This window comes from Curtobacterium citri (genome assembly GCF_030362955.1).
Classification (GTDB): domain Bacteria; phylum Actinomycetota; class Actinomycetes; order Actinomycetales; family Microbacteriaceae; genus Curtobacterium; species Curtobacterium citri.
The window spans coordinates 1-57,671 of the sequence record NZ_JAUCML010000010.1 but is presented as its reverse complement, the minus strand read 5'-3'; the positions used below and the strand labels follow the sequence as shown (position 1 = coordinate 57,671).

Annotated in this window: 50 protein-coding genes; 26 read left to right on the top strand and 24 right to left on the bottom strand. The window is 73.1% G+C overall.

Annotation, left to right across the window (positions count from 1 at the left end):
* The first annotated feature begins 91 nt into the window (after positions 1 to 91).
* Entirely contained in the window at positions 92 to 1,264 is a 1,173-nt protein-coding gene (locus QUG92_RS14060) for an FAD-dependent oxidoreductase (RefSeq protein ID WP_289459525.1), read from the top strand.
* Between the two features lie 26 nt (positions 1,265 to 1,290).
* On the opposite strand, the gene QUG92_RS14055 is transcribed toward QUG92_RS14060, so the two are convergent.
* The gene (locus QUG92_RS14055; protein WP_182047104.1) at positions 1,291 to 2,157 is read right to left on the bottom strand and encodes a UbiA family prenyltransferase; all 867 of its coding nucleotides are present in this window, start codon (positions 2,155 to 2,157) and stop codon (positions 1,291 to 1,293) included.
* A 261-nt stretch (positions 2,158 to 2,418) separates the two neighbouring features.
* Between QUG92_RS14055 and QUG92_RS14050 the strand changes: the two genes are divergently transcribed.
* Positions 2,419 to 2,898 (top strand): hypothetical protein, encoded by a 480-nt coding sequence (locus QUG92_RS14050; RefSeq protein ID WP_289459524.1) that lies wholly within the window; start codon positions 2,419 to 2,421, stop codon positions 2,896 to 2,898.
* Positions 2,883 to 3,155: a hypothetical protein gene (locus QUG92_RS14045; RefSeq protein ID WP_289459523.1), complete on the top strand. Its 273-nt coding sequence runs from the start codon at positions 2,883 to 2,885 to the stop codon at positions 3,153 to 3,155. Before QUG92_RS14050 ends, QUG92_RS14045 begins: the two co-directional genes overlap by 16 nt.
* A gap of 79 nt (positions 3,156 to 3,234) precedes the next feature.
* Here the strand turns inward: QUG92_RS14045 and fdhA are convergent, their stop codons facing one another.
* The 6 genes from fdhA to QUG92_RS14015 all read right to left on the bottom strand — a co-directional run bounded on the left by fdhA (position 3,235) and on the right by QUG92_RS14015 (position 8,377).
* Positions 3,235 to 4,455, bottom strand: a complete 1,221-nt coding sequence (gene fdhA / locus QUG92_RS14040) for a formaldehyde dehydrogenase, glutathione-independent (RefSeq protein WP_182047103.1) — start codon at positions 4,453 to 4,455, stop codon at positions 3,235 to 3,237.
* A 109-nt stretch (positions 4,456 to 4,564) separates the two neighbouring features.
* The gene (locus QUG92_RS14035) at positions 4,565 to 4,984 is read right to left on the bottom strand and encodes a GlcG/HbpS family heme-binding protein (protein ID WP_289459522.1); all 420 of its coding nucleotides are present in this window, start codon (positions 4,982 to 4,984) and stop codon (positions 4,565 to 4,567) included.
* A 16-nt stretch (positions 4,985 to 5,000) separates the two neighbouring features.
* Complete coding sequence (gene dhaK / locus QUG92_RS14030; protein ID WP_289459521.1) at positions 5,001 to 5,996, bottom strand: dihydroxyacetone kinase subunit DhaK; 996 nt, start codon at positions 5,994 to 5,996, stop codon at positions 5,001 to 5,003.
* Positions 5,997 to 6,087: 91 nt separating this feature from the next.
* On the bottom strand, positions 6,088 to 6,717 hold the full coding sequence (dhaL, locus tag QUG92_RS14025; RefSeq protein WP_209685735.1) for a dihydroxyacetone kinase subunit DhaL: 630 nt from the start codon (positions 6,715 to 6,717) through the stop codon (positions 6,088 to 6,090).
* Positions 6,714 to 7,502 carry an HAD-IA family hydrolase gene (locus QUG92_RS14020; protein ID WP_182047100.1) on the bottom strand — a complete coding sequence of 263 codons (789 nt, stop codon included), beginning with the start codon at positions 7,500 to 7,502 and terminating at the stop codon, positions 6,714 to 6,716. The genes dhaL and QUG92_RS14020 overlap by 4 nt, the downstream gene beginning before the upstream one ends.
* Positions 7,499 to 8,377: a class II fructose-bisphosphate aldolase gene (locus QUG92_RS14015; RefSeq protein ID WP_209685739.1), complete on the bottom strand. Its 879-nt coding sequence runs from the start codon at positions 8,375 to 8,377 to the stop codon at positions 7,499 to 7,501. The genes QUG92_RS14020 and QUG92_RS14015 overlap by 4 nt, the downstream gene beginning before the upstream one ends.
* 141 nt (positions 8,378 to 8,518) lie before the next feature.
* On the opposite strand from QUG92_RS14015, the gene QUG92_RS14010 reads away from it, so the two are divergent.
* On the top strand, positions 8,519 to 9,256 hold the full coding sequence (locus QUG92_RS14010; protein WP_182047098.1) for a GntR family transcriptional regulator: 738 nt from the start codon (positions 8,519 to 8,521) through the stop codon (positions 9,254 to 9,256).
* A 28-nt stretch (positions 9,257 to 9,284) separates the two neighbouring features.
* Here the strand turns inward: QUG92_RS14010 and QUG92_RS14005 are convergent, their stop codons facing one another.
* Positions 9,285 to 9,764 (bottom strand): GNAT family N-acetyltransferase, encoded by a 480-nt coding sequence (locus QUG92_RS14005; protein ID WP_289459517.1) that lies wholly within the window; start codon positions 9,762 to 9,764, stop codon positions 9,285 to 9,287.
* 306 nt (positions 9,765 to 10,070) lie between these two features.
* Positions 10,071 to 10,979, bottom strand: coding sequence for a DMT family transporter (locus QUG92_RS14000; RefSeq protein WP_289459516.1), 909 nt, complete (start codon positions 10,977 to 10,979; stop codon positions 10,071 to 10,073).
* Between the two features lie 71 nt (positions 10,980 to 11,050).
* On the opposite strand from QUG92_RS14000, the gene QUG92_RS13995 reads away from it, so the two are divergent.
* The 9 genes from QUG92_RS13995 to QUG92_RS13955 all read left to right on the top strand — a co-directional run bounded on the left by QUG92_RS13995 (position 11,051) and on the right by QUG92_RS13955 (position 21,626).
* Complete coding sequence (locus tag QUG92_RS13995; RefSeq protein WP_069713570.1) at positions 11,051 to 11,899, top strand: LysR family transcriptional regulator; 849 nt, start codon at positions 11,051 to 11,053, stop codon at positions 11,897 to 11,899.
* A gap of 69 nt (positions 11,900 to 11,968) precedes the next feature.
* Entirely contained in the window at positions 11,969 to 13,177 is a 1,209-nt protein-coding gene (locus QUG92_RS13990) for a sensor histidine kinase (RefSeq protein ID WP_289459513.1), read from the top strand.
* Complete coding sequence (locus tag QUG92_RS13985) at positions 13,165 to 13,857, top strand: response regulator transcription factor (RefSeq protein WP_289459511.1); 693 nt, start codon at positions 13,165 to 13,167, stop codon at positions 13,855 to 13,857. Before QUG92_RS13990 ends, QUG92_RS13985 begins: the two co-directional genes overlap by 13 nt.
* Positions 13,858 to 13,890: 33 nt before the next feature.
* Complete coding sequence (locus QUG92_RS13980) at positions 13,891 to 14,703, top strand: fructosamine kinase family protein (protein ID WP_289459509.1); 813 nt, start codon at positions 13,891 to 13,893, stop codon at positions 14,701 to 14,703.
* A gap of 100 nt (positions 14,704 to 14,803) precedes the next feature.
* Positions 14,804 to 16,114, top strand: a complete 1,311-nt coding sequence (locus QUG92_RS13975; protein ID WP_289459507.1) for an ABC transporter substrate-binding protein — start codon at positions 14,804 to 14,806, stop codon at positions 16,112 to 16,114.
* Between the two features lie 44 nt (positions 16,115 to 16,158).
* Complete coding sequence (locus QUG92_RS13970) at positions 16,159 to 17,124, top strand: carbohydrate ABC transporter permease (protein WP_289459505.1); 966 nt, start codon at positions 16,159 to 16,161, stop codon at positions 17,122 to 17,124.
* Positions 17,121 to 18,017 (top strand): carbohydrate ABC transporter permease, encoded by an 897-nt coding sequence (locus QUG92_RS13965; protein WP_289459504.1) that lies wholly within the window; start codon positions 17,121 to 17,123, stop codon positions 18,015 to 18,017. The genes QUG92_RS13970 and QUG92_RS13965 overlap by 4 nt, the downstream gene beginning before the upstream one ends.
* A 55-nt stretch (positions 18,018 to 18,072) precedes the next feature.
* Entirely contained in the window at positions 18,073 to 20,484 is a 2,412-nt protein-coding gene (locus tag QUG92_RS13960; RefSeq protein ID WP_289459502.1) for a glycoside hydrolase family 31 protein, read from the top strand.
* A 344-nt stretch (positions 20,485 to 20,828) separates the two neighbouring features.
* Entirely contained in the window at positions 20,829 to 21,626 is a 798-nt protein-coding gene (locus tag QUG92_RS13955; protein ID WP_289459501.1) for an HAD family hydrolase, read from the top strand.
* Here the strand turns inward: QUG92_RS13955 and QUG92_RS13950 are convergent.
* Positions 21,602 to 22,627, bottom strand: a complete 1,026-nt coding sequence (locus tag QUG92_RS13950) for a LacI family DNA-binding transcriptional regulator (RefSeq protein WP_289459498.1) — start codon at positions 22,625 to 22,627, stop codon at positions 21,602 to 21,604. The two genes, QUG92_RS13955 and QUG92_RS13950, sit on opposite strands and share 25 nt — an antisense overlap.
* A gap of 52 nt (positions 22,628 to 22,679) precedes the next feature.
* Between QUG92_RS13950 and QUG92_RS13945 the strand changes: the two genes are divergently transcribed.
* From QUG92_RS13945 to QUG92_RS13910, 8 genes are all read left to right on the top strand, one after another.
* On the top strand, positions 22,680 to 24,542 hold the full coding sequence (locus QUG92_RS13945; RefSeq protein ID WP_289459497.1) for a glycoside hydrolase family 2 protein: 1,863 nt from the start codon (positions 22,680 to 22,682) through the stop codon (positions 24,540 to 24,542).
* Between the two features lie 64 nt (positions 24,543 to 24,606).
* Entirely contained in the window at positions 24,607 to 26,799 is a 2,193-nt protein-coding gene (locus QUG92_RS13940; protein WP_289459495.1) for an ArnT family glycosyltransferase, read from the top strand.
* Between the two features lie 38 nt (positions 26,800 to 26,837).
* The gene (locus QUG92_RS13935) at positions 26,838 to 27,560 is read left to right on the top strand and encodes a response regulator transcription factor (RefSeq protein WP_289459493.1); all 723 of its coding nucleotides are present in this window, start codon (positions 26,838 to 26,840) and stop codon (positions 27,558 to 27,560) included.
* Entirely contained in the window at positions 27,557 to 29,125 is a 1,569-nt protein-coding gene (locus QUG92_RS13930) for a sensor histidine kinase (RefSeq protein WP_289459492.1), read from the top strand. The genes QUG92_RS13935 and QUG92_RS13930 overlap by 4 nt, the downstream gene beginning before the upstream one ends.
* On the top strand, positions 29,122 to 29,421 hold the full coding sequence (locus QUG92_RS13925) for a hypothetical protein (RefSeq protein WP_182047301.1): 300 nt from the start codon (positions 29,122 to 29,124) through the stop codon (positions 29,419 to 29,421). Before QUG92_RS13930 ends, QUG92_RS13925 begins: the two co-directional genes overlap by 4 nt.
* Before the next feature lie 124 nt (positions 29,422 to 29,545).
* The gene (locus tag QUG92_RS13920; protein WP_289459490.1) at positions 29,546 to 30,868 is read left to right on the top strand and encodes a glycosyltransferase; all 1,323 of its coding nucleotides are present in this window, start codon (positions 29,546 to 29,548) and stop codon (positions 30,866 to 30,868) included.
* Between the two features lie 559 nt (positions 30,869 to 31,427).
* Positions 31,428 to 36,995 carry a glutamate synthase-related protein gene (locus QUG92_RS13915; RefSeq protein ID WP_289459489.1) on the top strand — a complete coding sequence of 1,856 codons (5,568 nt, stop codon included), beginning with the start codon at positions 31,428 to 31,430 and terminating at the stop codon, positions 36,993 to 36,995.
* Positions 36,992 to 38,773: a sulfite reductase subunit alpha gene (locus QUG92_RS13910; RefSeq protein ID WP_289459488.1), complete on the top strand. Its 1,782-nt coding sequence runs from the start codon at positions 36,992 to 36,994 to the stop codon at positions 38,771 to 38,773. Before QUG92_RS13915 ends, QUG92_RS13910 begins: the two co-directional genes overlap by 4 nt.
* A gap of 186 nt (positions 38,774 to 38,959) precedes the next feature.
* Here QUG92_RS13910 and QUG92_RS13905 read toward each other — a convergent pair whose 3' ends face one another.
* The 7 genes from QUG92_RS13905 to mvk all read right to left on the bottom strand — a co-directional run bounded on the left by QUG92_RS13905 (position 38,960) and on the right by mvk (position 45,056).
* Entirely contained in the window at positions 38,960 to 39,127 is a 168-nt protein-coding gene (locus QUG92_RS13905; RefSeq protein ID WP_182047297.1) for a hypothetical protein, read from the bottom strand.
* A gap of 133 nt (positions 39,128 to 39,260) precedes the next feature.
* Entirely contained in the window at positions 39,261 to 39,644 is a 384-nt protein-coding gene (locus tag QUG92_RS13900) for a DUF7882 family protein (protein ID WP_289459487.1), read from the bottom strand.
* A 121-nt stretch (positions 39,645 to 39,765) separates the two neighbouring features.
* Positions 39,766 to 40,926, bottom strand: coding sequence for a hydroxymethylglutaryl-CoA synthase (locus tag QUG92_RS13895; RefSeq protein ID WP_289459485.1), 1,161 nt, complete (start codon positions 40,924 to 40,926; stop codon positions 39,766 to 39,768).
* Positions 40,923 to 41,987, bottom strand: a complete 1,065-nt coding sequence (locus QUG92_RS13890) for a hydroxymethylglutaryl-CoA reductase (RefSeq protein ID WP_289459483.1) — start codon at positions 41,985 to 41,987, stop codon at positions 40,923 to 40,925. The genes QUG92_RS13895 and QUG92_RS13890 overlap by 4 nt, the downstream gene beginning before the upstream one ends.
* Positions 41,984 to 43,063: a phosphomevalonate kinase gene (locus QUG92_RS13885; protein ID WP_289459481.1), complete on the bottom strand. Its 1,080-nt coding sequence runs from the start codon at positions 43,061 to 43,063 to the stop codon at positions 41,984 to 41,986. The genes QUG92_RS13890 and QUG92_RS13885 overlap by 4 nt, the downstream gene beginning before the upstream one ends.
* Complete coding sequence (gene mvaD / locus QUG92_RS13880) at positions 43,060 to 44,067, bottom strand: diphosphomevalonate decarboxylase (RefSeq protein ID WP_353063210.1); 1,008 nt, start codon at positions 44,065 to 44,067, stop codon at positions 43,060 to 43,062. Before mvaD ends, QUG92_RS13885 begins: the two co-directional genes overlap by 4 nt.
* A complete protein-coding gene (gene mvk / locus QUG92_RS13875; protein ID WP_289459479.1) occupies positions 44,067 to 45,056 on the bottom strand; it encodes a mevalonate kinase in 990 nt (329 codons plus the stop codon). Before mvk ends, mvaD begins: the two co-directional genes overlap by 1 nt.
* Positions 45,057 to 45,164: 108 nt before the next feature.
* Between mvk and QUG92_RS13870 the strand changes: the two genes are divergently transcribed.
* The 3 genes from QUG92_RS13870 to QUG92_RS13860 all read left to right on the top strand — a co-directional run bounded on the left by QUG92_RS13870 (position 45,165) and on the right by QUG92_RS13860 (position 47,151).
* On the top strand, positions 45,165 to 45,620 hold the full coding sequence (locus tag QUG92_RS13870) for a MarR family winged helix-turn-helix transcriptional regulator (RefSeq protein WP_289459478.1): 456 nt from the start codon (positions 45,165 to 45,167) through the stop codon (positions 45,618 to 45,620).
* Positions 45,621 to 45,726: 106 nt separating this feature from the next.
* A complete protein-coding gene (locus QUG92_RS13865; protein ID WP_069713595.1) occupies positions 45,727 to 46,149 on the top strand; it encodes an organic hydroperoxide resistance protein in 423 nt (140 codons plus the stop codon).
* Positions 46,150 to 46,176: 27 nt separating this feature from the next.
* Entirely contained in the window at positions 46,177 to 47,151 is a 975-nt protein-coding gene (locus QUG92_RS13860; protein WP_289459643.1) for a zinc-binding dehydrogenase, read from the top strand.
* 60 nt (positions 47,152 to 47,211) lie between these two features.
* Here the strand turns inward: QUG92_RS13860 and QUG92_RS13855 are convergent, their stop codons facing one another.
* The 3 genes from QUG92_RS13855 to QUG92_RS13845 all read right to left on the bottom strand — a co-directional run bounded on the left by QUG92_RS13855 (position 47,212) and on the right by QUG92_RS13845 (position 50,297).
* Positions 47,212 to 47,916 (bottom strand): DUF4396 domain-containing protein, encoded by a 705-nt coding sequence (locus QUG92_RS13855; RefSeq protein WP_289459476.1) that lies wholly within the window; start codon positions 47,914 to 47,916, stop codon positions 47,212 to 47,214.
* Positions 47,917 to 48,052: 136 nt separating this feature from the next.
* A complete protein-coding gene (locus tag QUG92_RS13850; protein WP_182048057.1) occupies positions 48,053 to 49,510 on the bottom strand; it encodes a sugar porter family MFS transporter in 1,458 nt (485 codons plus the stop codon).
* 220 nt (positions 49,511 to 49,730) lie between these two features.
* Positions 49,731 to 50,297: a hypothetical protein gene (locus tag QUG92_RS13845; RefSeq protein WP_289459475.1), complete on the bottom strand. Its 567-nt coding sequence runs from the start codon at positions 50,295 to 50,297 to the stop codon at positions 49,731 to 49,733.
* A 110-nt stretch (positions 50,298 to 50,407) separates the two neighbouring features.
* Between QUG92_RS13845 and QUG92_RS13840 the strand changes: the two genes are divergently transcribed.
* Complete coding sequence (locus tag QUG92_RS13840; RefSeq protein WP_289459473.1) at positions 50,408 to 51,319, top strand: RAD23 family protein; 912 nt, start codon at positions 50,408 to 50,410, stop codon at positions 51,317 to 51,319.
* A 175-nt stretch (positions 51,320 to 51,494) separates the two neighbouring features.
* On the opposite strand, the gene pgi is transcribed toward QUG92_RS13840, so the two are convergent.
* The 4 genes from pgi to QUG92_RS13820 all read right to left on the bottom strand — a co-directional run bounded on the left by pgi (position 51,495) and on the right by QUG92_RS13820 (position 56,143).
* A complete protein-coding gene (gene pgi, locus QUG92_RS13835) occupies positions 51,495 to 53,204 on the bottom strand; it encodes a glucose-6-phosphate isomerase (protein ID WP_289459472.1) in 1,710 nt (569 codons plus the stop codon).
* Between the two features lie 122 nt (positions 53,205 to 53,326).
* Positions 53,327 to 55,588, bottom strand: coding sequence for a heavy metal translocating P-type ATPase (locus tag QUG92_RS13830; RefSeq protein WP_353063205.1), 2,262 nt, complete (start codon positions 55,586 to 55,588; stop codon positions 53,327 to 53,329).
* Positions 55,585 to 55,803 (bottom strand): heavy-metal-associated domain-containing protein, encoded by a 219-nt coding sequence (locus tag QUG92_RS13825; protein WP_289459471.1) that lies wholly within the window; start codon positions 55,801 to 55,803, stop codon positions 55,585 to 55,587. The genes QUG92_RS13830 and QUG92_RS13825 overlap by 4 nt, the downstream gene beginning before the upstream one ends.
* Positions 55,804 to 55,846: 43 nt before the next feature.
* Positions 55,847 to 56,143 (bottom strand): metal-sensitive transcriptional regulator, encoded by a 297-nt coding sequence (locus QUG92_RS13820; protein ID WP_069713601.1) that lies wholly within the window; start codon positions 56,141 to 56,143, stop codon positions 55,847 to 55,849.
* 179 nt (positions 56,144 to 56,322) lie between these two features.
* Here QUG92_RS13820 and QUG92_RS13815 point away from each other — a divergent pair, with 179 nt between their 5' ends.
* Positions 56,323 to 57,516 (top strand): AraC family transcriptional regulator, encoded by a 1,194-nt coding sequence (locus QUG92_RS13815; protein ID WP_289459467.1) that lies wholly within the window; start codon positions 56,323 to 56,325, stop codon positions 57,514 to 57,516.
* The last annotated feature ends 155 nt before the right edge of the window (positions 57,517 to 57,671 follow it).

Below are 57,671 nucleotides of genomic sequence, written 5' to 3'. Positions count from 1 at the left end.
GCGGCCCCGCCCCGCGCCTCCCGTCCGGTGGGCGGCCGGTCTGGTGCGTCTCCTGGGCCGGACGCCGTGACCGTTCCGTAGGCTCGCCTGCGTGACCACGGAACGCGTCGACGTCCTCGTCGTCGGCGGTGGCCCCGTCGGCCTGTTCGCTGCCGCCCTGCTCGCCGCGCGAGGAGTCCGCGTCGCCGTCTGGGAACGGCGCGACGCGCCGCCCGTCGGCTCGCGCGCGATCGGGATCCACCCACCGTCGCTCGACGCCTTCGCAGCGGTCGGACTCGACACCGCGGTGCTCGCCGAGGCCGTGCTCGTCCGGACCGGCGTGGCCCGGAGCCGCGGGCGAACCCTCGGGACGCTGTCGTTCGACCGCGCGTCGGCGACGCACCCGTACGTCGCCACCCTCGACCAGCACCGCACCGAGACGCTCCTGCGCGAGCGGCTCGCGCCGGGCGTCCTGCGGACCGGGACGAGCGTGACCGGCCTGGACCGGCAGCGGACGCACGTCCGTGCCCACGGCACCGGACCGGGCGGCGAGCCCGTCGCCCTCGAGGCCGCGTTCGTCGTCGGCGCCGACGGCGCCCGGAGCGCCGTGCGGGACCTGCTCGGCGTCGGCACGACCGGGCGGGACTACCGCGACCGATACGTGATGGGCGACTTCGCCGACCCGGAGCCGGCCGACGCCCGCTCGGCGGCGCTCGTCGACGTCGGGCCGGGCGGCGTGGTCGAGTCGTTCCCGCTCCCCCACGGTCGACGGCGGTACGTCGCCCTCGTGCCGGAGGACGTCGCGCCGGCGGCGGCCGGGGGCGCACCGGACCCGCAGACGGCCGCGCGGCTCGCCGCGATCGTCGCGGAGCGGACGGGCGCGACCCCCGACCCCGCGACCTGCACGATGACGAGCGGGTTCCGCGTCCGGCGCCGCGCGGCCACACGGGTCGGCGTCGGCCGCGTGGTGCTCGTCGGCGACGCCGCGCACGAGATCAGCCCCATCGGCGGGCAGGGCATGAACCTCGGGTGGCTCGACGTCGCCGACCTCGCGCCGGTGCTCGCCGACGCGGTCGCCTCGGGGTCTGCCGGGCCCTGGCCGGGCTACGCACGACGGCGCCAGCGGGCCGCGCGTCGGGCAGGGCGACAGGCCGAGGCGAACATGGCGCTCGGTCGACCGACGGGTGCCCTCGGTGCCTCCGGGCGGGAGGCACTGCTCCGCGCGGTGCTGGCGCTCCCGACCGCCGAGGGGCTGGCGGGCGTCTACGCCATGCGCTGGGCCTGAGGCGGTCGGGTCGTTCGGCGCCCGGGTCAGGCGACGAGTCGGGCACCCGCAACGCCGAGCTCGACGACGAGCACGAGCGAGGACGCGATGACGAGCCGGAACAGCGCCCGGGTGGGCCGCCCGGCGAACACGAGCCGGATGCCGACCACGGCGAGCACGACCACCACCGCGGCCCCGACGACCGCGAGCACCACCCCGGCTCCGCGTGCCGGGTCGTCGCCGACCAGCTGACCGCCGAGCACCAGGGCCGCGGCCACCACGAGCGCCGCGAACGCGAGCGTGCCGGCTCCGCGGAGGCCCAGACGATGTGGGAAGCCCCGCACCCCGGTGGCCGCGTCGTCGAGCAGGTCGGGCAGCACGTTGGTGCAGTGGATAGCGACGCCGAACACCGCGCCCGTGGCGATCGCCCACCACGTCGGCCACGCACCGCCACCGGCCGCCACCGCCACGACCGGCAGCAGACCGAACGCCACGACGAAGGGCGCGACCGACCAGACCGTCCGCTTCAGCCCGGCGTCGTACGCCCACCCCGCGGCCACGAGCACGACGTGCGCGAGCGCGGCGACCGGGCCGAGGAACAGGCTGACGAGGACCGCCACCGCCGCGGTGACGAACGCCGCGGTCCGGACGGTCGACACCGCGACCAGACCGCGGGCGACCGGCTTGTCGCTCCGGCCGACGGCGCGGTCGCGGTCGGCGTCGATCCAGTCGTTCGCCAGGCCGATCGAGAGCTGCCCGGCCACGACGGCGAGCGCGACGACGGCGACGAGCCACCACGGGTGCCCGACGGCGGCGGCGATCACGGCGGCGAGGACGGTCACCGTGACGGTCGGGCCGGGGTGCGACGACGCGAACAGCAGGCGGAGGGTCGAGGGCCGTCGGGTGTCGCTCACACCCGTGAGCGTACGGGTTCGACATTGGCCCCGAACTCGGGATACATCAGTGTTGCACTCCAGCACGTGCTGACGGAAGCTTCGAACTGAGCCGGCACGGTGCCGACCCGGGAAGGACGACTCGATGCGACTCGAGCTGCACCACACCACCATCCTCGCCAGCGCGGCGACCGTCGCGATCGCCGCATCCGCGCTGGTCGCCTCGCCGGCAACGACCTCTGCGCGACACCGGCCGAGCCCCCGCGGCTGGCGGAACGCACCGTGCAGGCGCTGTACGACGCGACCGACCCGCGGACGCACGTCTTCGACGGGGGCGAGGCGCGCGCTTCCGGGGTCGAGGCAGGACTCGTCGATGACTACGCCACGGGTTTCGCCGCCACCGGCGGATCCGTCCGCGGTGCGACGGTCGACAGCGCACGGCTCTCGGCCCTCCGCGCGGCAGGCGACGTCCGAGCGTGCTCCGGTCGGACGCGCTCCGACTCCACCTCGGCTCAGCTGAACGTCTACCTGAGCAGTTGCAACACGAACCGGTTGCTCGCGGTCATCGGAGGGGGAACCGGCGTCGTCGGGACCATCGCCGGCATCCTCGCACCCACGGGGCTCAGGGCTGCTGCTGCCGGCGCCCTCGCCGGGGTCCTCGCCGTCGCCGGTGCGTTCCTCGGTGTGTGCGCCGCGAAGGGACGTGGGACGGTCATCCACAACATCCCACCGTCGACCATCACCTGGTGCAACTCGCAGTGACGACCGGACGCGAGAGAGGCCACCGCGACGGGTACCTCGTCACGGTGCTCGCCGTGCTCATCGGGGCGGGGGCCGGTGCCGCCCTCTCCCTGGCCGCGGTCGCGGGATGGGCGTTGCCCGCGGACGACCCCCTGTCCCTCCGGCTGGCACGGACGAGCGTCGCACTCGCGGCGGTCCCGGTCGTCTGCGCCGCCGCGCTCATCGTGGTCACGGCGAGGAGGAACCGCGGCGGACCGGTCGACGGCTCCGGGCGCTGATCGCACGATCGAGCAGCACGACGGGAACGGCCCGCGCCGCGTCGGAGACGACGGGGCGCGGGCCGGTGTGCTGCGGTGGTCAGGCCGCGGGGATGAGACCGTTCGGGTTCAGGACGTACTTCGTCGCCGCGCCCTTGTCGAACTCCTCGTAGCCGCGCGGGGCCTCGTCGAGCCCGATGGGCTTCGCGTTGACGTTCTTCGCGATGCTCGTGCGGTCGTGCAGGATCGCCATCATGAGCTGCCGGTTGTACTTCATCACCGGGCACTGTCCGGTCGTGAATGACAGCGACTTCGCCCAACCGGTGCCGAGGCTGAGGGACAGCGCACCCTTCTGCGCGGCCTCGTCGACGCCGCCCGGGTCACCCGTGACGTAGAGCCCGGGGATGCCGAGCGCGCCACCGGCCGCCGTGACGTCCATCAGCGAGTTGAGCACCGTCGCCGGGGCCTCGTGGCCCGAGCCGGAGCCGTGGCCCTTCGCCTCGAAGCCGACGGCGTCGATGCCGCAGTCGACCAGCGGCTCGCCGAGGATCTGGTCGATCTGGTCGGCCGGGTCGCCCTTCGTCAGGTCGACGGTCTCGCAGCCGAAGGTCCGGGCCTGCGCGAGCCGGTCGGCGTTCATGTCACCGACGATGACGACGCTCGCGCCGAGCAGCATCGCACCGGTGGCGGCGGCGAGACCGACCGGTCCGGCACCCGCGACGTAGACCGTCGAACCGACCTCGACGCCGGCGGTCACCGCACCGTGGAAGCCGGTCGGGAAGATGTCCGACAGCATCGCGAGGTCGAGGATCTTCTCGAGCGCTTGGTCGCGGTCCGGGAACTTCAGCAGGTTCCAGTCGGCGTACGGCACGAGCACGTACTCGGCCTGGCCGCCGACCCAGCCGCCCATGTCGACGTAGCCGTAGGCGCTGCCCGGGCGGTCCGGGTTGACGTTGAGGCAGATGCCGGTCTTGCGCTCCTTGCAGTTGCGACAGCGACCACAGGCGATGTTGAACGGCACGGAGACGATGTCGCCGACCTTGATGAACTCGACGTCGGACCCGACCTCGACGACCTCGCCGGTGATCTCGTGCCCGAGCACGAGGTCGGTCGGTGCCGTCGTGCGCCCGCGGACCATGTGCTGGTCGCTGCCGCAGATGTTCGTCGCCACGGTGCGCAGGATCGCCCCGTGGTTGACCTTGCGTCCGACGTTCGCCGGGTTGACGCCGGGTCCGTCCTTGAGTTCGAAGGTCGGGTAGTCGGTCTCGATGACCTCGACCTTCCCCGGTCCCTGGTACGCGACTGCGTGGTTGCTCGCCATGTGATCCTCCTCGATCGTCGGCGGCGGTGACACCCGCGGGTGCGGGCGCCGGGTGTGTGCGAGGGGTCGGCCCGTCGGCGGACAGGGGCGCCCACCGACGGGCCGCCCCTCAGAAGGCAGCGGCTCCGGCCTCGGCGACTTCCTGATCCTGCTCGACGGTTCCGGTCGAGACGCCGATCGCGCCGACGACGCGGCCGTCGCGGACGAGGGGGATGCCTCCGGCGAAGACGACGAGCCGACCGCCGTGGGCGTCGCTCAACCCGAACAGGTCACCGGTGGGACGGGTGATGTCGTTCAGGTCCTTCGTCTGCGTCTGGAACGCGATCGACGTGTACGCCTTGTTGATCGCGATGTGGATGCTGCCGATGTTCGCGGTGTCCATGCGCACGTGTGCCTTCAGGTTGCCGCCGGCGTCCACGACGGCGACGTCCTGCGGCTGACCGATCTCCTCGGCCTTCGCGACGGCGGCGTCGATGACGCGCCGGGCGTCGTCGAGGGTGAGGCTGTCCTGGATCTTCTCGTTCGCCACGGTGTCGTCTCCGGCGTCAGAAGGTGCGGATCGGGATCTCGGCGGGTGCCGCGAGCAGTTCCTCGACCTCGTCGTCGAGCTTGACGAGGGTGATGGAGGCCCCGGCCATGTCGAGCGAGGTGCAGTACTCGCCGACGTAGCTGCGGACGGGGGTGATCCCCTGGGCCACGAGCTTCTCGTGGGCGATGCCGTAGAGCAGGTAGAGCTCGCTGATCGGGGTACCGCCGAGGCCGTTCACCATGAGCGCGACCCGGTCGCCGTCCGCGAACGGCAGGTCCGAGACGATCGGGTCGAGGAGGATGTCGACGATCTCGTCGGCGGAGACGATCTTCTGCCGTGCCCGCCCGGGCTCCCCGTGGATGCCGACCCCGACCTCGATCTCGTCGTCGCCGAGCTCGAACAGGGGGGAACCCTTCGCCGGCGGGGTGCAGGCAGTGAGCGCGACACCCATCGTCCGGGTGACGGAGTTCACCTTCTGGCCGATGCGGACGACCTCGTCCAGGTCGGCACCCGCCTCGGACGCGGCTCCGACGGCCTTGATGACGAAGAAGTTGCCCGCGACACCGCGACGACCGATCGTGTACGTGGAGTCCTTCACGGCGACGTCGTCGTCGATGAACAGGGTCTTCACCTTGATGCCCTCGGCGTCGGCGAACTCCTCGGCCATCTCGAACGCCATCTTGTCGCCCGTGTAGTTGTTCACCAGGAGCAGCACGCCCTTCGGGCTGTTCACCCGGCGAGCGGCGGCGACGACGTAGTCGGTGGGCGGTGCGGCGAAGACGTCGCCGGGACAGGCGGCGTCGAGCATGCCCTTCCCGACCACCATGACGTGCGCGGGCTCGTGCCCCGAGCCGGAGCCCTGCACGATCGAGACCTTGTCGTCGCGCGGAGCGTCGGCGCGGGCGATCAGGTTGGCTTCCGGGTCGTAGGTCAGGGTGTCCGGGTTGGCGAGGGCGAGGCCCTTGAGCATCTCCGGGACGAACTGCTTCGGGTCGTTGACGAACTTCTTCACTGCGGTTGCCTCACTTCATCGTGGTGGTCGGGTACTGCGAAGGGTCGTGCGGTGGTGGTGCTCGGGTCCTGCGGGAGGCCGTGCGGTGGCGTCACCAGTCGTCAGCGACGCGCTCGGCGAGCACGGCCACGGCGACGGCGCCGGGATCGGGCGAGCCGATGCTGCGCTCGCCGGTGTACGAGGCCCGGCCGCGGCGTGCCTCGAGCGCCGAGGTCGCGTCGGCGGCCTGCCGTGCGACCTCGGCCGCGTGGCGCGCGATCGCCGTACCGTCCGCACCGGCGGCGGCGTCGGCCTCGATGGCGTCGGTCATCGGCACGATCGCGTCGAGGAGGGTCTTGTCGCCGAGGTCGGCCCCGCCGCGCTTCTTGATCCCCTCGACCGCGGCTCGGAGCATCGCGACGACGTCGTCGGCCCCCAGGTCCTCACGGCCCTTCACGACCCCGGCCGCCCGGAGGAACGCGGTCCCCCAGATCGGCCCCGACGTGCCGCCGATCCTGCTGCTCATCGTCATCGCGACCTGCTGGAGGAAGGTGCCGGGATCGGAACGGTCGTACCCGTCGAACCCCTCGAGCACGTTCTCGAACCCACGGGCGAGCGAGTACCCGAAGTCGCCGTCGCCGGCCACCGCGTCGAGGTCGCTGAAGTACGTCTCGTTCTCGACGCAGGTGGTGGCGATGAGCCGGACGGTCTGTTCGAGGTGCGTGGTGGCGGCGGTGGTCATCGTGGTCCTCCGGTCGGGTTCGGGAGCTGGGTGAGGGTGTCGAGCGTGACCTGGCCGTCCGGTTCGACGTGGGCCGGATCGGCGATGACGTGGGCGGGGGTGTCGGGCAGGTCGCCGAGTCGGTCGACGACGAGCGCGGCACCGGTGAAGTCCTCGCCGGCGGTGTAGCTGCTGACGGTGACGACGGTGGTCAGGCCGGCGCCCAGCGCTGCACGGAGCCCGTTGGCGCTGTCCTCGACGACGACCACGTCGGCCGGGTCGACGCCGAGCTCGCGGACGGTCAGCTCGTAGACGTCCGGTGCCGGCTTCTTGCGCGGTACGACGTCGCCGGCGAACACGCGGAACCAGGTCGCGGCGTCGTCGCCGACCGCGTGCTCGAGGACGGCGCGGACGGATGCCTCGGCCGAGGTGGACGCCACCGCGAGCAGCCACCCGGCGTCGTGGGCCTCGTGCACGATCCGGGCGATGCCCGGTCGAGCGGGCATCACGCCGTCGCGCACCATCGCCGTGTACCGCCGGGTCTTCTCGGCGTGCCACTCGGCGACGAGCGCGCGCTGTCCGTCGGGATCGGCGGGGAGCCCGGCACGGTCGACGAACTCCGGCGTCAGCAGGGACGCCAGCCGCTCCTTCCCGCCGCCGATGCGCAGCACCTCGGCGTAGTCCTCCTCGCTCCACCGGACGGGCAGGTCGAAGTGTGCGAAGGTCGCGTTGAACGCCGGCAGGTGCCCGTCGCGCTCCGTGTCGGCCAGGACCCCGTCGCAGTCGAAGACCAGCGCGCGGGTCACGGCCGACCCGCCGTGCTGTCGTCGGCCTTGCCGTCCGCGCCGAACCACGCGACGTGCTCGGCGATGACGTCGGTGACGGCGGACTCGATCGCGGCGACGAGCTTCGGGGGGTCCCACGAGTCGGTGTCACGGGCGTGCTCCAGGTGGGCGAGCGATGCCCGCATGTAGGCGTGCTTCACCGCCGTCGAGATGTTCACCTTCGAGACGCCGGCGTCGATGAACGCCCGGAAGTCCTGCTCGCCGAGACCCGTGCCGCCGTGCAGGACGATCGGGCGGTCGGTCAGTCGCGCGAGCTCGGCCGCGCGCTCGGGGAGCAGGACCGGATCCGCCTTGTACAGTCCGTGGCTCGTCCCCAACTGGGGCGCCAGGAGGTCGGCACCGGTCTGCTCGGCGACCTCGGCGAGCTGCTCGACCGAGTACGCGTGCCGCGACTCGTCGCTGCCGACCCCGTCCTCGACACCGAGGATGTTCTCGATCTCCGACTCCACGTCGACACCGGCGGCATGTGCGGCCGCCGTGACCTCGCCGGTCTCGCGCACCGCGTCGTCGAGGCCCCGGTCGGAGGCGTCGAACAGGACGCTCGACCACCCGGCGGCGATCACGTCGTCGAGCACCGCCCGGTCGGGACAGTGGTCGAGGTGCAGGGCGACCGGCACGGCGACGTCGCGGGTGAGCGCTCGGAAGAGGTCGGTCGTGAAGGCGGTCCCCGAGCTGCGGACGGTCTTCACGGAGATCTGCACGATCAGCGGAGCGCTCGTGCGGACCGCCGCGGCGACCACCGCCCGCATGCTCAGTTCGTCGAACACGTTCACGGCCGGTACCGCGTACCCGCCGTCCCGTGCGGTCCTGGTCAACGTCCTGGTGGACACGTCCATGCCTGGGTCCTCACTTGCGTCGTTGCGTCGTGGGATGTCGTCTCCGTCGACGACTGCTCGGACTGTACCTGTCTATACCGGACTCGACAAGTATCATGAGCGGCTACCGGATGTGCATCCGCGCAGGGAACGAGGTGGACCGTGCTCGACGAGGTGGACCGCGATTCCGCCGTGCCCATCTACCAGCAGCTCGAGGACATCTTCACCGCGAAGATCACCGGCGGCGAGTGGGCACCGAGCCAGCGGATCCCGTCCGAGAACGAGTTGAACCGGTACTACGGCACCAGCCGGATGACGGTGCGGGGGGTGCTCACCAAGCTCACCACCGACGGCCTGCTCACACGGGTCCCGGGCAAGGGGACGTTCGTCGCGCCGGAGAAGATCAACGCGGTGTCCCCCGCGTACCGCGGCATCCGCGAGCAGCTCGAGGTCCTCGGGTACGACATCAGCACCGACCTCGTGTCGATCGACCGGGGCCCGGCGCCGACCCGCGTGCGCGACCGTCTGGGGCTCGGCCGCGACGACGACGTGTTCGCGATCGTCCGCCTGCGCTCGGTCGACGGCAAGCCGCTGAGCGTGCACCGGTCGTTCGTGCCAGCCACCCTCGCGCCGACGCTCGACACGCTCGACGTGGTCGGCGAGCAGCTCTGCGTGGTCCTCGAGGACGCCTTCGACCTCGCGATGCACGACGTCGCCGAGGGGCTCGAGGCCGTCGCGGTCGCCGACGCGGATGCGACGCTCCTGGGACTGCGCCGCGGCGACCCCGCACTGCAGCTCACCGACGTGATCTCGGACCGCGTCGGCACGACCTTCGAGTACTCGACGATCGTCTTCCGCGGCGACCGGATGCGCCTGCAGTTCGACTACACGCGCCCCTGACCCGACCACTCCGCAGCGCCCGCGAGCGCTACCGGTCCACCTGCTTCGCGTACCAGCGGTCGGAGTACGGCTCGGCGTTGAAGGGTCCGACCCGCCGGTAGCCGAGCCGCTCGTAGAGGGCACACGCCTCGGCGAGCTCCCCGCGGGTGTCGAGACGGACCACCTCGATGCCCAGTTCCGCGCACGCCCGCTCCACGGCCGAGACCAGCTGCCTGCCGACGCCCCGTCCCCGGGCCTCGCCGCGGGTGAACACCTTGGTCAGTTCTGCGACGTCCCCGAGGAAGCGCGCACCGGCACACCCGACCGGCTCGCCGTCGTCGTCGAGTGCGACCAGGAGCACACCGGTCGTGCCCGTCAGGTCGTCGGACGGCTCGTCGCGGAGGGCCTGGTCGACCTCGTCCTCGGTCGCGGGCCGTCCGTACCACCGGGAGGCGACCTCGGTGGTGTACCGGCGGAGGATGCTCTCGGCGACGGGCTCGTCGGGATGCACGGTCTCGATCGTCAGCACGGGGCGAGCGTAGTGCTGGGTACCCGGTCCGTGCGGGCGTACATCGCCGTTCCGGGCGTACTTGACCGTTCCGGGCGTACCTGGTCAACTCGTGCACAACTGGTCGATCCAGGCGTACCTCGGCTTCCGTTCCCGCCAGGAACGCCCGATTCCGCCTTCCACCGCAGCCGCTCTGGGAAAGAACGGGCAGCGATGGGCCAGCGCGGCAGAGTGAGTCCATCCCGCCCCAGCCCACGCCGCGGGCCGCGCTCGGGCGGGCCGCACGCAGCAGTCCCGATCGCAGCCCCACCCGAGCGGAACGGGAAGTCAGGCTGCAGCCGCAGCCCGCAGGCCGCGCCGCCCGCGCAGCACCCCGGACGCCAACGCGATCCCGAGCAGCACCACCAGCCCACCCACGGGCTCGTTCCACCGCAGCGGCTCCCCGAGCACGAGGACCCCGAGCGCCACCCCGACCACCGGCGTCAGGTAGGTCACGGTCGAGGCACGCCCCGCGCCCCACGCGCCGACCAGGCGCGTGTTCCACGCGTAGGCCAGTCCCGTGCCCACCGCACCGAGCGCCACCATCGCGGCCACGATCCTCCAGTCCAGGTCCACCGGCCCGGTCGCGATGACCGGCGCGACCAGCAGCATGAGCAGCGCCGCCAGGGTGAGCTGCACCGTCGCGACCGTCGTCGGGTCCTGCCCGCTGCCGACGCCGAAGCGCCGGAGCCACGCCAGCCCGATGCCGTAGGACGCGGTCATGCCGAGCAGTGCGACCTGGCCGGGGACGGTGGCGAGCACGGCGGGGTCGCCGACCAGGTCCCACGGACCGACGAGCACGAGGACACCCACGATCCCCAGCACGACGCCGCCGAGCTGGCGGCGGCTGAGCCGTTCCGACGGCACCAGCACCGCGAGCGCGAGGAGCGTCATGATCGGCGTCGTGGCGTTGTAGATGCTCGCCAGGCCCGACGGCACGGTCTGCTCGGCCCACGCCATGAGCGAGGACGGGACGGCGTTGAGGAACACCGCGACGACGAACAGGTGTCCCCAGACCCGCCGCTCGCGCGGCCACCGTCGACGGGTCGCGAGCAGCACCACGACGAGCGTGAGGGCTCCGAGGACCGTGCGGACGGTGGCCACCTGCTGCGGGGCGAGCCCCTCGAGCCCGATCTTCGCGAAGAAGAAGCTCGAACCCCAGGTGAGGGCGACCAGGACGTAGAGGAGGGCGTTCACGAGCGCTAGCATCGACCACCGCCGGCCCATGTGTCGAACGAATGACCCGCATGACCCCATGAAGGAGACGCATGACCCTCTCCGTCCCACAGCTCCGCGCGTTCGTCGCCACGGTGGACGCCGGCTCGTTCACCGGCGCCGCAGCAGCGCTCGGTGTCGGTCAGTCCGCCGTCTCGCACGCCGTCGCGGGGCTGGAGCGCGAGGTCGGCGGACCCGTCGTCCGGCGCGGCGGCGCGGCGGTCGTCACCCCGCTCGGCGAACGCATGCTGGCGCACGCCCGCAGCGTGGTCGCCTCCGTCGACGCCCTGGAGGCCGTGGTGCGGCCCGCCACGGCGCGCGGCACCGTGCGCCTCGCCGCCGTCCCCACGGTCTGCCAGGGCCTGCTGCCGCGGCTCCGCGAGCTGTGGGCGGTGACGCTGCCCGACGTCGACGTGCAGGTCTACGAGGGCGACGACGACGAGATGGCCGAGTGGCTCGAGGCCGGGACCGTGGACGCGGCGGTGCTCGTCGACCCGTCCCCGGTCCCCGACGGCGGCGTCGTGGTGGCCCGCGACGAGATGGGCGCGGTCGTCCGGCGGGACCACCCGCTCGCGGGGACGGCGTCGATGAGCCTGGACGACCTGCACGAGGACGGCCTGGTCGCAGGCGGCGGTGGCTGCGAGCACCAGATCGAGCGGATGCACGAGCTCGCCGGGCAGCCGTTCCGGTGGGCGCACCGGGTCCGGGAGATGAGCACGATGTTCGGCATGATCCAGCGCGGCGAGGGGGTGTCCATCGTGCCGTCGCTCGGGCGCGTGATGCTGCCGGACGACCTCGTCATGCTGCCCGTCGAGCCGCGGTACGTGCGGACGCTGGTGCTCAGCGGACCGGCGTCGCGTCCGTGGCACCCGTTGGCGCAGGCACTGGTCGACGCGGTCTGACGGCCCACCCCCCGCTTCTCCGACCTTCGGACGATCCGCGCCGGCCCCGGTGTTCCTAGGCTCGAGGGCATGACGACGACCGTGATCCGTCCGCCCGTGCCCGTCGCGCGCCGCGTCTGGGCCGAGACGTGGCGGCTCGTGGTCGTCGTGCTCGTCGGGCTGTTCCTGTTCGCCACGGTCTGGTCGACGACGGAAGTCGACACGATCAGCGACAGCCGCCTCGGCGCCCATCTGCTCGTCGACTTCGCCGTCGGGGTCGTCGCCGTCGTCCTCGTACCGTTCCGTCACCGCGCACCGCTCCTCGTCGGCGTGCTCGTCGTCGCCGCCAGCACCGTCTCGACGCTCGCGGTCGGTGCGGCCGCGCTGGCCCTCGTGTCGCTCGTCACCCGTCGTCGGCCGCTGGAGATCGCGGTCGGCAGCGCCGCGCTCGTCGCCGCGTCGACGGCCGGCGAGGACCTGTTCCCCGACCAGGAGCCGACCCCGCTCTGGCAGGTCGCGATCGCGGCCGTCGTGTGCACCGCGCTGCTCGTCGCGATCGGCATCGCCATCGGGCAGCGGCGGGCCCTGCTCGACGGGCTGCGCGAACGTGCCGCCCTGCTCGAGCGGGACCAGCAGCTCCGCGAGGACCGGGCCCGCGAGCAGGAGCGCGCACACCTCGCGCGGGAGATGCACGACGTGCTCGGGCACCGGCTCTCCCTCGTCGCCCTGCACGCCGGGGCGCTCGAGTACCGCGGTCGCTCGCTCTCCCCCGAGGAGACCGTCGAGGCCGCCGGCGTGGTCCGTGCCGAGGCGCACTCTGCGCTGACCGAGCTCCGCGACGTGCTCGGTGTCCTGCGTGACCCGGCCGACGCGACGACGGGCACCGCACCCCCGCAGCCGACGCTGCGGGACCTGCCGGCCCTGCTCGACGAAGCGCGCCGCTCGGGCGCCGACGTCACGGGGACGACGGACCCGGCGAGCGCCGACGCACCGGACGCCGTCGGCCGGCACGCGTACCGGGTCGTGCAGGAGGGCCTGACCAACGCCCGGCGGCACGCGGCCGGGCAGCCGGTCACCGTCGCGGTGGACGTCGTGCGCGGGCCGGCGCTCCGGGTCCGGGTGACGAACCCGACGGCGCACCGTGCCGAGCAGGACACGGCGACGCCCGGCGCGGCTCCGGCGGGGCACGGCCTGCGCGGGCTGGCCGAGCGGGCGAGGCTCCTCGGCGGGTCCTTCTCCGCCGGTCGCGACGCATCCGGCACGCACGTCGTCGAGGCGGTGCTCCCGTGGACGGCGTGACCGCGCCCGTGCGCGTCGTCCTGGTCGACGACGACCACCTCGTCCGGGCCGGTCTCCGACTGCTCCTGAGCGGGGGCGACGGCATCGAGGTCGTGGGCGAGGCCGGCGACGGGCTGGAGGCCGAGGACGTCATCGCCGCGGCGGCACCGGGCGTCGTGCTGATGGACATCCGCATGCCCCGGTGCGACGGCCTGGTCGCGACCGAGCGGGAACTCCGGAAGCGTCCGGAGCTCGCCGTGCTGGTGCTGACCACGTTCCAGGACGACGAGCTGGTGCTCGGCGCCCTGCACCGGGGAGCCCGCGGGTTCCTGCTCAAGGACACGCCACCGCACGAGCTCGTCGAGGCGGTCCGGGCCGTGGCCGCCGGCCGGTCGATCCTGTCGCCGTCCGTGCTCGACCGGGTGATCGCGGTCGCCGCCGGGAACGGCTCCGGGCCGGGCGCCGGTGCGACCCCGACCGACGGTGCGCACGAACGGCGACTCCTGGCGACCCTGACCGAACGGGAGACCGAGGTCGCGCTCGCCGTGGCCGCCGGCGCCTCGAACGCACAGATCGCCGCCGACCTGTTCGTGACCCTGGCGACCGTGAAGACGCACGTCGGGCACGTGTACGAGAAGTTCGGCGTCGACAACCGGGTGCAGCTCGCCCTGGTCGTGCACGCCGCCGGCCGGGGAGCCTGAACGCCCGACGAGCGCCGTCGGCAGGATGGGCACGTGCCCGAGATCCACGTGAAGACGTTCCGCGACCCCGACGAGGCGACCGCCGAGGCCGCCGGACTGGCCTGGCTCGCCGAGGCCGAGGAGACCGGCGGCACCCGGATCGCCCGCGTCCTCGACCACCCGGAGCCGACCGTGCTCCACCTCGAGCGCATCCAGGACGGCAGCCCGACGAGGGCCCAGGCCGAGCGCTTCGGACGGTCGCTCGCACGGACCCACGCGGCCGGTGCCGCCCACTGGGGTGCGCCGTCGCCCGGGTTCCCGACGCGCGGGGGCCTGCGGATGGGCCGCTCGCGGACGCCGTTCACGAGCGCCGCCGACGCACCGGCGACCTGGGGCGCCTTCTTCGCCGAGTACCGCATCCGGGACTTCGTGCAGCGCATCGTCGACCGCGGTGGCTTCGACGCCGCCGAGGCCGCGGTGTTCGACCGCGTGGCCGACCGACTCGAGGACGGCACCCTCGGCTCGCCGCAGCCCGCGCTCGTCGGTGACGCACCGGCGCGGATCCACGGCGACCTCTGGGCGGGGAACGTGCTGTGGCCGACGGACGCCTCGGAGCCGACCGGCGCCGTGCTCATCGACGCGACGCCGCACGGCGGGCACGCCGAGACCGACCTCGCGCTGCTGGCACTGTTCGGGCTCCCCCGGCTCGAGACGGTGCTCGCCGGGTACGACGCCGAGTCGCGGTTGGCGGACGGCTGGCAGGAGCGCGTCGAGCTCCACCAGCTCGCGCCGCTGCTGCTGCACGTGTTCCTGTTCGGCGGCTCGTACACCGAGCACGCACTGCGCGCCGCACGCCGCTACGCCTGAGGGCCCTCGTGCGGGTGAGCACTGCTCGTCGTTTCGTTGACTTTGCGTTTACAGCGCTGTAAAACAGAGCGAGCGCGACGGAGCGCGAGAGGGAGCAACGATGGTCACCAGCAGGACGACGGCACGTGCGGCGCTCAGCCGCCGCGGGTTCCTCACGGGCGCCGCGGGCGGGATCGGCCTCGGCGCGCTGGCGCTCACCGGCTGTTCGGCGCCGTCCTCGGGCACCGCGGCGGCGGGCGGGACGACGCTGCGCTTCTACGAGCAGAAGCAGGAGGTCATCGCCTACTTCGACGACCTCCTCCGGCGGTTCGAGCGGGAGCACCGTGGCCTGCGGGTCGTCCACGACAGCACGACCGCCATCGCGCCGCAGTTCGTCCGCGGCGAACCGGCGGACGTCGGCTGCTTCAACGACAACCTCGAGCTCGCCCGCTACATCGAGCGCGGCGTGCTCCGCGACCTCGGCGACCTGCCGTCGGCGGGCAGGGTCCGGAAGAGCATCGACGGCCTGACGAACCAGTACGCCACCTTCGAGGACCGCACCAGCGTCCTGCCCTTCTCGCTCGCCGCCGCCGGCGTCATCTACAACAAGCGGATCTTCGCCGAGCAGGACCTCCCGGTCCCGACGACCTGGAGCGAGTTCGTCGACGTCTGCACGGCACTCTCGAAGACGGACGTCACCCCCGTGTACGCGACCGACCGCGACACCTGGACGCTGTGGCAGGGCCTGTTCGACTACTCCGTGGGGAGCCTGGTCGACACCGGGACGTTCTTCCGCAAGATGAAGGCGCTCGGCACGGACGTCGGACCCGACGCCGAGGTCTCCTTCGAGCGCGACTTCGCCGTGCCGATGGAGCGGGCGAAGACGATCTCGACGTTCTTCAACCCGGACCACGCGACCCGCTCCTACGCCGACGGCAACCTGGCGTTCGGACAGGGCAAGGTCGCGATGTACCTGCAGGGGCCGTGGGCGCTCAGCCAGATCGCACTCGTCGACCCCGACCTGCCCGTCGGGACCTTCGCGCTCCCCGTGTCCGACCACCCCGACGACCGGCAGGCCCGCGTCAACATCGACCTCGGGCTCTGGATCCCCACGACCACGACACACCTCGACGAGGCCCGGGAGCTCGTCGAGTTCCTCATGCAGCCCGACGTCATCAACGCCTACAACCTCGACAACCTCGCGTTCGCGACGACCGAGGACGCGGCTCCCCAGACCGACGAGCGCGTGGCCGGCCTGCAGCAGTACGTCGACAGCGGCGACTTCTACCAGGGCGCCGGCACCTTCATCCCCACCTCCATCCCCCTCGGCAACTACCTGCAGACGGCGATCCGCAGCGGCGACTTCGAGTCGATGCTGCGGCGGCTCGACACCGACTGGCGACGCCTCGCCGGCCGCTCGGCGACGGTCTGACCGCCGCGACCCCGGCACCGCCGACCAGGACCCCAGGAGCGCTCATGACCGTCCAGACCCCGCTGACCCCCGGCACACCGGACACCGGTGGACCCCGCCCCGGACCCGCGACCGTCGCGTCCCGCGTGCACCGACGCGTCGGCTCGCTGCGCCGCACCGAGGGCGTCTACTACCTCTTCCTCGTGCCCGCCCTCGTGCTGTTCACGGCGTTCGTCGTCGCCCCCGCGTGCGTCGGCGTCTTCTACAGCTTCACCGACTACCTCGGCTTCGGGCAGTGGCACTTCCTCGGGCTCGAGAACTACCGGGCGCTCGTGTCCGACCCGGCGATCCTCGGCTCGTACGGCTTCACCCTCGGCTTCGCCGTGGTGACGGTGATCGTCACGCAGGTGATCGCCCTGGCACTGGCCATCGCGCTGGCGAAGCGTGTGCGGTTCGCGAGCGGGCTCCGCGCCGTGTTCGTCATCCCGATGGTCGTCTCCGGCATCATCGTCGCCTACGTCTTCAACTTCCTGTTCTCGAACACCCTGCCGGCCCTGGCGACCGCGGTCGGCTTCGGCCCGCTGGAGCAGAGCATCCTCGGCGACCCGGACCTCGCCTGGCTCGCGATCGTCATCGTCTCGGCCTGGCAGACGATCCCGGGTGCCCTGCTCGTCTACACGGCGGGGCTGACCTCCATCCCGACGGACGTCTACGAGGCGAGCTCGCTCGACGGCGCCGGCGCGTGGAAGCAGCTCCGGTCGATCACGCTGCCCCTGATCGGCGGCTTCATCGTCATCAACACGGTGCTCGGCGTGAAGGGCTACCTCGGCGCCTACGACGTGATCGTCGGATTGACGAACGGCGGACCGGGCTCGGCGACGAGCAGCGTCGCGATGACCATCTTCACGGGCTTCACGAGCGGCGACTACGCCTACCAGATGGCCAACGCGACCGTCTTCTTCGTCATCACCGTCCTCATCTCGGTCCTGCAGCTCGCAGTGACCCGCGGAAGGAACCTCCGACTCGCATGAGCGCCATCGACACCCGGTCCCCCGCGACCGCCGCCGCACGCACCACGCCCGACCAGCCCCGCCGACGCCGGCTCGGTCGCGTCGACGTCCCGCTGACGATCGTCCTGGCGATCGCGTCCCTCACCGTCCTGGTCCCGCTCTACGTCACCGTCGCCATGGCGTTCAAGACGAGCGCCCAGGCCGTCGACGGCAACGCGCTGTCCCTGCCGTTCCCGTTCAACCCCGCCAGCTTCGCCGAGGCGTGGACGCTCACCCGCTTCCCGGTGTCGTTCTCGGTCTCGCTCGGCGTCGCCGCCCTCACCGTCGTCGCGACGCTGCTCCTCAGCTCGCTCGCCTCGTACGCGATCGTGCGGAACTGGCACCGCCGCTTCTTCCGCTGGTCCTTCGTCTACCTGCTCGCGGCGATGTTCCTGCCGTTCCCGGTGGTGGCCCTGCCGCAGATCAAGCTCACCGCGATGATCTCGCTCGACAGCCCGGTCGGCGTCGCGATCCTGCACGCCATGTTCCAACTGTCGTTCAGCGTGCTGCTCTACTCGGCGTTCCTGCGCTCGATCCCGGTCGAGCTCGAGGAGAGCGCACGCATCGACGGTGCCTCGACGTGGCAGATCTTCTGGCGCGTCATCCTGCCGTTGCTCGGCCCGATGAACGCAACCGTCGGCATCTTCGCGTTCCTCGCCTCGTGGAACGACTTCATGATGCCGTCGCTCATCACCGCGGACCCCGGGCTGCAGACGCTGCCCGTCGTGCAGAACATCTTCCAGAGCCAGTTCGGCACGAACTACAACGTGGCGTTCGCCTCGTACCTCATGGCGATGGCTCCGACGATCGTCGTCTACCTGTTCGCGCAGCGCTGGGTGATCAGCGGCGTGACGCAGGGTGCCGTCAAGAGCTGACCCGAGCCTCCCGTACCGACACCGGCCGGAACGGCCGAGACAGGACCGAACCGACGTGCACTCCCCCACCGACGGCCCCCTGCCCACCATCCGCCCCTTCCCGGGCTCCGACCCGGTCGCCGACGGCGACGCCGTCGTGCAGGGCGACCACTGGCGGATCACCGTGCTGTGCGACGGGCTCTTCCGCATCGAGTGGAGCGACGACGGCGGTTTCGAGGACCGCGCCTCGACCTTCGCGGTACGACGGCGCCTGCCGGTGCCCGAGTACACCGTCGTGCGGCGGGGCGACGGGGTCGAGGTGACCACGGACCGGGCCACCCTCCGGTACGACGGCCGGCCGTTCTCGGCGACCGGGCTGGTGGTCGAGACCTCGGGAGCGGACGCGAACCGGTGGCGCTGGGGCCAGGAGCCCCGCGACCTCGGCGGCACCGGCAGGACGCTCGACGACGTGGACGGGCGGATGCCGCTCGAGTCCGGCGTCCTGGCGCGCGACGGGATCGTCGCGCTCGACGACAGCGACTCGTTCCTGTTCGAGGACGACGGGTGGGTCGGTAGCCGCGTGCCGGGTCGCCGCGACGTGCAGGTGTTCGCGTACGGCCGCGACTACGACGAGGCCCTCCGCGCGTTCCACGCGGTGTCGGGACCACCGACGCGCCTGCCCCGGTGGGCGCTCGGGAACTGGTGGAGCCGCTACCACCCGTACTCGGACGAGTCGTACACGGCGCTGCTCGACCGGTTTGCCGAGGAACGCCTGCCCTTCTCGGTCGCGGTCGTCGACATGGACTGGCACCGCGTCGACTCCGTGCCGCCGCGCTTCGGCAACGGCTGGACCGGGTACTCGTGGGAGCCGTCGCTCTTCCCCGACCCGCCCGCGTTCCTGGCCGAGCTGCACCGACGCGGCATGCGGACCACGCTCAACCTGCACCCGGCCGACGGCGTGCGGGCCTTCGAGGACGCCTACCCGGCGATGGCGGCCGCGACCGGGATCGACCCCGACACCGAGCAGACGGTCGCGTTCGACCCCACCGACCCGGTCTTCCTCCGCGCGTACTTCGAGCACCTGCACCGGCCGCTCGAGGAGCAGGGCGTCGACTTCTGGTGGATCGACTGGCAGCAGGGCCGCACCTCCGGCATGCCCGGTGTCGACCCGCTCTGGGTGCTCAACCACTTCCACCTGCTCGACTCGGCGCGCGACGGCGGGGCCGGCATGACCTTCTCGCGGTACGCGGGTCCTGGCAGCCACCGGTACGCGGTCGGGTTCTCCGGGGACGCCGTCGTCTCGTGGGCCTCCCTCGCGTTCCAACCCGAGTTCACCGCGACCGCCGCGAACGTCGGGTACCCCTGGTGGAGCCACGACATCGGCGGCCACACCCGCGGAGTGCGCGACGACGAGCTCGCCACCCGCTGGGTGCAGTTCGGGGTCTTCTCGCCGATCATGCGGCTGCACTCCGCGAACAACCCGTTCATCCGCAAGGAGCCGTGGCTGTTCCCGGCCGAGCCCCGGGCCGCGATGGGCGAGGCCCTGCGCTTCCGCCACCGGCTCGTGCCGTACCTGCACACCATGAACCACCGAGCGGCCGCGAGCACCGCACTCGTCCGGCCGGTGTACCACCTCGAGCCGCACCGCGACGAGGCGTACCGGGTGCCGAACGAGTACGCCTTCGGGTCGGAGCTGCTCGTGGCCCCGATCGTCGAACCGCGCGACCCGGTGACGCTGCGGGGCCGGGCGCGGGCCTGGCTGCCGCCGGGCACGTGGACGGACGTCTTCACGGGCACGACGTACGCGGGCGACCGGTTCGTCGACCTGCACCGCGGGCTCGGCACGATCCCCGTGCTGCTGCGTGCGGGCGGGATCCTGCCGCTCGCGGCGCCGGACGAGTCGGACGCGACGGTGAACCCCGCCGCGCTCGAGGTGCTCGTCGCCCCGGGTGCCCCGGGCACGTTCACGCTCGTGGAGGACCGGGAGGAGCAGACCGGCACCAGCACCGGCACCGGGACCGGGACCGGCACCGGTACGGAGCCGGACGGCGGCGTGTGCCGGACCACGCTCACCTGGGACCACGACGCCGCCGTGTTCCGGATCGACCCGGCCGAGGGCGACCTCGGCAGCGTGCCGGCCCGGCGTCGGTGGCGCGTCACGTTCCTCGGGGCGCCCGCGGCCGGGCAGGAGGTCGACGCGGTGTCGGCCGACCGGTTCTCGGTCGACCTGGACGTCGCGACGGACGCCGGCGCGGTCCTGACCCTCGCGGGGGCGCCCGCGATCGGTGTGGACGCCCGCGACGCCGCACGGGAGCTCCTCGAGGGTGCCCAGGCGGGCAACGCGGAGAAGCTCACCGCGTGGGAGGTCGTCGACCGCGACGCACCCCGCGCCGACCGGATCGCCGAGCTCGAGACCGTCGGGCTGCCCGGGTCGCTGCGGAGCGCCCTGGTCGAGCTGCTCGGGAGCGTGCACCCCGGGGAGCGGTGACGGCGGCTGCTGCGCGGCTGCGGTCCGGCGGCGGCGGCACGTGCTGCGGTCCCGCGGCGGCGGCACGCCGTGCGACATCGCACGCGTCGATCGACACGTGCGATGTCGCACCATGCACGCGCACCGGGTGCGTGCGCACCGAGCGACATGCCGCGCGTCGATCGACACGCGGAACGTCGCAGACCGAGCCGGCAGCCCGTCCCGCCCGGCAGCCGCCCCGCCCGGCAGCCGCCCCGGCCGGCAGCCCGTCCCGCCCGGCAGCCGCCCCGGCCGGCACCCCGTCCGCCCGTTAGAGAGCCCGACCGCCGGTCGCGGCCCGCAGCCCCGTCGCCTACCCTGGTCCGGTGGCGGACGAGCAGGCGGACACCCCGGTCCTCGCGTTCTTCGACGTGGACAACACCCTCGTCCACGGTGCGAGCGCGTTCCACCTCGTGCGCGGACTCCGCGCCGCCCGCCTCATCACCCTGCGCGACATCGTCAGCGCCGGCTGGAAGCACGCCCGCTTCAAGGTCCGCGGCGAGAACGACCGGCACCTGGCCGCCGCGCAGACCCGTGGACTCGAGGTGATCACCGGCATCACGGTCGCCGACATGGCGGCGCTGTCCGACGACGTCTGGGCCCGCCACACCGAGCCGTCCGTGTGGCCCGAGACCGCTGCCCTCGCCCGCGAGCACCTCGCGAAGGGCCACCAGGTGTGGCTCGTCACGGCGACACCGACGTTCCTGGCCGAGGTGATCGCACGCAGCCTCGGGCTGACCGGCGCCCTGGGCAGCGTGTTCGAGGTGGAGGACGGCGCCTACACGGGCCGCCTCGACGGGGCGTTCCTGCACGGGGAGCACAAGGCGGTCGCCGCGCGTGCGCTCCTGGCCCGGACCGGCGCGGACCCCGCGCACTGCTGGGCGTACTCGGACTCCCGCCACGACATCCCCCTGCTGTCCCTCGTCGGGAACCCCGTGGTCGTCAACCCGGACCAGGGGCTCGCCGCGCACGCGCGGGCGGCGGGTTGGCCGACGGTGCGACTGCAGCGCGCGAGCATCCGGGAGGCCCGACGCCGGGTCCGACGGGAGGCCCCGGAGGCGTCGTCCCGGCACGGCGGCCCGACGACGGTCCGCGGGGATCAGTCGACCGAGCCGTCCGGGTAGGGCGCGCTCTCCCCCACCAGCAGCCGGTGGCCGACCGTCACCGCCCGTCCCTCGCCCGGGCGTCCCTCGATGCGCTCCTGCAGCCGGTCGAGCGCGGCCTCGGCGAGCGCGACCGTGTCCGGCGCGACCGAGGTCAGGCTCGGCACCAGGCTGGCGGCCAGCCCGATGGCGTCCCACCCGACCACCGCCACGTCGCGCGGCGCCTCGAGCCCCCGCAGGCGCATCGCCCGCAGGGCCCCGACGGCGGCGAGGTCGTCGCGGCAGAGCAGCCCGTCGATCCGGAGTCCGTCGTCGAGGGCACGGCCGAAGGCCTCCTCCGCCCCGCGGGCGTCACCGACCGCACGCGCGACCATGAGCGACGGGTCGACGGGCAGCCCGACCGCGGAGAGGCCGTCGCGGTACCCCTCCGTCCGGAAGGCCGAGGTGCGTGACTGTTCGCCCACCTCGTGGCCGAGGAACCCGATCCGGCGCCGCCCGAGGGCCGCGAGGTGCGCGACGGCCTCGGCCGCGGCCCGCACGTTGTCGATCGCGACGAGGTCCGCGCCGTCCGGCCGGACGTCCTCGCCGAGGAACACGACCGCGGTGTCGCCCCGTGCGTGGTCGATCTCGGTGGGCGTGAGCACCTGCGGGTGGATGACGACCCCGTCGACGACCCCCGCCTCGCGCCCCCGGACGGCGGACAGCTCGCCGCCCGGCGCCCCGGCGGTCTCCTCGAGCAGCAGCTGGTAGCCCCGCGCCGCGCACACCTCCGAGAAGACGTGCGCGAGCTCGGCGAAGTACGGCCGACGCAGGTCGGGGAACGCGAACGCGAGCATGTTCGTGCGGCCGGTGGCCAGGCTCCGCCCCGTCACGTTCGGTCGGTAGCCGAGCGCGTCGACCGACGTCTGCACCCGGGCCCGCATGGCGTCGCTGACGTGCCGGTAGCCACGGACGACGTTCGACACGGTCTTCATCGAGACGCCGGCGTGCTCCGCGACGTCCTGCAGCGTGACCCGGCCCACGCGCCCACCGTAGCGTTGACGATCTGTTTACAGCGCTGTAAATTGCCGGAGCATGAGCATCGTCGCCCCCGCGTCCTCCGCCGACGTCGCCGCCGTCCCCCTCGCCAGCCGGCAGGACGGCCGGTACCCCCGGCCGCAGGTGGTCCGCCGCGACTGGGTCGACCTCAGCGGGCCCTGGTCGTTCCGGCACGACGACGAGGACGCCGGGGCTGATGCCGGGTGGGCCGCCGGGGTGCCGTCGCCGCGCACCATCACCGTGCCCTTCCCGCCCGAGTCGGCGGCGTCCGGCATCGGGGACCCCGGGTTCCACCCGGTCGTCTGGTACAGCCGGACGATCGGCCACGACGACCTCGTGCGGGCCGGCCACGGCGCCGACCGACCCCGCGTCCTGCTGCACTTCGGCGCGGTCGACCACCGTGCCAGGGTCTGGATCGACGGCCGGTTCGTCGGCGAGCACGAGGGCGGGCACACTCCCTTCACGTTCGACGTCACGGCCCTGCTCGCCGAGACCCCCGACGGGGCCGGCCACGTGCTGGTCGTCCGCGCCGAGGACGACCCCGACGACGTCACGCAGCCCCGCGGCAAGCAGGACTGGCACGAGGAGGCACACGCGATCTGGTACCGCCGGACGACGGGCATCTGGCAGCCGGTCTGGCTGGAGGCCGTGCCCACCACCGCGATCGACGCACTCCGGTGGACCCCGGCCTCCCCCGCGTCGACGGCGCTGTCGGTCCGCTTCCGCGGCCGGGTGCCCGCCGGTGCCCGGCTCCGGGTCGCCCTCCGTTTCGACGAGCGCGACGAGGACCTCGGCACGACCGAGTGGGACGCCACCGCCAGCCGTCCGACCCTCGAGGTCATCGTGCCGGTCGCACGGCAGCGCAACGGCCAGGCCGAGGACGAGCTGACGTGGTCGCCGGAGACCCCGCGGCTCGTCGACGCGGTCCTCACCCTGGTGGACGGGTCCGGCGCCGTGCTCGACGTCGTCGCCAGCTACCTCGGCATGCGCAGCGTCGGCGTCGGCGGTGGCCGGTTCCTGCTCAACCGGCAGCCGTACCCGGTGCGCAGCGTGCTCGACCAGGCCTTCTGGCCGGAGTCGCACCTGGCCGCACCGCACCCGCTCGCACACCGGCAGGAGGTCGAGCTCATCAAGGCCCTCGGCTTCAACGCCGCGCGCATGCACCAGAAGATCGAGGACCCGCGGTTCCTCTACTGGGCCGACCGCCTCGGCCTCATGGTCTGGGGCGAGGCCCCCGCGGCGTACGAGTTCTCCCCCACGGCCGTGCGTCGACTCACCGCGGAGTGGACCGCCGCCGTCGAGCGGGACGCCTCGCACCCGTCGATCGTCACCTGGGTCCCGTTCAACGAGTCGTGGGGCATCCAGCACGTCGTCTCGGACCCCGCCCAGCAGGCCTACGCGCGGGCGCTCGTCGACCTCACCCGGGCCCTCGACCCGTCCCGGCCGGTGATCGGGAACGACGGCTGGGAGCAGCAGGACACCGACGTCGTGACGATCCACGACTACGAGGGCGACGGCGCCGTGCTCGCGGACACCTACCGCGACGACGCGGCACGCACCCGCGCGCTCGAGGGCCTCGCCCCGTCCGGACACCCCCAGTTCGTCGGTGGTGCCGTCGACCGCGGCCAGCCGGTGATGCTCACCGAGTTCGGCGGCGTCCGGTACCAGGCCGCCGGCCGGCGCACCGAGGGCTGGGGCTACACGGCGGCGGTCGACGGGGACGACTGGGTCGCGCGGATCACGGCGCTCTACGACGGGGTGCGGGCGAGCACGTTCCTGGCAGGGTCGTGCTGGACGCAGCTGACGGACACGATGCAGGAGACGAACGGCCTGCTCCACGCGGACCGGACCCCGAAGGTCCCGATCGAGCAGATCCGCCGGGCGGTGACCGGCCGCTGACGTCTTAGGAAGCTCCGAGGCGGTCCATCGGAACGGTCGACCGGGGACGGCGATGCTCAGCGTCATGACCACGTACCCGATCCCCGTGACCGACCGTCGCGACCGAGCGCACACGGGAGCGCCAACGCGTCGCCGAGCCCTTCCCCGGCTCTTCCTCGGTGAGCGGACCGACGCCCGTTGGCTCCGCCCGGCGTTCTGGCTGCTCCTCGTCGTCACCGCCGTCGTGTACCTCTGGGACCTCAGCGTCTCCGGGTACGCCAACACCTTCTACGCCGCCGCCGTGCAGGCCGGCACGAAGTCGTGGGAGGCGTTCTTCTTCGGCTCGCTCGACTCGTCGAACTTCATCACCGTCGACAAGCCCCCGGCGTCGCTCTGGGTGATGGTGCTGTCGGCTCGGCTGTTCGGGTTCTCGTCGTCCAGCCTGCTGCTCCCCCAGGCGCTGATGGCCGTCGCCTCGGTCGCGCTCGTGTGGGGCACCGTCCGACGGACGCTCGCCCGCCTCGGAGCCACGACCGCGAACGTCGGTGCGCTGCTCGCCGGCTTCATCGTCGCGGCGACCCCGGCGGCGGCGCTCATGTTCCGGTTCGACAACCCGGACGCGCTGCTCGTCCTGCTCATGACCGCGGGCGCGTACTGCACGGTCCGGGCACTGCCGAAGGGCAGCTGGCGGTGGATCGCCCTCGCCGGTGTCGCCCTCGGCTTCGCGTTCCTGACGAAGATGCTCCAGGGCCTGCTCGTCCTGCCGGCCTTCGGCCTCGTGTACCTCTTCGCCGCCCGCACGACCTGGGGCAGGCGCGCGATCGGCCTCGGCATCGCCGCAGTGTCGCTCGTCGTGGCAGCCGGGTGGTGGGTCCTCGCCGTGGCGCTCTGGCCCGCGGAGTCACGCCCGTACATCGGTGGTTCGACCGACAACACGGTCCTCGACCTGGTGTTCGGCTACAACGGCCTCGGCCGGATCTTCGGCGGCTCGGGCAACGGCGGCGGTGGCGGCGGCACGGGCGGCGGCACCGCGGGCTCGTCCTTCGGCGGCTCCACCGGGCTGAACAGGCTGTTCTCGTCCGAGATGGGCCTCGAGATCTCGTGGCTCCTGCCCGCGGCACTCGTCGCGCTCGTGCTCGGCCTGGTGGTCGTCGGCCGGCGGCACCTCGCCGACCCCGCCCGCGCCGGCCTGGTGCTCTGGGGCGGCTGGCTGCTCGTCACCGGACTGGTCTTCTCGTACATGTCCGGCACGATCCACCCGTACTACACCGTGGCGCTCGCCCCGGCGATCGCCGGCCTGGTCGGCACCGGTGGCGCCCTCCTCTGGCACGCCCGCGAGCGCATGACGGGGCGCCTCGGCCTCGCGGCCATGATCGGCGCGACGGCCTTCTGGAGCTGGTGCCTGCTGAACGAGAACGCGTCGTGGCTGCCGTGGCTGCGCTGGGTGGTGCTCGTCGGTGGTCTGCTGTCCGCCGCGGCGATCGTCGTCGGCAGTGTCCCCACTCTCCGGAAGCTCGTCACCATCGGTGTCCTCGCCGGCACGCTGTTCGGGCTGACCGGCACGACGGCCTACGCCCTCGCCACGACGACCGTCGCGCACTCCGGGTCGATCCCGAGCGTCGGTCCGGCGGGCAGCGGCTCCGGCGGGACGGGCGGGTTCCCTGGTGGCGGCGGCCAGCCGGGAGGCACGACCGGCCCCGGCGGGTCGGCCGGCGGCTCCGGAGACGGCGGGTTCCCGGGCGGCGGCCCGCAGGGCACGCAGGGCACGCAGCAGGACAGCACCGAGCAGGACGGCACCGAACAGGGTCAGGGCAGCGGCGGCCAGCCGCCGACCGGCACCGCACCGGAGGGCGCGACCGGCGAGGTGCCCGCGGTGCCCGACGGCGCGACCTCCTCGGACGGGTCGGGGACGAGCCTCCCGACCGGCGGCACGGGCGGCGCGACCACCTCCTCCGCGCTGACGAAGCTGCTCGCCGCCTCGGACGCGAAGTGGTCCGCCGCGGTGAACGGCTCGCAGTCCGCCGCGCAGCTCGAGCTCGACACCGACACCGCCGTGATGGCCATCGGCGGCTGGTCGAGCGACCCCGCGCCGACGCTCGCCGAGTTCCAGGCCTGGGTCGCGGCCGGCGACGTCGGCTACTACGTCTCCTCCGGTTCCGGCGGCGGCATGCGCGGAGGGTCCTCCACCGCGAGTGCCATCCAGGAGTGGGTCGCCGCGAACTACGAGTCGACGACCGTCGGCGGCCAGACCGTCTACGACCTGGGCGCGTCGGAGTGACCGGCGACGAGGACACGGCGGCAGCTAGGCTCCGGGGCATGTCGGACCGACCGCTCCTGCGCGCCGACGGCACGCCCGCCCGTGTCCTCGTCGTCGACGACGAGCACGCGCTCGCCGAGGCCGTCGCCCTCGCGTTCGCGGGCGACGGGTGGGCCGTGCGGGCCGTGCACCGCGGGCGGGACGTGCTGTTCGCGGCGCGCGAGTTCCAGCCCGACGTGGTCGTGCTCGACGTGATGCTGCCGGACATCGACGGCTTCGAGGTGCTCGACCGGCTCCGTGATGCCCGCGACGACGTCCGGGTCCTGTTCCTCACCGCGCGGGACGCTCCCGAGGACCGGCTCGCCGGGCTCACGGGCGGCGGGGACGACTACCTGACGAAGCCGTTCGGCATCGAGGAGCTGCTCGTCCGGGCGCGGATCCTCGCTCGGACCACCGCGCGGGTGGCGCTGCACGGCGGCTCGGTCGGACTCGTCGTCGGTGACCTGACCGTCGACGAGGACGCCCGCACGGCCACCCGCGGCGGCGAACCGCTCGACCTGACCCCGACCGAGTACGAACTCCTCCGACACCTCGCCCGCAACCAGAACCGCGTGCTCTCCCGCGACCAGCTGCTGGCCAACGTCTGGGGCATGGACTTCGGCGCCGCCTCGAACCTCGTCGACATGTACGTGTCCTACCTGCGGAAGAAGCTCGACGTCGGACGCGAGCCGATGCTGCAGACCGTCCGCGGGGCCGGGTACGTGCTGCGGCCGGTGCCGTGAGCGGTCCCGGAGCGGCGAGCCGCGCCTCCCGGCCGGGTCGTGTCCCATCCCTGCGGTGGCGGGTCGTCGCCGCGGTCGCGCTGCTGCTCGTCGCGACGAACGTCGTCGTCGGCGCGGTGACCGTGGTCGCGTACCGCGGGTACCTGGTCGGCCGCCTCGACGCGGAGCTCGCGACCGCCGCCGGACGGACGCCGGGGGGCGACGATCCGGGAGGGGTGCCCTCGGGGCCACCGCCCGGCTCCTCCGGATCCCAGGACCCGGAGAACCGCTTCATCGGGGCGCCCGGGCAGGCAGCCGACACCGTCGTGGCGATCCTGCGCGACGGGGACGCCGTCCTCGCCGGGTACACCGACAGCGCCGGCGAACAGCACCGGCTGACCGCGTCGCAGCGTGCCGTGCTCGCCGACGTGACCCCCGACGCGGACCCCGCGACGATCACGCTCGGCGCGCTCGGGACCTACCGTGCGCAGGCCGTCACCCGCGGCGGGGACGTGTTCGTGACGGCGCTGCCGCTCGGTGACCTGCAGGCCTCGATCGTCCGGCTCGTCGTGCTCGTCGGCGGCGTCACCCTGCTCGGGCTCGTGCTCGCGACGTGGGTGCTCGCGCTCACGGTCCGTCGGTCGCTCCGGCCGCTCGAACGGGTCGCGGCCGTGGCGTCCGACGTCACCGCGCTCGACCTCGAACGCGGGGACCCCGACATCCCGGTCCGCGTCGCACCCGCGGACCTGCGGGCGAACCGCGAGGTCGGCCAGGTCGGCACCGCCCTGAACCGGCTGCTCGGACACGTCACCCGTGCCCTCACCGTCCGTCGTGACGCCGAACGGGGCATGCGCACCTTCGTCGCCGACGCGTCGCACGAGCTCCGGACGCCGATCGCCACGGTCCGCGCCTACGCCGACCTCTCCCGGTCGTCGGACGACGTCGACGACCTGCACCGGAACGCGGAGCGCATCGGCACCGCGGCGGTCCGGATGGGCGACCTCGTCGAGGAGCTCCTCCTGCTCGCCCGGCTCGACGCCACCGCGCTCGCCTCGGGTCCGGCACCGGTCCGCGAGGACGTCGACCTGACGGCGCTCGTCGTCGAGGCGACCGTCGACGCCCGGACGACCGCTCCCGACCACCGCTGGGTCCTGCAGATCGCGGACGACCACCCGCTCGAGGTGTCCGGTGACACGGTGCAGGTGCGCCGGGTCGTGACGAACCTGCTCGCCAACGCCCGGACGCACACCCCGGCGGGGACGACGGTCGTCGTCTCGCTGCAGGAGGTGCCGGGCGACGACGGAGCGCTCGTGCGCCTCGTCGTGGCGAACGACGGACCGCCGATCGAGGCGGACGTCCTGCCCACGCTCTTCGACCGGTTCACCCGGGGGACCGCCTCGCGCTCGCGGGAGCACGGGACGAGCGGTCTCGGGCTGGCGATCGTCCGCGCGGTCGCCGCGGCCCACGGCGGGACGGTCCGGGTGGCGTCGGAGCCCGGGCGCACGGCGTTCACGGTGGACCTGCCGGCGGCCCCCGGACGGGCTGACGGGTACGCTGCGGTCACCGACGGACGGGGGACGCGATGACGCAGCGAGACGGGGCACCGGGGGCCGGAGCCCAGCGGTACGGACACCTGCCGGAACGGGCGCGGCCCGAGGACCTGGTGGTCGAGGTCCCCGCGTTCGAGGACGACCGCCCCCAGCCCGAGCCCGAACCGCCGGCGGCCGCACCCGAACTCGTGGCGGCGACGCGGTTCGCGCAGGCGTCGCACGCGGTCCCGACCATCCGGCGGACGCAGCTCCGTGCCGGTCTGTGGATCGCGGGGGTGCCGATCGCCGCCCTCGCCGTCATCGCCGTCGTCCAGGTCCTGCTCGGCGACTGACCGCTCGTCGGCGTCGGCGTCGGCATCGGCCTCGGCGTCGAACCGCAGAAGGACGACGCGCTTCTTAGGGCCACCACAGGCTGCTGCTGCGGGGCGCATCGGGGCGCTGCCGAACCTGATCGGCATGACGCACGCGGACCAGACCCTCGACATCGACATCGTCGTGCCCTGCCACGACGAACAGGACACGCTCGCCGCCCACGTCCGGCGACTGCACCGCTTCTGCAGCGAGTCGTTGCAGCACTCGTGGCGGATCACCATCGCCGACAACGCCTCCACCGACGACACCGCCCGGATCGCCGACGACCTCGCGGCCATGCTGCCCGAGGTCCACGCCGTGCACCTGGCGCGCAAGGGTCGGGGGCGGGCGCTCAAGGCGGTGTGGAACGACTCCCCCGCCCGGGTGCTCGTCTACGTCGACGAGGACCTGTCCACGGACCTCGCCGCACTCGAGCCCCTCGTCGCACCCCTGCTCTCCGGGCACTCCGACGTGGCGATCGGCACCCGGCTCGCGGGGTCCTCGCGGGTGGTCCGTGGCGGCAAGCGCGAGTTCATCTCCCGCTCGTACAACCTGCTCCTCCGCAGCACGATGGGCGTCTCGTTCTCCGACGCGCAGTGCGGCTTCAAGGCCGTCACGCGCGAGACCGCCGACCACCTGCTCCCCCTGTGCGAGGACGACGCCTGGTTCTTCGACACCGAGCTCCTCGTGCTCGCCGAGCACGCCGGACTCCGCATCCACGAGGTACCGGTCGACTGGGTGGACGACGTCGACTCCTCGGTGCACATCGCGTCCACCGCGACCGAGGACCTCAAGGGCATGTGGCGCGTCTCCCGCGGGCTGGCGACCGGCCGGATCCCGATCGCCCCGGTGTACGACGCGATCGGCCGCCGCCCGTTCACGACGCCGCACGTCGGGATCCTCGGGCAGCTGCTGCGCTTCGGGGCGATCGGCGTCCTGTCGACCGTGGCGTTCGCCCTGCTCTACGCCCTGTTCCGGCCGGCGGTCGGTGCGCAGACCGCGGACTTCCTCGCGCTGCTCGTCACGGCGATCGGGAACACCGCCCTCAACCGTCGCTTCACGTTCGGCGTGCGGGGTCGTGCCGGCGCGGGACGCCACCACGTGCAGGGGCTGGTCGTCTTCGGCATCGCCTGGGCGATCACCTCCGGATCGCTCGTCCTGCTCCACGCGACCACGCCGGGGGCGTCGCACGGCGCCGAGGTCCTGGTGCTCACCGCGGCGAACCTCGTGGCGACGGGCGTGCGGTTCGTCCTGTTCAAGGCGTGGGTGTTCCGCACGCGTCGGCGTCCCGTGCTCGTACGTCCGGGCGACACCCCCGCGCCGGTCGCGGGCGCTGCCGGTCCGAGCGCGACCGCCGCGGCGTCCGAGTCGGGGCCCCGGCACGTCGACGAATCGGAGGACCGGCGGATCGACGAGCCTGCGGCCTGAGCCGCTCGGGCCGGCGGGCGTCACGCCCACGGGCGTCACGCCCGCCGACGCCCGCGTTCTGCACAACTGAAAGCACCCCGCACCAGGCGATTCCGCGGCACGAGCTGCCTTCGCTTGTTCTGGAGCAGACAGAACCGGCGGAGCACCGTGTCGCCAGCCCGGCGATGCGCTGCGCGGAAGAGCGCCCGGCGCCAGGCGCGGCGCCCGCGGCGCCCGCGGCGCCAGGCGCGGCGCCCGCGCAACCGGAAGCACCCCGCGCCACGGGGTTCCGCAGCGCAACGTGCTCGTGGTTGTTCGTGAGCAGACGGAACCGTCGATGCACATCGCCGCCGGCCGGCCTGAGCGCCACCGCCCCCGCCGGACGGGAGGCGCGTGACCGGGCCGCCACGCGCCTCCCGTCCGGCCGGTCTGTTGCACGCGCGGTATACCAAGCCGTAGCATCGGCTCACCGCACCACCCCCACCGGGCCACGACTGCCACCACCGGTCTGCCCGCGGCGAGCGCTCCACCGATGCAGCCCTGGCCGTCCGCAGCCTGCACCGCACCACTGGATCCGCCCGTGAACCCCTCCTCCTTCGGTCTCCACGACCCTGCCCGCGAGTCGAGCGACTGCGGCGTCGGCTTCATCACGCGCCTCGACGGCACCGCCTCCCACGACGTGATCGTGCGCGGCGACGAGGCGCTCTGCGCCATCCCCCACCGCGGCGGCAAGTCCGCCGAGGGCGTCGGCGACGGCGCGGGCGTGAGCATCGACCTGTCGGTGGAGTTCTTCAGCGCGATCACCGGCGAGACCCTGCGCGCCGGACACTTCGGGGTCGCGAACTGCTTCGTGCCGTCGGACGCCGACGAGCGCGCCGACGCCGAGCGGGTCGTGACGGCGGCGATCGAGCACGAGGGCCTCGTGCTCCTGCTCGTCCGTGACGTCCCGGTCGACCACTCGGTCGCGCGTCCCGAGGCCGAGCAGTACCAGCTGCCGATCGTGCAGTGGGTGTTCCGGGCCCCCGAGCACTGGACCCGCACGGAGGTCGACGCCGCGGCGAACCGCGCCCTGCTGGCGGTCGAGGCCGCCTCGTACACCCGCGCCACCGAGGAGCGCGCCCCGCACGCCGCCCTGTACCCGCTCTCGCTCAGCGCCCGGACGCAGGTCCTCAAGGGCCGGCTCAACTCCGGCGAGGTGATCGGGTACTTCACCGACCTCCGTGACCCGCGGCACTCCGTCCGCACGCTCTACTTCCACACCCGGTTCTCGACGAACACCGAGCCGCACCCGACGATGGCGCAGCCGTTCCGCCTGATGGCGCACAACGGCGAGCTCAACACGGACCGCAAGAACCGCCTGTCCGACGAGGCCTCGGCCCGTGCCCGCACGCGGAGCATCGTCCGACCGCCCGGGCAGTCGGACTCCAGCCGACTCGACCAGACCCTGCAGAGCCGCGTGTTCGACGACGGGCTGGACATCGTCGAGGCCGTCGTCACCCTCATGCCGCCCGCGTGGGAGAACGACCGCACGCTCACGCCGGCCGTGCGCGACATGCTCGAGTACCACTCGCTCTACGAGGAGAAGAACGACGGGCCCGCCGCCGTGATCTTCAGCGACGGCGACGTCGTCGGCGCCCGCCTGGACCGACTGGGGCTGCGGCCCCTGCGCACGACGCAGACGGCCGAGTACCTCATGGTGGCGTCGGAGTCCGGCCAGGTGACCTTCGCGCCGGACGAGGTCGTGCACCGCGGCCGCATCGAAGCCGGCGGCATGCTCGTCGTCGACCACCGCACGGGCTCGGTCCTGCGCACCCGCGAGGCACTCGAGGCCCTGGCCGCACGCCGGCCGTACGGCGCGCTGCTCGACGCCGCCCGCGTGGAGCTCGACGCCCTGCCCGCCCCGGCGTACGAGCGGGGCACGGACACCCTCGGCTACGACGGCGACCTGTCCCTCGCCGGCCGGTACGTGGCGTACTCGCTGAACCAGGAGAGCTTCCGGTTCATGCTCGACCCGATGCTCGCGAACGGCTCCGAGCGCATCTCGGCGATGGGCTACGGCACCGCGATCAACGCCCTGAGCGACACCGAGGGCGGCATGGCGAAGTACTTCTCGCAGCGCTTCGCCCAGGTGACGAACCCGCCGCTCGACTCGATCCGCGAGGCGGACGGCATGTCGATGCGTGTGGCACTCGGCGCCAAGCTCGAGGCGCACGGTGGGGACGCGGCGACCACGCCGACCCGCCAGATCGTCGTGCAGTCCCCCGTGCTCGGGCACCTCGACATGGTGCGCCTGCGCGACCAGACCGTCGTCCCGCTCGAGCGCTTCGACATGCTCTACGTGCCCGTCCCCGACGACGAGCACGCGAACGCCGACGCCGTCCGCTCGGCGGTCACGGCCCTGTGCGACGCCGTCGAGGCCTTCGCCCGCACCACCGGCGGCATCGCGGTGCTGACCGACCGCGCGGTGTCCTCGACGCACGCGCCCCTGCCGGTGATCCTCGCCGTGGCCGCCGTCAACCAGCGGCTCATCGAGGCCGGACTGCGCCTGCGGCTGTCGATCGTCGCGGAGTCCGGCCAGCTGCCGTCGTCGCACCACGTGGCGACCGCCCTCGGCTTCGGGGCGTCGGCCGTGTACAGCCTGTCGGCACGGCTCCGCGCGGAGCAGCAGTACCCCGCCGACGCCGCGCCCGCCGGCGAGCGCACCGCGACCGACCTCGCGCTCGCACGGTTCCGCAAGGCCGCCGAGAAGGCCCTCGCCAAGACGATGGGCCGCGTCGGCCTGTGCACCGCGGAGAGCTACATCGGCGGCGAGTTCTTCGAGCCGAACTACCTCGACACCGGCGACGACCTGTTCGCCCGGGTCTTCCCGCACATGCAGGCCCCGGTCGGCGGTGTCGGATTCGCCCGCATCGCCCAGGCGGCGACCGAGTGGCACGAGCGCGCCCGCTCCGTGCAGACCGAGGCGCAGGTCCCGCTGCTCGGCCTGTTCAAGGAGCGCTCCGACGGCGCCGGCCACTCCTTCGGCGTCGCGAGCGTCCGCGGCTTCGGCGGCATGACCGAGGAGCGCCCGGCCTTCGAGCGCGCCGGTGACTCCGAGGCCCTGCGGCTGCTCACCCTCGGGCAGCTCGACGACGCCTTCGGCATCACCGACACCGCGTACCGGAACACCGGGTACGACCGGCTGAGCGACGCCGAGATCGACGCGCACCGCATCACCCCGGGCTACGTCACGTTCCTGCAGACCACGCACGACGAGCGCTCGCGCCGTCCCGCGGCACTCCGCGACGTCCTCGCGCTGCCCGCCGACGTCACGGGCACCGACGAGGCCGAGGACTTCGCCCGGGAGCTCGGCCGCTTCTCGACGAGCGGCAACGCCAGCATCACGGTGCGCGGCCTGTCCGGCTCGCGTCCGTCGGACGACGGCGACCAGCCGGGAGGCCCGGTGCGGTTCCGCCTGGAGCTCACGTCGACGGGGACCACCGGTGCACTGCGTCACCGGGCCCTCGCGGACGGCCTCGCGCTGCTGCACCCCGGCCAGGTCGACGTCGACGCCGTCGACGACGACCAGGTGACGCTCCGCGCCACCGGCTCCGCCGTCGCCCTGCTCACCCTGCTCGTCAGCGCCCCGGCGAGCCTCGACCTCGACGCGGTCCAGCCCGCGCACGAGATCACCCGCACCCTGGCGTCCGGCGCGATGAGCCACGGCGCCCTGGTCGCCACCGCGCACGAGGCCGTGGCGCACGGCACGAACATGGTCGGCGGCATGTCGAACTCCGGCGAGGGCGGCGAGCACCACTCCCGCTACGGCACGATCCGCGGCTCCCGCATCAAGCAGTTCGCGTCGGGCCGGTTCGGCATCTGGGCGGGCTACCTCGCCGACCCGATGCTCGAGGAGCTCGAGATCAAGATCGGCCAGGGCGCCAAGCCCGGCGAGGGCGGCCAGCTGCCCGCGCCGAAGGTGACGGTCGACATCGCCGCGGCCCGCGGGGGCACGCCGGGCGTCGAGCTCATCTCCCCGCCGCCGCACCACGACACGTACTCGATCGAGGACCTCGCGCAGCTCATCCACGACTGCAAGGCCGCCCGCGTCCGGGTCGTCGTGAAGCTCGTGTCCTCCGAGGGCATCGGCACGATCGCGGTCGGCGTCGCGAAGGCCGGGGCCGACGTCATCAACGTCGCGGGCAACACCGGTGGCACCGGCGCCGCCGCGGTCACGAGCCTGAAGTACGCGGGCCGCTCCGCTGAGATCGGGGTGGCCGAGGTGCACCAGGCCCTCGTCGCGAACGGCCTCCGGCAGAAGGTCACGCTCCGCTGCTCGGGCGCCCACCAGACCGGCTCCGACGTCGTCACGAGCGCGCTGCTCGGCGGCGACTCGTTCGAGTTCGGCACCACCGCGCTCATGATGCTCGGCTGCGTCATGGCGAAGAACTGCAACGTGAAGTGCCCGGCGGGCCTCACCACGAACGCCGAGGCCTTCGAGGGCGACCCCCGTGCCCTCGCGCAGTACCTGCTCAACATCGCGCACGACGTCCGGCAGATCCTCGCGCGCCTGGGCCTGCACTCCCTCCGCGAGGCACGCGGCCGCACCGACCTGCTCCAGCTGCTCGACCACCCGTCGAGCGTCGGCCGGCTCGACGTCCGGAACCTGCTCGCGCAGGTGCCGGAGAAGGTCGTGACCGACCCGGAGTACCTCGAGAAGGACTACCGGACCGACGACGCCCTGATCGAGCGGGTCCGCGCCGCCCTCGTCGACGGCCACGAGCACACGCTCGTCGTCGACGGCGTGCACCTCGGCAACGCGGACAAGTCGGTCGGCGGGCAGCTCGGCATCGACGTCGAGCGGATCCTCAACCACGAGCTGCGCGGCGTCGACCTGTCCGCACACCCGGCGATCGCCACCGACGACCGGGGTCGACGACGCCTGGTCGACGGCGCGGTCACGATCCGCACGAGCGGGTCCGCCGGACAGTCCTACGGCGTCTTCACGAACGACGGCGTCACCCTCGAGCACACCGGCACCGCGAACGACGGGGTCGGCAAGAGCCAGTCCGGCGGCCGCATCGTCGTCCGTGCCCCCGGCGGCGGCAGCGCCGAGCGGGGCGGGAACGTCCTCGTCGGCAACTTCGCGCTGTTCGGCGCGACCGGTGGTCGCACGTTCGTCGAGGGCGAGGCAGGCGACCGGTTCGCGGTGCGCAACTCCGGCGCGAGCGCGGTCGTCGAGGGCCTCGGTGACTTCGGCTGCGAGTACATGACGGGCGGCGCGGTGCTCAACCTCGGCGGCTTCGGCAAGGGCCTCGGCAACGGGATGTCCGGCGGGTTCCTGTACCAGTACGACCCGTCGGGCGAGGTGGTGGACCGGGCGAGCACCGACTCGCTCCTGGTGTTCCCGGTGACCGAGACCGAGCGCGGCGCGTTCCACGAGGCGGCCGCCCGGCTGCTGCTCGAGTGGCACCTGGAGGCCACCGGCTCCGCACTGGCCGCGCGCCTGCTCGCCGAGTGGGAGACGGCCCGCGAGCACGTGTTCGTCGGCATGCCGCGCGCGCTCCTGCTCACCCAGGACGCCGACGCGATCCTCGCCGCGGCGACCCGCTCCGAGCTCCTCGACGAGCTCGCGTCCTCCGTCGCCACGGACAAGCTCCGCGCGTTCAAGACGGACTACCGCGACCGCCGCACCGTGCTCGACGGGCGTGCCCCGGCGCTGGGCGACCAGGGCGAGGACACGTTCTCGCTGCTGTCGTCGTACACGGTGCTCGGCGTCGCCCAGGACGTCGCACGCGAGCGCGTGCCCGGCGCCTCGGCGGGCGACCCCCGGCTCGGCGAGGCGGTGCGGAACCTCGTGCTGACCGAGGACTTCCAGGTGAAGCAGCGCGTCGTGAAGTACCTCCGCGGCACGCTCGACGCCTTCGCCGACGACGAGCTCGCGACCCTCATCGCCGTCAAGCGGCTCGACGACGCCAAGCGGGCGTTCGCGCAGCGGAACAACCGCAGCTCGGACGCACCCGGCACCACGGGGTGGATCATGCACCAGAACGCCAAGAACGACGGCCGCCGACGTGCCGCCCGGTTCGACGAGCTCCTGGCGACGGCGGCCCTCGAGGACATCGCACGCCGCGCCGTGCCCGCGACGGCCGAGGCGGTGACGGCATGACGAACCTGCCGCCCACCGGGTCGCTCATCCCGGTCGACGCACCGTTCTCCGCCGCGCAGGAGTCCTGGCTCGCCGGGTTCCTCGCGGGCATCGCCGCCGCGGGGAAGCGCTCAGCGTCCCCCGCCCCGACGACGACCGTCGACGTGCTCTTCGGCACCCAGACGGGCAACGCGGAGCTCCTCGCCGAGGACCTCGTCGCCGGCGCCCGGGCACGCGGGCTCGGCGGTCGGGCCACCCCGCTCGACGCCGTCTCGCCGGAGGAGCTCGCGGGCATGTCGCACGTGCTCGTCGTGACCTCGACGTACGGCGAGGGCGAGATGCCCGACAACGCCGGCCTCTTCTGGGAGGCCCTGCAGGCCACGACCGTGCCGCGGCTCGAGGGCCTGCGGTACGCGGTCCTCGGGCTCGGCGACACGAGCTACGACGAGTTCTGCCAGGCGGGCAAGCTGCTCGACCTGCGCCTCGAGCAGCTCGGCGCGACACGGGTCCACGACCGCGTCGACTGCGACGTCGACTACGAGGACCCGGCCGCGCTGTGGAGCGCCGCCGTCCTCGACCGCCTGGCCGCCGAGGCGGGCGCGACCGGAGCGCCCGTGGGGTCGGGCGCGACCACCGGCACGACCGTGACCGGCGGGGCGGGCGTGAGCCGTGCCTCCCGGCCGGGCGCACAGTGGAACAAGCGCAACCCCTACCCGGCGCGGCTCGTCGAGAACCGCCTGCTCTCGTCACCGGGCAGCGCGAAGGAGATCCGGCACCTCGAGTTCGACCTCGGCGACTCCGGAATCACGTACGCCGCCGGTGACGCCCTCGCGGTCGTGCCGCACAACGACCCGGCGCTCGTCGACCGGCTGCTCGAGCACCTCGGAGCCGACGGCTCCGCGCTGTTCGACGGGCGGCCGCTGACCGAGGTCCTGCGCGTGGACCGGGAGATCCGGACGCCGTCGAAGGACCTCGTCGCCGACCTCGTGCAGCGGGCACCCGCGTCGGAGCTCGCGGCCGTCGTCGCCCACGGCGACAAGCAGGAGCTCGACCGGTGGCTCTGGGGCCGCGACGTCCTCGACCTGCTGCGGGACGCCGGCGACGCCGCCCCGTCGCTCGACGAGCTGCTGCGGAACCTCCGCGGCCTGCAGGCGCGGCAGTACTCGATCTCGTCGAGTCCGCTCGCGCACCCGGACCGGGTCCACCTGACGATCGCGAGCGTCCGGTACGGCGACGCCCGACGCACGCACGGCGGGGTCGCCTCGACGTACCTGGCCGACCGCGTGCGCGCCGACGGCGAGGTGGGCGTGTACCTGCAGCCGAACGCGGCCTTCGGGGTCCCCGCGGACGACTCGGCGCCGATGGTCATGATCGGCCCGGGCACCGGCGTCGCACCGTTCCGCGGGTTCCTGCACGAGCGGGCAGCCTCGGGTGCGACCGGTCGCAACTGGCTGTTCTTCGGCGACCAGCACCGGGCGACCGACTTCGTGTACGAGGACGAGCTGACGGCGTTCCGCGAGTCGGGCGTGCTCGACCGGCTCGACCTGGCGTTCTCGCGGGACCAGGCCGAGAAGGTCTACGTCCAGACGCGGATGCGGGAGCAGGCCGCGGAGCTGTACCGGTGGCTCGAGGAAGGGGCGTCCGTGTACGTGTGCGGTGACGCCTCCCGGATGGCGAAGGACGTCGAGCAGGCCCTGCTCGACGTGGTCGCGGGTCAGCGCGGGCGCGGTGACGACGACGCGCAGGCGTACCTGGCGGACCTGCGGCGCGGCGGGCGCTACGTCCGCGACGTGTACTGAGGCGCCGGCGGGTCCCGGCCTGCCCGGTCAGGACGGGCGTACCCGGTCAGAACGGGCGTACCTGATCGACCCGAACGGTCAGGTACGCCCGATCTCACCAGGCATCACACGCGTGATGGGAAGGAACGGGCGCCCCGGCCGCCCGCCGGAGGGGGAACGACGGCCGGGGCGCGGGAGGGCGCACCGTCACCCGGTGACGGCCGGCGCGTCCGCATCGTCGTCGACGAAGAAGTCCGAGTACAGCGTGCACCCGTCCGGCTCGACGAGGAGGCCCCTGATCCAGACCTCGTGCCGACCCCCCGCGGCGACGACCGTCCCGACACGGTCGTCGTGCGTGCTCTCCGTCGCGGACATGCGGTTCCCTCCCCCACGGTCCCTGCGTCGCGGCGCCCTGTCGCCGTCTCGGGGACGCACGGACCCGCGGTACCGGCAGGCTACGGAGACGATCCCGGCCCCGGGTACCCGTTGACCCGGGAGCCGCGGCGTGCTACTCGGTGTCGCCGGCGGTGGACGACGGCACACCACCCGGCACCACGGCCTGCGACCACGCCGAGTCGTCGGCCGTGCTCGTGTCCGGCGGCTCCGGCGTCAGCACGAGCCCCGCTCCCGACGTCGCGGCGGCGTACAGGTCCTCGAGCCAACTGCGGTTGATGGCGGGCACGCGACTGCCGCCGAACGTGAAGCGCAGGCTGACGTTCGGGTGGAGCCAGATCGAGCTCCGCCCGTCGCCGTGCAGCACGTCGTCCTTCCAGGAGAACACGAAGCGGTGGTCCCGCCGGAGCATGTTCACGATGACGATCTGCAGGTGTGTGAGTGCGCGGTCGTCGACCCGGAGGTCGAGCACCTCGCCGTCGTAGATGAGCTGACCCATGAGGATCCTTCTACACCTGGCCGGTTGTCGCGACCCGACCGATCGACGGACGGGAGGCGCGTGGCGACCCCGCCACGCGCCTCCCGTCCGTCCGCGACCGCGTCGGGCGGCCGCCGGTCGCTCAGCCCCGACCGGTCGCCTCGTAGTGCCGCGCTCCGCCGCGCACCCCCGCGAACCGGTACGGCGCGGTGGTGACCCGGGGACGCTCGACGTCCACGCTCGTCGCCGCTCCGGCGGCGTGCAGCTCGCGGTAGGCGTCGACGGTCAGCGGTTCGCGTGCGTCGAGCAGGGCGCGCACGCGGCCCTGGCGACGGTGGTCGCGGTGGTCGGGTCGGACGATCCCGGTGATGAGCTCCCCGACGCTGCCCGAGCCGTAGCTGAACAGGGCGATCCGCTCCCCCGCCAGGTCGTCGTCGAGGTCGAGGAGCGCCGCGAGGCCGATCCAGAGCGACGCCGTGTACGTGTTGCCGGTCTGCTTGTTGTAGGTGAAGCCCACCGCGAGCTCGGACTCGTCGAAGGGCGCCCCGACGTGCTGCGTGAGCTTCCGGTGCGCCTTGAGCGCCATCTTCGTGAACGGCTGGTGGTGCACGAAGCGCACGATGTCCTCGTACGCCGGGCCGCCCTGCGCGGCCAGGTCGTCCCAGGCCCCGACGAAGGCGTCGACGTAGGCGCTCACCGACAGCCGGCCGTCGACGAGCGCGGTCGACCGGTCGTTCGGCCGCCAGAAGTCGTCGACGTCCGCGGTGAAGACGCCCGCGGCCGGTTCGATCTCGACGAGGTCGGGGTCGGCGGACACCAGGATCGCGGCGGCACCGGCGCCCTGCGTGGGCTCGGCGGCGGTGTCGACGTCGTAGCGCGCGACGTCGGCGGCGATGACGAGCACGCGCTCGTGCGGGGCGCGGGCGATGATGCCGAGGGCGAGCTGCACGGCGGCGGTCCCGCCGTAGCAGGCCTGCTTCAGCTCGACCACGCGGACGTTGTGCGGCAGGCCGAGCAGCCCGTGCACGTAGACGCCGGCGGCCTTCGACTGGTCGACGCCGGACTCGGTCGCGAAGAGCACCGTGCGGATGCCCTCGACGCCGTGGCGGTCGATGACCTCCTTCGCGGCGGCGGCGCCCATCGTGACGATGTCCTCGTCGGGGGCGGGCACGCTGAAGGCGTCCTGCCCGATGCCGACGTGGTACTTGGCCGGGTCGACGCCGAGGCGCTCGGCCAGGTCGTCGAGCTCGAGCACGTGGTGGCCGGTCGCGATCGCGATGTCGTGGATGCCGATGCCGCTCATGCCGCACCTCCTGCGGGCTTGGCTCCGCGGCGCTCCATGGCGACGTGCGCCGCCATGAGTTCCCCGGGGTTGGTCTGCGCGGCGAGCAGGGACAGCTCGCCGCAGAGCACCGTCGCCGCGCACAGGGCGGCGAGGCGTCGGGCGTTGGCACCGGGCTCACGGTCCTCGCGGCAGCCGAGGCGCACGAGGGCGTCCTCGACGACGGGCAGGTCGCCGCCCTTGCCGTTGCCGACCGTGCCGACGATGAGGTGCGGCAGCGCGGTGGAGAAGTACAGGTCGTCACCGCGGGCCTCGGCGTAGGTGATGCCCTGCGAGCCCTCGACGATGTTCGCGGCGTCCTGCCCGGTGGCCAGGTAGAAGCCGAGCAGCATGTTCGCGTAGTGCGCGTTGGCGGAGCGCAGGGCCCCGGCGATGGTCGAGCCGACCAGGTTCTTCGCGACGTTGAGCTCGGCGATCTTCGCCGGCGTGGATCGCAGACGCTTCTCGACGATCTCACCCGGGATGACGATCTCGGCGATCGTGTTCCGACCGCGCCCGCGGATGCCGTTCACCGCGGTGGCCTTCTTGTCCGTGCAGAAGTTGCCCGAGACGCTGACGTACCGCAGCCCCGGCTCCCACGCGAGGATCGCCGGCAGCAGCTTGTCCGCCGCCTGCGTCACCATGTTGTGCCCGGACGCGTCACCCGTGGTGAACGCGAAACGCAGGAAGAGCAGGTCGCCGACGATCTCGGGGTGCACCTCGATGAGCTTCGCGAAGCGGCTCTGCCCGGCGACGAGCTGCTCGAGCTCGTCCTGCCGCGCCAGGATGCGGCCGGCGGCGATGTGCGCGGCGGCGGCGCTGTCGGCCTTCACCACGACGGAGCGGGTCATGCGCTCGTCCACGACGGTCGCGACGATGCCGCCCTCGACCATCCGTGACACACGGGCACCGCGACCGACGGACGGCCACAGCGGCGACTCGTACGTCGCGAGGGGCACCTCGTGCTCGCCCTCCACGACGTTGCCGCTCACGCGGATCGGCCCCACCCACCTCGTGGGGATCGGGGTCAGCAGGTCGGTCATTCGACGCTCCCTTCGGGTGCTTGCACCGCGACGCTGAGGTGTCTGATGTCGTGCGCCTCCCAGGCGCGGTGGATGCCGGCGAGGTCGGTGTCCGCCGGGACGAGCGCGATGCCGCAGTCGCCACCGCCGGCACCGGACGGCTTCGCCGCCCCGCCGGCCGACTCGACCACGTCGCACAGGGTGGCGAGCCGCTCGGTCTCGATCTGCGAGCCGACCGAGGTACCGAGCCGCTGCAGGAGCGTGCGGGCACGGCGCAGGGCGTGGAGCGTCGTCGCCGCGTCGCCGGTCTGGAGGCCCGTGGTCAGGTCGTCGACGCAGGCGCGGCTGTCGTCGAGGAACGCCTGGTACCCGCCGTTGCGGTGCTTCCGGACCACGCTGACGAGCTTCGTCGTCGACGCCGGGGAGCCGGTCCAGCCGACGAGGAGCTCGAGGTCCGCGGGTGCCGGCAGGCGCTGGACGTCGAAGCCCGACCACGCGTCGGCGTCGGCCAGGACGTCGGTCACCGAGTGGTGGTCGAGCACGCCCGCGAGCCGCTCGCGGTCCGGCGCGCTGTAGCGGAGCCAACCGCCGAACGTGCTCGCGGCGAGGTCGCCGCCGGACGCCCGCGGGTTGACCCGGATGGTGGCGAGCAGGGCGACCCGGAAGCGGTCGCGCTGCGAGAGGCCGATGCCGTAGAAGCGGTCGAGCGCACCGACGGTGGCCACGGTCACGGCGGCCGACGACCCGAGCCCGAACTTCCGGCCGCTGGCGTCGTCGAGCTGGCTCTCGATCCGCAGGTCGTGGAAGCGCGGGGCGATCCCCCGTTCGGCGCGGAGCTTCTCGACCAGGTCGATCGTCGCCATCACGTAGTCGTAGGGGTGGTGCTCGCGGTCGAGCGCCAGGCCGTCCTCGTCGCGGGTCCAGGTGAGCGGGAGGTGCCCGTACTCCTCGGAGTGCACGCTGCCCGCGCCGTGTCCCTCGGCGACGCGGGCGGTGATGGCCCGGTCGAGGGCGATGAGCACGGACGGCTGCCCGGGCTCGACGACGGCGTACTCGCCCGCGACGAACAGCTTGCCGTGGGCGCGGAACTCGATCACTCGGCGGTCTCCTCCGGTCGGACGGCACCCGCTCCGGGTGCCTCCGTCCCTTCGGAGCGGACCACGCGCGCGCCTGGTCCGGTGCCCGACTCGATGACCTCGCCGAGCCCGCCCAGCGCGGCGGCGACCGCCCCGCGGTCCTCGGGCTTCGTGAGCACGACCACGTTCGGGCCGGCGTCGGCCGTGGCGTACGCCTCGGTGCCCGACGCCCGCAGCTCGGCGACCGCGTCGAAGACGGCGACGCTGCGGGCGTTCAGGTAGCGGATGGGCGGGAAGGCGCCCTCGATGGTGGCGTGCATGCGGAGGGCGTTGCTCTCCGCGAGCTCACCGATGCGGGTGAAGTCCCCCGCGGCGCAGGCGTCGAGCATCTCCCCGACGGTCTCGGTCGTCGACGTCACCCACGCCGGGTAGAACGGCGAGGTCGCGATCGTGCGTCGCATCGCCTCGCGCGATCCGATCGCCTTCTCGCCGGCGGAGATCGTCACGACGACCATGGCCATCGGCGGTGCGGGGATGCGCTCGGCGTACGAGCCCTGGTCATCCCCGGCGTGCCAGACCGACACCCCGCCCGGGATCGACCGCGTGGCGGAGCCGGAACCGCGACGGGCCAGGCGGGAGAGGTCGCGTTCGGACAGGTCGAGTCCGTACGCGGCGGCGGCGGCCGTCGCGAGGGCCGCGAAGCCGGAGGCGCTCGACGCGAGTCCCGCGCCCGTGGGCACGGTGTTCACCGTCTCGACCTGGGCGTGCGTCGTCGAACCGGCGAGGTCGCGCACGAGCTCGAGGAACTGCTGCGCCCGGACCAGGGCACCCTCCGGTGCCGCGGTGCCGTTGAGCACGAGGGAGTCCGCGGTGGCCGAGCCGTCGAGCGTCACGGTCGTCGTCGTCGGGAAGACGTCGAGGCCCATCGACACGCTGCCGGTCGCGGGCAGGGCGAGCTGCGCGTCGGCCTTGCCCCAGTACTTCACGAGCGCGATGTTGGGGTGCGCGACGGCGGTGGCGGTCATCAAGCGCGGGCTCCGATCGTGGTGGTCCAGGTCTCCGTCGCGCCGGCGTCGCGGAGTGCGGCGGCCACGCGGTCGGCGTGCTCCCCGTCCGCGACGAGCGCGAGGACGCATCCGCCGCGCCCACCGCCGGTGAGCTTCGCGCCGAGGGCGTCCGCACGGCGTGCGGCGTCGACGAGCCGGTCGAGGTCCGTGCTCGACACGTCGAGTTCGGAGAGCAGTTCGTGCGCGGCGTCCATCGTGGCACCGAGGGCCTGGGCATCGCCATCCACGAGCGTCCCCCGTGCGCGTCGGGCGAGGTCGCCGATCGCCGCGACGACCGCGTCGACGGCCTGCGGGTCGCGGTCGTGTCGTTCGCGGACGGCGGTCACGGCCTCGCGCGTGTGGCCCGGGACACCGGTGTCGGCGACGACGAACGTGAAGGCGGCGCCGAGCGGCACGGGCTCGACGAGGCCGTCCTCGAACCAGACGGGGACGTCCGCCACGACCCCGCGGGCGTCGAGGCCGGACGGCCGACCGTGCGCGACGCGCTCGCACTCCTGCACGAGCTCGTGGTGCTCCTCGGGGTCGAGCGTGCGCCCGAAGACGTCGGCCACGGCGGCGGTGACGGCAGCGGCGACCGCGGCGCTCGAACCCATCCCCCGCGCGGTGGGGACGGCGCTGTCGACCCGGACGTGCAGGTGCTGGTCAGGGACCCCGAGGTGGCGCAGGGTGGCGGTGACGGCCGTCACCGTCGGCAGGACGGCCGCGGGCGCGGTGTCGAGCGGCCCGGTGTGCACGGTCGACTCGAGCCGGCTGCCGGCGTCGGGCTCCACGGGCGTCGCGGTCGCCGTGACCCGGACGTCGAGCACGGGGAGCACGAGCGCGGGTACGCCGTACACCACGGCGTGCTCGCCGATCAGGATCGTCTTGCCGTGGGACGACGCGGTCCCGGTGCGGAGGGGGGTTCCGGCTCCGGGGATCGCGGTGCTGTCGGTGTCGTGGTTGGTCATCGTGGCTCGCGTCAGCCTATCCGGAGCCACCGACCCGGCGTGCGACGCGCACATCGCCGATCGGCCGGTTGAGTTGTGCACAACCTGGTTGCGTGCAACACTGACGACATGCCGGTGACTGACGAGATGGTGTGCTTCTCGCTCTACGCGGCGTCCCGGGCGACCACGCAGGCGTACCGCGCGCTGCTCGAGCCCTGGGGACTCACGTACCCGCAGTACCTCGTCCTCGTCACGCTGTGGATCGAGGGCGACCAGACCGTCTCGGGCCTCGGCGACCACCTGCAGCTCGACTCGGGCACGCTCTCTCCGCTCCTCCGCCGGATGGAGCAGGCAGACCTCGTCCGCCGCGAGCGTCGGAGCACCGACGAGCGCATCGTCACCGTGACCCTCGGCGCACGCGGCCGGTCGATCCGTCCCGAGCTGGCACACGTCCCCGCGGCGATCGCGGCCGGCATGGGCCTGCACGACGAACGGTCGGCGCTCGAGCTCATCGCGACCCTGCAACGGCTGACCGCCACGATGCACGCGGCGGCACCCGCGCCCGCGCGCCGAGGCTCGCCCTAGCGGACAGTTTCGCGGCCCCCGAGCCGCGAAAGTGTCCGCCGAGCCGAGCCTCGGCGCCGCCGCAGCACCGGCCCACTGACCCCCACGAAGGAAGGAAGGACCCCACATGGACGTCCTCTACACCGCAGAAGCGCTCTCCACGGGCGAGGGCCGCAACGGCCACGTCGCCACCAGCGACGGCCGCGTCGACCTCGACATGGCGATCCCGAAGGACATGGGCGGCTCCGGCAACGGCGCGAACCCCGAGCAGCTCTTCGCCGCCGGCTACGCCGCATGCTTCCACTCCGCACTGCAGGGCGTCGCCCGTGCGCAGAAGGTCAAGGTCACCGACTCGTCCGTCGGCGGCCGCGTGCAGATCGGCCCGAACGGCCAGGGCGGCTTCCAGCTCGCCGTCATGCTCGAGGTCGTCATCCCCGGCATGGAGCACGACCAGGCGCAGGCCCTCGCGGACGCCGCGCACCAGGTCTGCCCGTACTCGAACGCCACGCGCGGCAACATCGACGTCACCATCGTCGTCTCGGAGGACTGACCCGTGACCGACACCACCCCCACCACCATGCGCGCCGTCGTCCACGAGACCTTCGGTGAGCCCGCCGACGTCCTGACCGTGGCCGAGCGCCCGGTCCCGCAGCCGGGCCCCGGGCAGGTGCTCGTCCGCACGGTCCTCTCCCCCATCCACAACCACGACCTGTGGACCATCCGCGGCACCTACGGCTTCAAGCCGGACCTGCCCGCCGCCAGCGGCACCGAGGCACTCGGGGTCGTCGAGGCGCTCGGCGAGGGCGTCGACCGCCTGCAGGTCGGCCAGCGCGTCGCCGGCGGCACGTTCGGCGTCTGGGCCGAGTACTACGTCGCCGACGCCGCCGGGCTCGTCCCGGTGCCGGACGCGATGCCCGACGAGGCCGCGTCGCAGCTCGTGTCGATGCCGTTCAGCGCCATCAGCCTGCTGCACTCGCTCGACCTGCACGAGGGCGACTGGATCATCCAGAACGCCGCGAACGGCGCCGTCGGCCGCATGGTCGCGCAGCTCGGGAAGGCCCGTGGCATCAACGTCATCGGCCTGGTCCGTCGCGCCGAGGGCGTCGAGGAGCTCCGCGAGCAGGGCATCGACCGCATCGTCGCCACCGACTCGGAGGGCTGGCAGGACCAGGTCCGCGAGCTCACCGGTGGCGCCCCGATCGTCGCCGGCGTCGAGTCCGTCGGCGGGAAGGCCGCCGGCGACATCGCCTCGGTCATGGGCGAGAACGGCACGCTCGTCGTCTTCGGCGCCATGGCGTCGCCGACGCTCGAGATCCCGTCGGGCAAGGTCATCTTCGGCCAGCTCACCGTCAAGGGCTTCTGGGGCGCGGTCGTCAGCAAGACCATGCCCGCCGAGCTCAAGGGCCAGCTCTTCGGCGAGCTCATCACGCGCGTGCTCGACGGCTCGCTGACGCTCCCCGTCTCGGAGACCTTCGTCTTCGAGGACGCGCGCGCCGCGGCCCGTGCCAGCGACACCGCCGGCCGCGTCGGCAAGGTGCTGCTGCGCCCGTAGCGCGAGCAGACGACGGACGGGAGGCGCGGTGCCAGCTGGCACCGCGCCTCCCGTCCGTCGTCACATGGCTTCCTTGAGCCCCCGCCGTACCAGCCAGGCGTTCACCGGGTAGGAGCACACGAAGCCGGCCACCATCGCGAGCTGCATGGCGACCCAGAACTCGGGCGTCAGCACCCCGACCCGGCCGCCGAACAGCGACGGGAAGACCGCGAACTGCCACACCGCCATCAGGCCGTACATGCCGACCTGCCACGCGGTGATGCTGAGGGTGTCCGCCTTGAGCGCGGCGACGAGCCCGTCCCGCAGGCCGAGTCCGCGCATCGGCGCGATCGACCAGTACTGGAACACGATCCCGAGCGCGAAGGCGATGACGAAGTCGACGACCCACCCGGCGACGATGCGGTCCTGGTAGAGCGTGCCGAGCCCGACGAGCGTGCCGAGCGCCGGGACCGCGACCAGCCCGAACTCCCCGACGAGGTCGCCGAGCGCACACCCCGCGCCGCAGTGACTGGTGTCGATCGCGGTCCCTGCCCAGCGCCCGTGTCCGTCGACCGTCGCGCGCCCCCGGCGCAGGTAGAAGACCAGCCAGACGACGCTGCCGAAGAGCATGGTGAGCGGCCAGACCAACGCCATCACCCGCATGCGCGGCGGGTGCCGCACCACGTCCACCGCGACGAACACGGCACAGCCCACGGCGACCACGAGCACCAGCGCACAGACGACCGTCAGGGCCGTCGGCAGGTCGTCCACCTGCAGTTCCGCCACCGAGCGCCTCCGTCCGTCGTTGTCCCGCGACAAGTGACGAGCGTAGCGACGGATGGATGAGCGGTACCGGTGCGCACGACGGACGGGAGGCCCGTGACGGATCCGCCACGGGCCTCCCGTCCGTCGTGCGGCCGGTCTAGCGGCGCGCCTGCTTCGCGGGGACCGTGAAGATGTTGCCGGTGGTGACGCCCTCCTCGACCTCCTCGAGGGTGCGCCCACGGCTCTCGGGCACGAACCGCCAGATGAACAGGAGCGCGAGGACCCCGACGGCGGCGAAGCCGAAGAAGGTGCCCGTGATGCCGGTGGCGGCGACGATGGTCGGGAAGTACAGGCCGAGGAAGGCGTTCGCGATCCAGAGGCAGAACACCGCGATCCCCATGCCGAGCGCGCGGATCTGCGTCGGGAAGATCTCGGACAGGACGACCCACACCGCGATGTTGAGGAAGGTCTGCATCGAGCCGACGAACGCGACGACGAGGAACAGGATCACCCAGGGGCGGGCGGGGTTGCCGGACACGAGCACCATCGAGGCGATCCCGATGAGGAAGTGGCAGACGGTCGTCAGCGAGAACCCGATGATGAGCGTCGTGCGGCGGTTGATGCGCTCCATGTTCGCGATGGCGATGAAGCCACCGATCACCGCGATGACACCGGGCGCGATGTTGGCGATGAGTGCCGCCTGCTCCTGGAAGCCCGACTCGATGAGCACCGTCTGGCCGTAGTACATGATCGAGTTGATGCCGGTGAGCTGCTGCGCGACGCCGAGCCCCGCACCGATCAGGACGATGCGGATGAGCCACTTGTTGCCGAGCAGCACCCGCCACCCGCTCTCCTGCTGGACCTTCGCCTCGATGTCGTTGGTCCGCTTGATGTCCTCGAGCTCCGCGGTCGCGCGCTCCTCGGAGCGGATCTGCGCCAGCACCGACCGAGCCTCGCCGTACCGCCCCTTCGACGCGAGCCAGCGCGGCGACTCCGGCACGCGGAGCATCCCGACGAAGAGCGCGATCGCAGGCAGGGCGCAGACGGCGAGCATGACGCGCCAGACGCCGTTGCCCTCGCCCCAGAGGCTGCCGATGACGGCGTTCACGACGAACGCGGCGAGCTGACCGATGACGATCATGAGCTCGTTGCGGCCGGAGAGCGACCCGCGGATCTCGTACGGCGCGAGTTCGGCCAGGAACACCGGCACCACGGTCGACGCCCCGCCGACCGCGAGACCGAGGAGCACCCGGCCGACGACGATGACCCCGAAGGACGGGGCGAACACGCAGATCAGGGTGCCGACGAAGAACGTGACGGCGAGCAGGATGATCGTGCGGCGACGACCCCACCCGTCGGCGATCCGACCGCCGAGCATCGCCCCGATGGCGGCACCGAAGAGCAGGGAACTCGTGACCACGCCCTCGGTGATCGTCGTCAGCCCGAGCTCCTCGGTCATCGGGCGGAGGGCACCGTTGATCACGCCGGTGTCGTAGCCGAAGAGCAGGCCCCCGAAGGTCGCCACGAGGGCGAGCACGCCGAGGCGGCGGCGGTGCGGCCCCTCGCCGACCGGGGGCAGTGCGACGCTCGGTTGCGTCGGCTTGATGTCGACCATTCGGATGACTCCTTCGTCGGGTGATCGCGCGTCTTCGCGTGAGCCGATCGTAACCCGAATCCATGTCCTGTCAATTGGACATTCTGACTACCTGACTTTTGGACCGGTCCACGAAACGCCTGGTCAGAGCGGGAGCGCTCCAAGTGCGTCTCGGGCGCTCGCCTTGTCCCTGCCGCCTGCGACCCCGGGACACCGCGGTCGCGGTGGTGCGGACCCCGGGTCAGCCGGTGGCGTCGTCGCTCCGGTGGCCGCCCCGGCCGTCACGGTCCTCGCCCCGGCCGTCGCGGCCGTCGCGGTCGTCACCGAGCACGTCGCCCAACGAGGCCATCCCGGCCCCGTGGTCCGTGTACCGACGGACCGTCCGACGGGCGGCGGCTCCGGCGGCACCGCCGAGCGCGGGATTTCGTCGCGCGGCGTCCGCCACACGTCCGGCGTGGCCGGCGGTCGACAGCAGGACGTTCGCGAGCGCCCGTGCCGCCCCCGCTTCGGGGACGCCGGTGACCGTCCAGGCGCTCCGGAGCTGCTCGTCCGGTGTCACACCGCGCCGCGTGCCCATCCGGTGCCAGTCCGACAGCGCACCCTCGGTGCGCTCGGCCGCACGCTCGACCTCGCCGGCACGGCGGCGCTCGACGGCCCGGACCGCGTCGGCGGCGGCCTCGTCGGTCCCGAGGCGTCGGCCCTCGACCGCGTCCGCACGACGACGGGCGGCCGTGTCGTCACCGCCCGCCTCGGCGATGCGCGCGGCGTGGGCGGCGGCTGCGGCGGCGAGGATGTCGTGACGGTCCATGCCTCGACGGTAGCCGCTCGGGCCGACACGTACGTCCCCGGACACACGGGCCGACCGGGCCGTCGAGACCGGGGTCGTCCCGCGCTACGCTCGACAACCGAGGGGGAATCATGATCCGAACCGTCGCGACCGGTGCTGCCGCTCTGGTCACCGTCGTCGCACTGTCCGGGTGCTCGCTGTTGCGCGGGTCCGACACGGCGCTCCCGGCGCCCTCGGACCCGCCGACGGCGAGCCGCTCCGCTGCGCCGACCCCCTCTGCCACACCCGACGCGGCATCGGAGGGCGACCTCCTCGAGGCATCGGCCACCCCGCGGGCTCCGACCCCGGTCGCCACCGAGGCCACCGTGCCCGACCCCGTGCTCACGCCCATCCCGGCGGGCACCGTCCTGACCGAGGGTGACGTCGCCTCGCCGAAGGGCAGCATCCACTTCCACTACCGCGTCGTCGCGGACGGGGACGACACCTTCACGGCGCAGTACTCTGGCGTGACGTCGACACTGCCCGTGCCGATCGACGTCGGCTTCTTCGAGCGCGAGCGGCAGGTCGGCGACGGCCTGACCTACCGCGGCGTCGGCGACGACGTCCTCGGCGGCCCGACCTCGTCGCCCCTGGCGAAGTCGGTGCCGCTCGACGGGTCCGGCGTCGACCCGTCCGGGCTCGTCACCCTCGTGGTCTCCTCTGCCGCGCAACCAGGCCAGGCGGACGTCCCGATCGAGATCGGTGCGGACAAGGTGCTCGCGGTCACACCGGTCCGGTGGTCGGTGCCCGCGCGGCAGACGAACGTGCACCCGGTGGACGGGGGCGCCCGCGCGAACGCCGCCGGACCGGTCACCGCGACGACGGGCTCGGGCGCACCGCGGACCTACACGGTCGCGCGCAACGACCTGATCGGCGACGTCGCCGCGCGCTTCGGCATCAGCGTGAAGGCGCTCGTCTGGTGCAACGAGGGCGTCCAGGTCTTCGGCGACGACCAGTACCTGTACGAGGGCACGTCGCTCAACCTCGACCCGCTCGCGCGCTGAGCGCGCGGCGCGCGAGCCTCGGCACTGCGGACAGTTTCGCGGTCCGTTGATCGCGAAACTGTCCGCAGAGCCGAGACTCGGGCGGCGCCGCCCCGCGGCCAGCGCGACCAGACGACGGACGGGAGGCGCGGGGCCAGCCGGCACCGCGCCTCCCGTCCGTCGTGGGGGTGCGTGACTACTCGCCGCGCAGCTCCAGGTACTTGGCGATGAGCGCCATGGTCGACGAGTCCTGCGACGCGAGCGCGTCCTGGTCACCGTCGACGGCCGGGGCGATCTGCAGCGCGAGCTGCTTGCCGAGCTCGACGCCCCACTGGTCGAACGAGTCGATGCCCCAGATGGTGCCCTCGGTGAACACGATGTGCTCGTAGAGCGCGATGAGCTGGCCGAGCACGCTCGGGGTGAGCTCCGGCGCGAGGATCGACGTCGACGGCTTGTTGCCCGTGAAGGTGCGGGCCGCGACGATCCCCTCGTCGGTGGTGCCCTCGGCGCGGACCTCGTCGGCGGTCTTGCCGAACGCGAGCGCCTTCGTCTGCGCGAAGAAGTTCGCGAGGAACAGGGCGTGGACGTCCTGGCCCGGCTGCACGGCCTTCCCGTCGCCGGACTCGTCCTTCAGCGGACGAGCGGGCTTCGCGACCGTGATGAAGTCCGCCGGGATGAGCCGCGTGCCCTGGTGGATGAGCTGGTAGAACGCGTGCTGGCCGTTCGTGCCCGGCTCGCCCCAGAAGACCTCACCCGTGTCGGTGGTGACCGGCGTGCCGTCCCAGCGGACGCGCTTGCCGTTCGACTCCATCGTGAGCTGCTGCAGGTACGCGGCGAAGCGGTGCAGGTACTGCGTGTAGGGCAGGACCGCGTGGCTCTGCGCACCGAGGAAGTTCGTGTACCAGACGTTGAGCAGGCCCATGAGGACGGGGACGTTCTGCTCGAGCGGCGTGGTGCGGACGTGCTCGTCGATCGCGTGGAAGCCCGCGAGGAACTGCTGCCAGTTCTCCTTGCCGATGGCGATGACGACGCTCGTGCCGATGGCCGAGTCGACCGAGTAGCGGCCGCCCACCCAGTCCCAGAAGCCGAAGGCGTTCTCCGGGTCGATGCCGAACGCGGCGACCTTGTCGAGCGCGGTCGAGACGGCGACGAAGTGCTTCGCGACGGCGTTCGACTTCTCGTCGTCGCTCGCGTCGGTCAGGCCGAGCTCCGCCCACAGCCACTGGCGGGCCAGGCGCGCGTTCGTCAGGGTCTCGAGGGTGCCGAAGGTCTTCGACGCGACGATGAAGAGCGTGGTCTCGGGGTCGAGGTCCGCAGTCTTCTCGTAGATGTCCGCGGGGTCGATGTTCGAGACGAAGCGCGCCTCGAGCCCGGCCTGCACGTAGGGCTTGAGGGCTTCGTAGACCATGACCGGGCCGAGGTCCGAGCCGCCGATGCCGATGTTGACGACGGTCTCGATGCGCTTGCCCGAGACACCCGTCCACTCGCCGGAGCGGACCTTCTCGGCGAAGACGTAGACCTTGTCGAGCGTGGCGTGCACGTCGGCGTCGACGTCCTGGCCGTCGACGACGAGCGCCGGCTCGATGCCCTCCGGACGACGGAGTGCTGTGTGCAGCACGGCGCGGTCCTCGGTGACGTTGATGTGCTCACCGGCGAGCATCGCCTGGAAGCGCTCGGCGACGCCGGCGTCCTTCGCGACCTGGAGCAGCGCGGCGAGGATGTCGTCGTCGACGAGGCCCTTCGACAGGTCCACGGTCAGGTCGGCGGCCTGGAACGTGTAGCGCTCGGCACGGCCGGGGTCGCTGTCGAACCAACCGCGCAGGTCGGGGGTGAATCCGTCGGCGATGCCGGCGAGCTTCTTCCAGCCGTCGGTCGATGTGGGGTCGACGGGAGCGGATTCGGTCACTTCGGTCCTCCTGGGTACCTTCTGGACGTACTGGACCGCGGGTCACCGCAGCGCTGCGTCGCGGACCACGTCCGAGCGTAGTGCCGCGGCGGTGTCCCCGCGCACAGGGCCGCGGAGTCCGGTCAGGGCGTGGGCGCGAAGCGACGCAACCGCAGGCTGTTCGTCACGACGAACACCGACGAGAACGCCATCGCCGCACCCGCGAGCACGGGGTTGAGCAGCCCCGCCATGGCGAGCGGGATCGACGCGACGTTGTACGCGAACGCCCAGAACAGGTTGCCCCGGATCGTCCGGAGGGTCGCCCGCGAGAGCCGGACGGCGTCGGCGACGACGGTCAGGCGACCGTTGACGACGGTGATGTCGCTCGCCGCGATCGCCGCGTCGGTGCCAGCACCCATGGCGATGCCGAGGTCCGCCGCCGCCAGTGCCGCGGCGTCGTTGACCCCGTCGCCGACCATCGCGACGCTGCGCCCCTCGGTCTGCAGCCGGCGGACGGTGTCGAGCTTCGACGCGGGCGTGGCCCGTGCGTGCACCTCGTCGATGCCGACCGCCGCGGCGACGGCGTGGGCAGCCCCCTCGTTGTCGCCGGTGAGCAGGACGGGACGGAGCCCGAGCGCGACGAACCGGCGCACGGCCTCCGCCGCCTCGGGCTTCACGGTGTCGGCCACGACGACCGCGCCGAGCACGCCGCCGCCCCGCGCGACGAGGACCGCGGTCCCGCCGCCCGCCTCCGCCGTGGCGACCTGTGCGGCCAGCGGCTCGGGCACGGTCAGGGCCCACGCCTCCGCGAGCCACCGGGCGGTGCCGACGACGACGACCTCGCCGTCGACGACGGCCTGCACGCCCGCCCCCGGCGCCGCGGTGAACTGCTCGGCGCCGGGCACCGCGAGGCCCTGCGCGCGGGCGGCTCGGACGACCGCCCGCGCGACCGGGTGCTCCGAGCCGTCCTCGGCCGCGGCCACCACGGCGAGCAGCTCGGCGTCGCGGAGACCGGCACCGGGAGCGGCCAGCACGGCGTCGACCCGCATCTCGCCGGTCGTCACCGTGCCGGTCTTGTCGAGCACGACCGTGTCCACGCCGCGCGTGCGTTCGAGCGCCTGCGGACCGCCGATGAGGATGCCGAGCTGCGAGCCGCGCCCGGTCCCGACGAGCAGGGCGGTCGGCGTCGCGAGCCCGAGCGCGCAGGGGCAGGCGATGATGAGCGTCGCCACGGCGGCCGTGAACGCGGCGGTGAGCGAGCCGCCGACCACGAGCCACCCGACGAAGGCGAGCACCGCCAGGCCGATGACGATCGGCACGAACACCGCGGACACCCGGTCGGCCAGCCGCTGCACGGCGGCCTTGCCGGTCTGCGCGTCCTCGACGAGGCGAGCGGTGCGGGCGAGCTCGGTGTCGGCGCCGACGGCCGTGACCACGACGACGATCCGACCGCCCTGGTTGATCGTCGCGCCGGTCACGTGTCCACCGGGGCCGACCTCGACCGGCACCGACTCCCCCGTCAGCATGCTGCGGTCGACGGCCGACGACCCCTCGCGCACGACGCCGTCGCTCGGGATCCGCTCGCCGGGTCGCACGACGACGACGTCGCCGACGACGAGGGACGCCGCCGGAACCCGGGTCTCGACGGGGCCGGTGGGGCCGTCGCGCAGGACGGACGCGTCCTTCGCGCCGAGCTCGAGCAGGGCGCGGAGGGCAGCGCCGGACTGCTGCTTCGCGCGGGCCTCCATGTACCGGCCGGCGAGGATGAACACGGTCACGGCGGCGGCGACCTCGAGGTACAGGTCGCTCGCCTCGGGGTCGGTGGCGAACCACGAGAAGGCCATGTGCATCCCGGGCCGCCCGGCGTCGCCGAGGAACAGCGCGTACAGCGACCAGCCGAACGCGGCGAGGACGCCGACGCTGACCAGCGTGTCCATGGTCGCGGCACCGTGTCGGGCGTTCACCCACGCGGCCCGGTGGAAGGGCAGGGCGCCCCAGACCGCGACCGGGGCCGCGAGGGCGAGTGCCGCCCACTGCCAGTTCGGGAACTGCAGGACCGGCACCATCGACAGCAGCACGACCGGCACCGCGAGGACCGCGGACACGACGAGCCGCTGGCGCAGGGGCGCGGCGGGGTCGACGGCATCGGCCTGGTCCGTGGCGTCCGCGCCGGCCGGCGGCTGCGGCAGGCGCACCGTCGCGCCGTAGCCGGCCGCCTCCACCGCGGCGACGAGCGCGGCGGGGTCGATCGCGTCCGGGTCCGTGACGGACACCTGTGCCTGCTCGGTCGCGTAGTTCACGGTCGCGCTGACGCCCGGCAGCTTGCCGAGCTTCCGCTCGATGCGGTTCGCGCACGAGGCGCAGGTCATCCCCGTGATGTCGAGGTCGACGACGCCGTCGGTCACCGGGACACGACCTCGTACCCCGCCTCCGCGATCGCGCCGCGGAGGGCCTGGTCGTCGAGCGGGTGGTCGGCGGTGACGGTCACGGTCGAGTCGCCGCCCGGCACGAGGTCCACGGCGACGTCGGTGACGCCGTTGAGCTCGGACACCTCCTCGGTCACGCTCGTCACGCAGTGCTCGCAGGTCATCCCGGTCACGGCGATGGTCTCGGTGGTCATGGTGTTCCTTCCGGTCGGTGTGGGTCCGTGGACGTCTCGGTGACTAGGAGCGGACGAGTCGCGCGATGGCGTCGCTCGCCTCGCGCACCTTCGCGTCGGCGGCGTCCCCGCCCTCGGCGACGGCCTCCGCGACGCAGTGGCGCAGGTGGTCCTCGAGCAACGAGAGCGCGACGCGTTCGAGCGCTCGGTTCGCCGCGGAGATCTGGGTGAGGACGTCGATGCAGTAGGTCTCGTCCTCGACCATGCGCGCGATGCCGCGCACCTGCCCCTCGGCCCGACGCAACCGCTTGAGCAGGTCGTCCTTGTCGTCGATGTACCCGACGTGTGCGTGTTCCTGCATCCCGACCTCCGGTGTCGACAACAGGGTACCCCCACGGGGTATTCCGGGAGCGGTGGCGCTGCACCGGTGATCCGTGACGGACGGGAGGCACGCGGCCGGGCCCGCCACGCGCCTCCCGTCCGTCGCCCCCTCCACTCGGGGGCGGTGCGCTTAGCGGACAGGGCTGGCATGATGCGCAGATGGGCTCCTCGACGACGCACGGCTTCCGCCGGCTGCGCTTCACCGAGGACGACGGCGTCGACTACGCGCGCATCTTCTCGGCCGAGGTGAACGGACGCGACCTCGGGTCCGACACCTTCGTGACCGACGGCACGCGGTACGAGTACACGATCGTCGGCGACGAGGACGTCACGCTCCGCACCATGCGCTCCGAGAACGGTCGCCGCGGCGGGGTCATCGCGCCGCGGACCGACCACGTCGTCTTCTGGCTCACCCGGGGCCGGCTCGAGATGCACTTCGCCGACCGCACCCGCGTGATCGAGCCGGGCAGCCCCTACATCGCCTCGGCGTCCGAGGCGTACCGGTTCGTGTCCGCGGACACGGTCTACAACGGCCTGCACCTGGCGGACCCGTTCCTGCGGTCCGTCGGCGAGGAGCTCGGCTACCGCCTGCCGGACGGACCGCTCCTGTTCGACCAGCAGGACGCCACGGTGGCGCAGCGCGAACCCCTGCGGCGCCTCGTGCAGGACCTCGCCCCGGCGCTGCTCGACGACCGGGTGGTCGGGCCGATGCGCACCGCGCTCAACCGCCGACTGGCCGTCGTGGTGCTCGACACCTTCCCGATCCGCAACCGCGGCGAGGACGTCCCCGTCGCGAACCGGCTGCGGGACGCCATCCGGTACATCGAGGCGCACGCCGACGACCGGCCGTCCGTCCCGGAGATCGCCGAGGCGTCCGGGCTCAGCCAGCGCGGGCTGCAGGACGTGTTCGCCCGGACGCTCGGCACGACGCCGAACCGGTTCCTGCGGGACCACCGGCTCGACTGCGTCCGCCGTGAGCTGCTCCGTGCGGCCGGCGACGACGGCGTCACCCCGGTCGCGCGACGATGGGGGTTCACCAACCCCGGTCGGTTCGCCGCCGCCTACCGGGACCGCTTCGGCGAGGACCCGGCCGCGACCCTGCGGGCGTCACGGGCTGCGCGTCCGGAGTCCGGCCGGACGTCCTGGCGCGTCCGTCGGGCGCTCGCGCACATCGAGGCGCACGCGGGTGGCGACCTGACCGTGGAGCAGATCGCCGAGGCCGCGGGCGTGCGTCCCCGGCGTCTGCAGCAGCTCTTCCAGGAGGAGTGCGGGCAGTCGCCGATGGCCGTCGTCCGTGCCGCACGGGACGCTGCGTCGCGCAACACGACGGCCGGTTCCGGCGTCCGGCGCTGAAGCGGCTCGGTCCGGGGTACACGGAGAACCGCCGTTCTGGCACCTTTCCTGGAAGACCTCTGGAACCCGTGACCGTCGCGTGACGAACCTCGGTGTCACCCCGTCTCATCCGTGAACAGCAACCGCTGGGAACGTGTCCCGGCGGGCATCGAGAG

What these genes read in the sequence shown, in the direction of transcription:
- QUG92_RS13945 (WP_289459497.1), top strand. Translation starts at nt 22,680, where the DNA reads ATGAGCATCGTCGCCCCCGCGTCCTCCGCCGACGTCGCCGCCGTCCCC.
- QUG92_RS13940 (WP_289459495.1), top strand. Translation starts at nt 24,607, where the DNA reads ATGACCACGTACCCGATCCCCGTGACCGACCGTCGCGACCGAGCGCAC.
- QUG92_RS13970 (WP_289459505.1), top strand. Translation starts at nt 16,159, where the DNA reads ATGACCGTCCAGACCCCGCTGACCCCCGGCACACCGGACACCGGTGGA.
- QUG92_RS14015 (WP_209685739.1), bottom strand. Translation starts at nt 8,377, where the DNA reads ATGGACGTGTCCACCAGGACGTTGACCAGGACCGCACGGGACGGCGGG.
- QUG92_RS13990 (WP_289459513.1), top strand. Translation starts at nt 11,969, where the DNA reads ATGACGACGACCGTGATCCGTCCGCCCGTGCCCGTCGCGCGCCGCGTC.
- QUG92_RS13975 (WP_289459507.1), top strand. Translation starts at nt 14,804, where the DNA reads ATGGTCACCAGCAGGACGACGGCACGTGCGGCGCTCAGCCGCCGCGGG.
- QUG92_RS13895 (WP_289459485.1), bottom strand. Translation starts at nt 40,926, where the DNA reads ATGAGCGGCATCGGCATCCACGACATCGCGATCGCGACCGGCCACCAC.
- QUG92_RS13935 (WP_289459493.1), top strand. Translation starts at nt 26,838, where the DNA reads ATGTCGGACCGACCGCTCCTGCGCGCCGACGGCACGCCCGCCCGTGTC.
- QUG92_RS13850 (WP_182048057.1), bottom strand. Translation starts at nt 49,510, where the DNA reads ATGGTCGACATCAAGCCGACGCAACCGAGCGTCGCACTGCCCCCGGTC.
- QUG92_RS13925 (WP_182047301.1), top strand. Translation starts at nt 29,122, where the DNA reads ATGACGCAGCGAGACGGGGCACCGGGGGCCGGAGCCCAGCGGTACGGA.
- QUG92_RS13870 (WP_289459478.1), top strand. Translation starts at nt 45,165, where the DNA reads ATGCCGGTGACTGACGAGATGGTGTGCTTCTCGCTCTACGCGGCGTCC.
- QUG92_RS13820 (WP_069713601.1), bottom strand. Translation starts at nt 56,143, where the DNA reads ATGCAGGAACACGCACACGTCGGGTACATCGACGACAAGGACGACCTG.
- QUG92_RS13910 (WP_289459488.1), top strand. Translation starts at nt 36,992, where the DNA reads ATGACGAACCTGCCGCCCACCGGGTCGCTCATCCCGGTCGACGCACCG.
- QUG92_RS13840 (WP_289459473.1), top strand. Translation starts at nt 50,408, where the DNA reads ATGATCCGAACCGTCGCGACCGGTGCTGCCGCTCTGGTCACCGTCGTC.
- QUG92_RS13845 (WP_289459475.1), bottom strand. Translation starts at nt 50,297, where the DNA reads ATGGACCGTCACGACATCCTCGCCGCCGCAGCCGCCGCCCACGCCGCG.
- QUG92_RS13965 (WP_289459504.1), top strand. Translation starts at nt 17,121, where the DNA reads ATGAGCGCCATCGACACCCGGTCCCCCGCGACCGCCGCCGCACGCACC.
- dhaL (WP_209685735.1), bottom strand. Translation starts at nt 6,717, where the DNA reads ATGACCACCGCCGCCACCACGCACCTCGAACAGACCGTCCGGCTCATC.
- mvk (WP_289459479.1), bottom strand. Translation starts at nt 45,056, where the DNA reads ATGACCAACCACGACACCGACAGCACCGCGATCCCCGGAGCCGGAACC.
- QUG92_RS13995 (WP_069713570.1), top strand. Translation starts at nt 11,051, where the DNA reads ATGACCCTCTCCGTCCCACAGCTCCGCGCGTTCGTCGCCACGGTGGAC.
- QUG92_RS13865 (WP_069713595.1), top strand. Translation starts at nt 45,727, where the DNA reads ATGGACGTCCTCTACACCGCAGAAGCGCTCTCCACGGGCGAGGGCCGC.
- QUG92_RS13825 (WP_289459471.1), bottom strand. Translation starts at nt 55,803, where the DNA reads ATGACCACCGAGACCATCGCCGTGACCGGGATGACCTGCGAGCACTGC.
- QUG92_RS13815 (WP_289459467.1), top strand. Translation starts at nt 56,323, where the DNA reads ATGGGCTCCTCGACGACGCACGGCTTCCGCCGGCTGCGCTTCACCGAG.
- QUG92_RS13900 (WP_289459487.1), bottom strand. Translation starts at nt 39,644, where the DNA reads ATGGGTCAGCTCATCTACGACGGCGAGGTGCTCGACCTCCGGGTCGAC.
- mvaD (WP_353063210.1), bottom strand. Translation starts at nt 44,067, where the DNA reads ATGACCGCCACCGCCGTCGCGCACCCCAACATCGCGCTCGTGAAGTAC.
- QUG92_RS13890 (WP_289459483.1), bottom strand. Translation starts at nt 41,987, where the DNA reads ATGACCGACCTGCTGACCCCGATCCCCACGAGGTGGGTGGGGCCGATC.
- QUG92_RS13905 (WP_182047297.1), bottom strand. Translation starts at nt 39,127, where the DNA reads ATGTCCGCGACGGAGAGCACGCACGACGACCGTGTCGGGACGGTCGTC.
- QUG92_RS13920 (WP_289459490.1), top strand. Translation starts at nt 29,546, where the DNA reads ATGACGCACGCGGACCAGACCCTCGACATCGACATCGTCGTGCCCTGC.
- QUG92_RS13860 (WP_289459643.1), top strand. Translation starts at nt 46,177, where the DNA reads ATGCGCGCCGTCGTCCACGAGACCTTCGGTGAGCCCGCCGACGTCCTG.
- fdhA (WP_182047103.1), bottom strand. Translation starts at nt 4,455, where the DNA reads ATGGCGAGCAACCACGCAGTCGCGTACCAGGGACCGGGGAAGGTCGAG.